The sequence below is a fragment of the Actinosynnema sp. NPDC050436 genome, from assembly GCF_040655415.1.
Taxonomy (GTDB): Bacteria; Actinomycetota; Actinomycetes; order Mycobacteriales; family Pseudonocardiaceae; genus Actinosynnema.
This window is the reverse complement of record NZ_JBFAJV010000025.1, coordinates 1-56456: the sequence shown is the minus strand read 5'-3', so window position 1 is coordinate 56456 and position 56456 is coordinate 1. Positions and strand designations below refer to the sequence as shown.

Annotated in this window: 55 protein-coding genes (1 of these 55 running past the window's edge); 24 read left to right on the top strand and 31 right to left on the bottom strand. The window is 73.2% G+C overall.

What is annotated here, in order from left to right:
• A protein-coding gene (locus AB0I60_RS35810; protein ID WP_360738248.1) for a VOC family protein crosses the window boundary here: on the bottom strand, positions 1 to 150 show its 5' end (the start). The gene continues 561 nt to the left of window position 1, outside the view; the window shows 150 of its 711 coding nt (coding positions 1-150); it begins with the start codon at positions 148 to 150; its stop codon lies beyond the left edge, outside the window.
• A gap of 24 nt (positions 151 to 174) precedes the next feature.
• On the opposite strand from AB0I60_RS35810, the gene AB0I60_RS35805 reads away from it, so the two are divergent.
• On the top strand, positions 175 to 1752 hold the full coding sequence (locus tag AB0I60_RS35805; RefSeq protein ID WP_360738246.1) for an alkaline phosphatase D family protein: 1578 nt from the start codon (positions 175 to 177) through the stop codon (positions 1750 to 1752).
• A gap of 24 nt (positions 1753 to 1776) precedes the next feature.
• On the opposite strand, the gene AB0I60_RS35800 is transcribed toward AB0I60_RS35805, so the two are convergent.
• Both AB0I60_RS35800 and AB0I60_RS35795 read right to left on the bottom strand, forming a co-directional pair.
• Positions 1777 to 2538 (bottom strand): maleylpyruvate isomerase family mycothiol-dependent enzyme, encoded by a 762-nt coding sequence (locus tag AB0I60_RS35800; RefSeq protein WP_360738243.1) that lies wholly within the window; start codon positions 2536 to 2538, stop codon positions 1777 to 1779.
• On the bottom strand, positions 2535 to 2960 hold the full coding sequence (locus tag AB0I60_RS35795) for an SAV_6107 family HEPN domain-containing protein (RefSeq protein WP_360738241.1): 426 nt from the start codon (positions 2958 to 2960) through the stop codon (positions 2535 to 2537). Before AB0I60_RS35795 ends, AB0I60_RS35800 begins: the two co-directional genes overlap by 4 nt.
• Positions 2961 to 3141: 181 nt before the next feature.
• On the opposite strand from AB0I60_RS35795, the gene AB0I60_RS35790 reads away from it, so the two are divergent.
• Positions 3142 to 3642: a YbaK/EbsC family protein gene (locus AB0I60_RS35790; RefSeq protein ID WP_360738238.1), complete on the top strand. Its 501-nt coding sequence runs from the start codon at positions 3142 to 3144 to the stop codon at positions 3640 to 3642.
• Complete coding sequence (locus tag AB0I60_RS35785) at positions 3639 to 4199, top strand: GNAT family N-acetyltransferase (RefSeq protein ID WP_360738235.1); 561 nt, start codon at positions 3639 to 3641, stop codon at positions 4197 to 4199. The genes AB0I60_RS35790 and AB0I60_RS35785 overlap by 4 nt, the downstream gene beginning before the upstream one ends.
• A gap of 97 nt (positions 4200 to 4296) precedes the next feature.
• Here AB0I60_RS35785 and AB0I60_RS35780 read toward each other — a convergent pair whose 3' ends face one another.
• Entirely contained in the window at positions 4297 to 4926 is a 630-nt protein-coding gene (locus tag AB0I60_RS35780; RefSeq protein WP_360738233.1) for a CHAP domain-containing protein, read from the bottom strand.
• Positions 4927 to 5024: 98 nt separating this feature from the next.
• Positions 5025 to 6704 carry a DUF885 domain-containing protein gene (locus tag AB0I60_RS35775; RefSeq protein ID WP_360738229.1) on the bottom strand — a complete coding sequence of 560 codons (1680 nt, stop codon included), beginning with the start codon at positions 6702 to 6704 and terminating at the stop codon, positions 5025 to 5027.
• 104 nt (positions 6705 to 6808) lie between these two features.
• On the opposite strand from AB0I60_RS35775, the gene AB0I60_RS35770 reads away from it, so the two are divergent.
• Both AB0I60_RS35770 and AB0I60_RS35765 read left to right on the top strand, forming a co-directional pair.
• A complete protein-coding gene (locus AB0I60_RS35770; RefSeq protein WP_360738227.1) occupies positions 6809 to 7459 on the top strand; it encodes a DUF3153 domain-containing protein in 651 nt (216 codons plus the stop codon).
• Positions 7460 to 7530: 71 nt separating this feature from the next.
• Positions 7531 to 7965, top strand: coding sequence for a carboxymuconolactone decarboxylase family protein (locus tag AB0I60_RS35765; RefSeq protein WP_360738224.1), 435 nt, complete (start codon positions 7531 to 7533; stop codon positions 7963 to 7965).
• An 83-nt stretch (positions 7966 to 8048) separates the two neighbouring features.
• Here the strand turns inward: AB0I60_RS35765 and AB0I60_RS35760 are convergent, their stop codons facing one another.
• Entirely contained in the window at positions 8049 to 8933 is an 885-nt protein-coding gene (locus AB0I60_RS35760) for a methylenetetrahydrofolate reductase (RefSeq protein WP_360738222.1), read from the bottom strand.
• 105 nt (positions 8934 to 9038) lie between these two features.
• Between AB0I60_RS35760 and AB0I60_RS35755 the strand changes: the two genes are divergently transcribed.
• The 4 genes from AB0I60_RS35755 (at position 9039) to AB0I60_RS35740 (ending at position 14341) form a co-directional block, all read left to right on the top strand.
• The gene (locus tag AB0I60_RS35755; RefSeq protein ID WP_360738220.1) at positions 9039 to 10106 is read left to right on the top strand and encodes a polyprenyl synthetase family protein; all 1068 of its coding nucleotides are present in this window, start codon (positions 9039 to 9041) and stop codon (positions 10104 to 10106) included.
• A 2-nt stretch (positions 10107 to 10108) separates the two neighbouring features.
• A complete protein-coding gene (gene crtI / locus AB0I60_RS35750; protein ID WP_360738218.1) occupies positions 10109 to 11602 on the top strand; it encodes a phytoene desaturase family protein in 1494 nt (497 codons plus the stop codon).
• A gap of 421 nt (positions 11603 to 12023) precedes the next feature.
• The gene (gene mptB / locus AB0I60_RS35745; protein ID WP_360738215.1) at positions 12024 to 13421 is read left to right on the top strand and encodes a polyprenol phosphomannose-dependent alpha 1,6 mannosyltransferase MptB; all 1398 of its coding nucleotides are present in this window, start codon (positions 12024 to 12026) and stop codon (positions 13419 to 13421) included.
• Positions 13418 to 14341, top strand: a complete 924-nt coding sequence (locus AB0I60_RS35740) for a phytoene/squalene synthase family protein (RefSeq protein WP_360738213.1) — start codon at positions 13418 to 13420, stop codon at positions 14339 to 14341. Before mptB ends, AB0I60_RS35740 begins: the two co-directional genes overlap by 4 nt.
• 23 nt (positions 14342 to 14364) lie before the next feature.
• Here AB0I60_RS35740 and AB0I60_RS35735 read toward each other — a convergent pair whose 3' ends face one another.
• Positions 14365 to 14730, bottom strand: coding sequence for an Rv2175c family DNA-binding protein (locus AB0I60_RS35735; protein ID WP_360738210.1), 366 nt, complete (start codon positions 14728 to 14730; stop codon positions 14365 to 14367).
• A gap of 185 nt (positions 14731 to 14915) precedes the next feature.
• Here AB0I60_RS35735 and AB0I60_RS35730 point away from each other — a divergent pair, with 185 nt between their 5' ends.
• Positions 14916 to 16961 (top strand): PASTA domain-containing protein, encoded by a 2046-nt coding sequence (locus tag AB0I60_RS35730; protein ID WP_360738207.1) that lies wholly within the window; start codon positions 14916 to 14918, stop codon positions 16959 to 16961.
• A gap of 288 nt (positions 16962 to 17249) precedes the next feature.
• On the opposite strand, the gene AB0I60_RS35725 is transcribed toward AB0I60_RS35730, so the two are convergent.
• From AB0I60_RS35725 to AB0I60_RS35710, 4 genes are all read right to left on the bottom strand, one after another.
• Positions 17250 to 18638, bottom strand: coding sequence for a class II 3-deoxy-7-phosphoheptulonate synthase (locus AB0I60_RS35725; RefSeq protein ID WP_360738205.1), 1389 nt, complete (start codon positions 18636 to 18638; stop codon positions 17250 to 17252).
• 322 nt (positions 18639 to 18960) lie between these two features.
• Complete coding sequence (locus AB0I60_RS35720; protein ID WP_360738203.1) at positions 18961 to 19986, bottom strand: 6-phosphofructokinase; 1026 nt, start codon at positions 19984 to 19986, stop codon at positions 18961 to 18963.
• Between the two features lie 79 nt (positions 19987 to 20065).
• On the bottom strand, positions 20066 to 20578 hold the full coding sequence (locus AB0I60_RS35715; protein WP_360738200.1) for a polyadenylate-specific 3'-exoribonuclease AS: 513 nt from the start codon (positions 20576 to 20578) through the stop codon (positions 20066 to 20068).
• Positions 20579 to 20600: 22 nt separating this feature from the next.
• Positions 20601 to 21332 carry a lysophospholipid acyltransferase family protein gene (locus AB0I60_RS35710; RefSeq protein WP_360738268.1) on the bottom strand — a complete coding sequence of 244 codons (732 nt, stop codon included), beginning with the start codon at positions 21330 to 21332 and terminating at the stop codon, positions 20601 to 20603.
• A 201-nt stretch (positions 21333 to 21533) separates the two neighbouring features.
• Here AB0I60_RS35710 and AB0I60_RS35705 point away from each other — a divergent pair, with 201 nt between their 5' ends.
• Positions 21534 to 22031, top strand: a complete 498-nt coding sequence (locus AB0I60_RS35705; RefSeq protein WP_360738197.1) for a hypothetical protein — start codon at positions 21534 to 21536, stop codon at positions 22029 to 22031.
• A gap of 461 nt (positions 22032 to 22492) precedes the next feature.
• Positions 22493 to 23431, top strand: a complete 939-nt coding sequence (locus AB0I60_RS35700) for a PIG-L family deacetylase (protein WP_360738195.1) — start codon at positions 22493 to 22495, stop codon at positions 23429 to 23431.
• Between the two features lie 69 nt (positions 23432 to 23500).
• On the opposite strand, the gene AB0I60_RS35695 is transcribed toward AB0I60_RS35700, so the two are convergent.
• From AB0I60_RS35695 to AB0I60_RS35670, 6 genes are read right to left on the bottom strand one after another with little or no spacing between them, the layout of a single operon-like run.
• Positions 23501 to 24457, bottom strand: a complete 957-nt coding sequence (locus AB0I60_RS35695; protein WP_360738193.1) for an ROK family protein — start codon at positions 24455 to 24457, stop codon at positions 23501 to 23503.
• Positions 24451 to 24846, bottom strand: coding sequence for a hypothetical protein (locus AB0I60_RS35690; protein ID WP_360738191.1), 396 nt, complete (start codon positions 24844 to 24846; stop codon positions 24451 to 24453). The genes AB0I60_RS35695 and AB0I60_RS35690 overlap by 7 nt, the downstream gene beginning before the upstream one ends.
• Positions 24843 to 26033 carry an ArsA family ATPase gene (locus AB0I60_RS35685; RefSeq protein ID WP_360738188.1) on the bottom strand — a complete coding sequence of 397 codons (1191 nt, stop codon included), beginning with the start codon at positions 26031 to 26033 and terminating at the stop codon, positions 24843 to 24845. The genes AB0I60_RS35690 and AB0I60_RS35685 overlap by 4 nt, the downstream gene beginning before the upstream one ends.
• Positions 26030 to 26467, bottom strand: a complete 438-nt coding sequence (locus tag AB0I60_RS35680) for an SRPBCC family protein (RefSeq protein ID WP_360738185.1) — start codon at positions 26465 to 26467, stop codon at positions 26030 to 26032. Before AB0I60_RS35680 ends, AB0I60_RS35685 begins: the two co-directional genes overlap by 4 nt.
• Positions 26468 to 26494: 27 nt before the next feature.
• Entirely contained in the window at positions 26495 to 27283 is a 789-nt protein-coding gene (locus tag AB0I60_RS35675) for a metallophosphoesterase (protein ID WP_360738183.1), read from the bottom strand.
• A 10-nt stretch (positions 27284 to 27293) separates the two neighbouring features.
• On the bottom strand, positions 27294 to 27674 hold the full coding sequence (locus AB0I60_RS35670; protein WP_360738180.1) for a polyketide cyclase / dehydrase and lipid transport: 381 nt from the start codon (positions 27672 to 27674) through the stop codon (positions 27294 to 27296).
• A gap of 112 nt (positions 27675 to 27786) precedes the next feature.
• On the opposite strand from AB0I60_RS35670, the gene AB0I60_RS35665 reads away from it, so the two are divergent.
• Positions 27787 to 29595: a long-chain fatty acid--CoA ligase gene (locus AB0I60_RS35665; protein WP_360738177.1), complete on the top strand. Its 1809-nt coding sequence runs from the start codon at positions 27787 to 27789 to the stop codon at positions 29593 to 29595.
• A gap of 217 nt (positions 29596 to 29812) precedes the next feature.
• Complete coding sequence (locus AB0I60_RS35660) at positions 29813 to 32836, top strand: BTAD domain-containing putative transcriptional regulator (protein WP_360738175.1); 3024 nt, start codon at positions 29813 to 29815, stop codon at positions 32834 to 32836.
• A 93-nt stretch (positions 32837 to 32929) separates the two neighbouring features.
• Here AB0I60_RS35660 and AB0I60_RS35655 read toward each other — a convergent pair whose 3' ends face one another.
• The 5 genes from AB0I60_RS35655 to AB0I60_RS35635 all read right to left on the bottom strand — a co-directional run bounded on the left by AB0I60_RS35655 (position 32930) and on the right by AB0I60_RS35635 (position 38928).
• Positions 32930 to 33301 (bottom strand): MerR family transcriptional regulator, encoded by a 372-nt coding sequence (locus tag AB0I60_RS35655; protein ID WP_360738173.1) that lies wholly within the window; start codon positions 33299 to 33301, stop codon positions 32930 to 32932.
• Positions 33302 to 33814: 513 nt separating this feature from the next.
• Entirely contained in the window at positions 33815 to 34945 is a 1131-nt protein-coding gene (locus AB0I60_RS35650) for a glycosyltransferase family 4 protein (RefSeq protein ID WP_360738170.1), read from the bottom strand.
• 5 nt (positions 34946 to 34950) lie between these two features.
• A complete protein-coding gene (locus AB0I60_RS35645; protein ID WP_360738168.1) occupies positions 34951 to 36234 on the bottom strand; it encodes a hypothetical protein in 1284 nt (427 codons plus the stop codon).
• An 82-nt stretch (positions 36235 to 36316) separates the two neighbouring features.
• Positions 36317 to 37345 (bottom strand): NlpC/P60 family protein, encoded by a 1029-nt coding sequence (locus AB0I60_RS35640; RefSeq protein ID WP_360738165.1) that lies wholly within the window; start codon positions 37343 to 37345, stop codon positions 36317 to 36319.
• A 302-nt stretch (positions 37346 to 37647) separates the two neighbouring features.
• On the bottom strand, positions 37648 to 38928 hold the full coding sequence (locus AB0I60_RS35635) for an NYN domain-containing protein (RefSeq protein WP_360738266.1): 1281 nt from the start codon (positions 38926 to 38928) through the stop codon (positions 37648 to 37650).
• 371 nt (positions 38929 to 39299) lie between these two features.
• Here AB0I60_RS35635 and AB0I60_RS35630 point away from each other — a divergent pair, with 371 nt between their 5' ends.
• Positions 39300 to 41015, top strand: a complete 1716-nt coding sequence (locus tag AB0I60_RS35630) for a DEDD exonuclease domain-containing protein (RefSeq protein ID WP_360738162.1) — start codon at positions 39300 to 39302, stop codon at positions 41013 to 41015.
• Positions 41016 to 41050: 35 nt separating this feature from the next.
• Positions 41051 to 41335, top strand: a complete 285-nt coding sequence (locus tag AB0I60_RS35625) for an Lrp/AsnC ligand binding domain-containing protein (protein WP_360738160.1) — start codon at positions 41051 to 41053, stop codon at positions 41333 to 41335.
• A gap of 69 nt (positions 41336 to 41404) precedes the next feature.
• On the opposite strand, the gene AB0I60_RS35620 is transcribed toward AB0I60_RS35625, so the two are convergent.
• Genes AB0I60_RS35620 through AB0I60_RS35605 form a run of 4 tightly spaced genes read right to left on the bottom strand, consistent with a single transcriptional unit; the run spans position 41405 to position 45658 of the window.
• Positions 41405 to 43075 (bottom strand): cytochrome bc complex cytochrome b subunit, encoded by a 1671-nt coding sequence (locus tag AB0I60_RS35620; RefSeq protein WP_360738157.1) that lies wholly within the window; start codon positions 43073 to 43075, stop codon positions 41405 to 41407.
• Positions 43072 to 44196, bottom strand: coding sequence for a ubiquinol-cytochrome c reductase iron-sulfur subunit (locus AB0I60_RS35615; RefSeq protein WP_360738155.1), 1125 nt, complete (start codon positions 44194 to 44196; stop codon positions 43072 to 43074). Before AB0I60_RS35615 ends, AB0I60_RS35620 begins: the two co-directional genes overlap by 4 nt.
• Positions 44193 to 45002: a cytochrome c gene (locus AB0I60_RS35610; RefSeq protein ID WP_360738152.1), complete on the bottom strand. Its 810-nt coding sequence runs from the start codon at positions 45000 to 45002 to the stop codon at positions 44193 to 44195. The genes AB0I60_RS35615 and AB0I60_RS35610 overlap by 4 nt, the downstream gene beginning before the upstream one ends.
• A 47-nt stretch (positions 45003 to 45049) precedes the next feature.
• A complete protein-coding gene (locus AB0I60_RS35605; protein WP_360738150.1) occupies positions 45050 to 45658 on the bottom strand; it encodes a heme-copper oxidase subunit III in 609 nt (202 codons plus the stop codon).
• Positions 45659 to 45741: 83 nt separating this feature from the next.
• Between AB0I60_RS35605 and AB0I60_RS35600 the strand changes: the two genes are divergently transcribed.
• From AB0I60_RS35600 to AB0I60_RS35585, 4 genes are all read left to right on the top strand, one after another.
• A complete protein-coding gene (locus AB0I60_RS35600; RefSeq protein WP_360738147.1) occupies positions 45742 to 46140 on the top strand; it encodes a hypothetical protein in 399 nt (132 codons plus the stop codon).
• A gap of 55 nt (positions 46141 to 46195) precedes the next feature.
• Complete coding sequence (locus AB0I60_RS35595) at positions 46196 to 46606, top strand: hypothetical protein (RefSeq protein WP_360738145.1); 411 nt, start codon at positions 46196 to 46198, stop codon at positions 46604 to 46606.
• A complete protein-coding gene (gene trpD, locus AB0I60_RS35590; protein ID WP_360738142.1) occupies positions 46603 to 47664 on the top strand; it encodes an anthranilate phosphoribosyltransferase in 1062 nt (353 codons plus the stop codon). The genes AB0I60_RS35595 and trpD overlap by 4 nt, the downstream gene beginning before the upstream one ends.
• A 114-nt stretch (positions 47665 to 47778) precedes the next feature.
• Positions 47779 to 48453 carry a lysophospholipid acyltransferase family protein gene (locus AB0I60_RS35585; RefSeq protein WP_360738140.1) on the top strand — a complete coding sequence of 225 codons (675 nt, stop codon included), beginning with the start codon at positions 47779 to 47781 and terminating at the stop codon, positions 48451 to 48453.
• A gap of 57 nt (positions 48454 to 48510) precedes the next feature.
• Here the strand turns inward: AB0I60_RS35585 and AB0I60_RS35580 are convergent, their stop codons facing one another.
• Positions 48511 to 48927 carry a cytochrome c oxidase subunit 4 gene (locus AB0I60_RS35580; RefSeq protein WP_360738137.1) on the bottom strand — a complete coding sequence of 139 codons (417 nt, stop codon included), beginning with the start codon at positions 48925 to 48927 and terminating at the stop codon, positions 48511 to 48513.
• Positions 48928 to 48939: 12 nt separating this feature from the next.
• Positions 48940 to 49893 (bottom strand): cytochrome c oxidase subunit II, encoded by a 954-nt coding sequence (locus AB0I60_RS35575; RefSeq protein ID WP_360738135.1) that lies wholly within the window; start codon positions 49891 to 49893, stop codon positions 48940 to 48942.
• A 191-nt stretch (positions 49894 to 50084) separates the two neighbouring features.
• Between AB0I60_RS35575 and asnB the strand changes: the two genes are divergently transcribed.
• A complete protein-coding gene (gene asnB / locus AB0I60_RS35570; RefSeq protein ID WP_360738131.1) occupies positions 50085 to 52013 on the top strand; it encodes an asparagine synthase (glutamine-hydrolyzing) in 1929 nt (642 codons plus the stop codon).
• 52 nt (positions 52014 to 52065) lie between these two features.
• Here the strand turns inward: asnB and AB0I60_RS35565 are convergent, their stop codons facing one another.
• Complete coding sequence (locus AB0I60_RS35565) at positions 52066 to 52485, bottom strand: MerR family transcriptional regulator (protein WP_360738129.1); 420 nt, start codon at positions 52483 to 52485, stop codon at positions 52066 to 52068.
• Between the two features lie 103 nt (positions 52486 to 52588).
• On the opposite strand from AB0I60_RS35565, the gene AB0I60_RS35560 reads away from it, so the two are divergent.
• Both AB0I60_RS35560 and AB0I60_RS35555 read left to right on the top strand, forming a co-directional pair.
• Positions 52589 to 53773, top strand: a complete 1185-nt coding sequence (locus AB0I60_RS35560; RefSeq protein ID WP_360738127.1) for an MFS transporter — start codon at positions 52589 to 52591, stop codon at positions 53771 to 53773.
• A 77-nt stretch (positions 53774 to 53850) separates the two neighbouring features.
• Positions 53851 to 54021 (top strand): hypothetical protein, encoded by a 171-nt coding sequence (locus AB0I60_RS35555; protein ID WP_360738125.1) that lies wholly within the window; start codon positions 53851 to 53853, stop codon positions 54019 to 54021.
• Between the two features lie 60 nt (positions 54022 to 54081).
• Here the strand turns inward: AB0I60_RS35555 and AB0I60_RS35550 are convergent, their stop codons facing one another.
• The gene (locus AB0I60_RS35550; protein WP_360738122.1) at positions 54082 to 54456 is read right to left on the bottom strand and encodes an iron-sulfur cluster assembly accessory protein; all 375 of its coding nucleotides are present in this window, start codon (positions 54454 to 54456) and stop codon (positions 54082 to 54084) included.
• Positions 54457 to 54545: 89 nt separating this feature from the next.
• Entirely contained in the window at positions 54546 to 55568 is a 1023-nt protein-coding gene (locus AB0I60_RS35545) for a glycerate kinase (protein WP_360738120.1), read from the bottom strand.
• A gap of 51 nt (positions 55569 to 55619) precedes the next feature.
• Here AB0I60_RS35545 and AB0I60_RS35540 point away from each other — a divergent pair, with 51 nt between their 5' ends.
• A complete protein-coding gene (locus AB0I60_RS35540; protein ID WP_360738118.1) occupies positions 55620 to 56249 on the top strand; it encodes a DUF3043 domain-containing protein in 630 nt (209 codons plus the stop codon).
• The last annotated feature ends 207 nt before the right edge of the window (positions 56250 to 56456 follow it).

The window sequence follows — 56456 nt, the reverse complement described above, 5'->3', positions numbered from 1 at the left end:
GACGACCAGGTCGACCTCGTCGTCCAGCGGCACGTCCACCTCGCCGTCGCCGCTCGGGACCGCCGGCCGCTCCAGCACCTCCGACCAGAACAGCGCCAGCCCGGCCGGGTCGGTGGCGTCCACCACGACATTGCACAACCGCGTCGTCATGATCCGAAGGTAACCTCTGCGCCCATGGCGCACCTGGTGCTCGGCCCGGTACTGAGGCACGTCGACGCGACGTCGGCCACCGTGTGGGTGGAGACCGACGCCGCCTGCGTGGTCACCGTCGCGGGGCACCGCGCCGCGACCTTCCAGGTGGGCGAACAGCACTTCGCCCTGGTCGTGGTGCGGGACCTCGTGCCCGGCACCTCCACGCCCTACGACGTGCGGCTGGACGACCGGGTCGTCTGGCCGGAGCCCGGCTACGACTTCCCCGCACCGAGGATCCGCACCGGGACGACGGCGGAGCAGCTCGTGTTCGGGTCGTGCCGCGCGGCCAAGGGCGGCAGCGAGAACGACCGGCTGGGCCCGGACGCGCTGGACGCCTTCGCCACGCGGATGAAGGACTGGCCCGAGGAGCGCTGGCCGGACGCCCTGGTGCTGCTCGGGGACCAGGTGTACGCGGACGAGCCGACGCCCCGGGTGCGCGAGTGGCTGGCGCAGCGGCGGCCGGAGCCCGAGGGCGAGGTGGTGTCGTTCCGCGAGTACGCCGAGCTGTACCACGAGTCGTGGGCCGACCCGGAGATCCGCTGGCTGATGTCGGTGCTGCCGACGTCGATGATCTTCGACGACCACGACATCCGGGACGACTGGAACACCTCCCGCACGTGGCGCGCGCAGATGGCGGAGAAGCCGTGGTGGCGGGAGCGCATCCGGGCCGGGCTGGCGTCGTACTGGGTCTACCAGCACATCGGCAACCTCGGTCCGGCGGAGCTGGCCGAGGACCCGCTGTTCACCACCGTGCAGCAGTCCGGCGAGGACGTGCAGGAGCTGCTGGAGGAGTTCGCGGAGCAGGCCGACCGCGAGGCGGAGGGCCGCAAGTCGACCCGCTGGAGCTACCGGCGCGACTTCGGCCGGGTCCGGCTGCTGGTCATCGACACCCGCAGCGGGCGCATCCTGGACGGCCCGGAGCGGCTGATGGTGGGCGACGAGGAGTTCGACTGGATCGAGCGCAACGCCGAGGGCGACGTCGACCACCTGCTGATCGGCTCGTCGCTGCCGTGGCTGATGCCGCACGCGCTGAGCCACTTCCAGTCCCTCAACGAGCGCGCGGCGGCCCGGCCGGGGTGGCGCGGCCGGCTGGGCGAGAAGGTCCGCCAGGTGGCCGACCTGGAGCACTGGCCCGCGTTCCGGGCGTCGTTCGAGCGGCTCGCGCGCCTGCTGCACCGGCTGGGCCGCGCGGCGGACGCGCCGGGCACGATCTGCGTGCTGTCCGGCGACGTCCACCACAGCTACGCGGCCCGCGCCGAGTACGCCGAGCCGACGAGGTCCCGGGTGCTGCAACTGGTCTGCTCGCCGGTGCACAACGACCCGCCCAAGCCCTTCCGGCTGGTGTTCCGGCTGTCCTGGTCCCGGCCGCTGGCGCGGGTGCTGCGCCGCTGGGCGGACCGGGCGGGCGTGTCGCCCGACCCGGTCTCGTGGCAGCGGATCAGCGGGCCGCACTTCGGCAACTCGGTGGCGATCCTGGAGATCTCCGGCCGCCAGGCCCGCTACCGGCTGGAGACCGCCGGCCCGGACGGCCTCGGCGAGACGGCGAACCTCACCTTCTGACCGCACCGCCGGCGGTCACCGGGGTCACTTCGTCGCCAGCCGCAGCAGCGCCCAGAGCTGCGCGATGGCGTCGTGGTCGCCGGTGGTCTCCACCTCGCGGTCCGGGATGCGGCCCCACAGCCAGCGGTAGACCAGGTCCGGCGGGCCGGTGACGTCCGCGTCCGCCGACTCCGCCTCCTCCGGCGAGGCCAACCACGCGGTCGCCGGTTCCGGGCCGGTGCGCACGAGCCACACCCGGCGGCCGGTGCGCACGGCGACCGTGCTCTCCCGGGTGCCGCGCACCCCCAGCACGTCCAGGCGGTGGCCCAGCCACAGCGACAGCACCTCGTCCGCCCCGTCCTCGGCGACGTCGTGCGGCACCGGGTCCAGCGGCAGGCCGGCCGCCGACTGGACGTCCATCCGGTGCACGGTCGACTCGTGCGCGAGCCGCCGCGCCCAGAACCCGCAGGTGCGGTCGGCGGGCCACCACGTCTCGCACGGGTCGTCGGCGGCGCGCTCGGACAGCGCGTCCACCAGCGGCCCGATGCCCGCCTCCAGGTAGTCCGACAGCGCCTGGCCGGGTGCGGGGTCCTGCTGCCAGGTGGCGGGCTGCCGCCCGCCCCGCACCCACGCGGCGACCATCCGGAACGTGCTCCCGACGTGCCGCGCGGTCTCGCCCAGGTTCAACCCCGGGCACGCGGGCACCTGGCGCTCCGGCCGCTGCCCCCGTGCCGACGCCGCCAGCAGCCACGCCTCGGCCGCCACCACGTCGATCAGCCGGCCGTAGCCGACCAGTCCCCTGCTCACAGTCTGCCCTCGTACGTGATCTCGTCGACCAGCTCGGTGAACTGCGCCGCTTGGCGCACCAGGTCGTCGGCACCCCGTCGGTCCACCTGCCGGGTGCTGCCCGCCCGGACGGCCGCGCGGGTCGCGGAGCAGGACGCGAAGTACGCGGCCCACTCCCGCAGCTCCGGCGCGAGCGCGGGCAGCAGCACCCACACGCCGGTCGGCCCCGCCCGGCCCCGGTGCGGTCGGCCGCGCAGGGCCAGGACGGCCGCGGCGGCGCGCAGGGCACCCAGGTAGGCGGTGGCGAACCGGTCGGCGGGCTCGATCGCGCGCTCGGCTTCCCGGGCGCAGTCACGGGCCTGCGCGAGCAGGCCGACGGCCGACGCCGGGGGCGGGGGCAGCGGGACCCGGCTGGTGCTGGGGAAGTCGGTGGAAGTCGACATCGGCGGCCTCCTCGCGGCGTCGGGACAGCGACGACCGCCGCGGGGAGACGGCGGCACTTGGTGGTGGGGCGCTTCCCCCGCCCCACCACCAAGGCATAGCTCGAACACGTGTTCGAGCCGGCCCAGCGTAACCCGTGAACCCGGCACTCCTCAACCCGGCCGCACGTGGTCTCATGAACGGGTGAGCGCACTTGACCACCCCGGCATCCGCAAGGTCGCGGCGGCGCTGGCCGAGGCCGGCCACCCCGAGGCGGCCGACGGCATCCGCGTCCTGGCCGACGCCGTCCGCACCGCCGCCGAGGCCGCGCGGGCGGTGGGCGTGCCCGTCGGGGCCATCGCCAACAGCCTGGTGTTCGCCTCGGTCCGGGGTGACGAGGTCACCCCGCTGCTCGTGCTCACCTCCGGCGCGCACCGGGCGGACACCGACCTGCTGGCCGGGCTGGCGGGCGCGGACCGGATCGCCCGCGCCACACCGGAGTTCGTCCGGGAGCACACCGGCCAGGTCATCGGCGGCGTGTCGCCGCTGGGCCACCCCGCGCCGGTCCGGACGTTCGTGGACGTCGACCTGGCCGGGCACGAGGTGGTGTGGGCCGCCGCCGGGCACCCGCACGCGCTGTTCCCGACGACCTTCGCCGGCCTGGTCGACCTGACCGGCGGCACACCGGCGACGGTGGCGCGATGACCGCCGTGCCGTCGCAGCGACTCGTGGAGCTGTCCGCGCGGGAGCTGAACTCCCGGTTGGGCGAGGCGCTGGAGCTCTACGTCAGCGCGATGAACTACCCGCCGGGCACGGCGGAGCAGCGCGCGCCGATGTGGCTGGCGCACATGCTGCGCGACGGCTGGCGCTGCGTGGTCGCGCTGGGCGAGGGCGACGAGCTGGTCGGCATCGGCTACGGCTACCGGGGCTCGGTGGGCCAGTGGTGGCACGAGCAGGTGCGGCACGGCCTGACCCTGGTCTCCGGGCCGAACGCGGTCGAGGAGTGGATGCGCGACTACTTCGAGCTGACCGAGCTGCACGTCCTGCCGGCCGAGCAGGGCCGGGGCATCGGCGAGGGCCTGCTGCGCAGCCTGCTGGCGGGCGTGCCGACGTCCCGGGTGCTGCTCTCCACCCCGGAGGGCCCGAGCAAGGCGTGGCGGCTCTACCGGCGGCTGGGCTTCGCGGACGTGCTGCGGCACTACCAGTTCACCGGCGACCCGCGACCGTTCGCCGTGCTGGGCCGCACCCTGCCGCTGGACTGACCACCGGAGCAGCCACGCCGCGCACCCGACCCGGTGCGCGGCCGGGAACGACGGCGGGCGGCCGCCGGAACCCGGCGACCGCCCGCAGACCGCGAGATCAGAACGGCGACACGAACCCGGAAGCCTTGAGGCCCGGACCGGCGTTCAGGTCCGAGATCCGGCGCCACTTCGAGTACACGACCTTGTCGCTCACGTTTCCCTCGACCGTGCGCACGTGCGTGGCCCGGCGGCCGGTGCTGTCGTAGTTCACCTCGACCACGATGCCGACGTGCGCGACCACCGACGGGTAGTTGCCGTAGACGACGGCGTCGCCCATCTCCACGTCCCGCTCCGCCAGCGGCTTCCAGCGGCCGTTCGCCTGGCCCCACTTCTGCCAGTACGTCGCCCAGTGGCCCTGGTCGACGCCCGGTGCGCCCTCGGCCGGCCGCATCGCCGGGCGCTGCGGCACACCGGCCTTGGTCCACGCCCAGTTCACGAACACGCCGCACCACTCGACGGGGCGCCGGACGTCCGGGTCCACGTCCTGGTAGCGCTGCGGGTAGCCGTTGGGACCGTTCTCCTTCGCGCCGATCTGGCTGAACGCGTAGTCCACGATCTCCAGCCGGATCCGCCACTCGTCCGGCGCGTGCTCCTGCGCCTGCGCCGGCACCGCGCTCAGCACCGGGCCCGCCACCATCGCGCCCACCGCGGCGAACACCGCCGCGGAGCGCCTGAGACGTCCGACCATCCGTCCCCCTCACCCTCGTGCCCGCAGCATATGCAACAGAAACCCCGGTGACGACGCCGTGAAGCGGGATCACCGGGGTCTGTTCACCGATCAGCCGTTCACAGTTGCGCGAGGCGCTCCCGCAGCGTGTCCAGGCCCATCGCACCCATCTCCAGCGCGTCCTTGTGGAACGTCTTGAGGTCGAAGCCCGCGCCGTGCCGGGCCCGCGCGTCGTCCCGCGCGGCCAGCCACAGCCGCTCGCCGAGCTTGTAGGACGGGGCTTGGCCGGGCCAGCCCAGGTAGCGGTCGATCTCGTCGCGCACGTGCGCCGGGTCGGTGATGGTGCGGGTGAGCATGAACTCCAGGCCCAGCTCCGGCGTCCAGCGCTCGCCGTCGTGGAAGCCCGCGCCCCTCGGGATCTCCAGCTCCAGGTGCATCCCGATGTCGATGATCACCCGGGCCGCGCGGAACAGGTGGGCGTCGAGCATCCCGAGCAGGTCGCCGTCGTCCTCCAGGTAGCCCAGCTCGCGCATCAGCCGCTCGGCGTAGAGGGCCCAGCCCTCGCCGTGGCCGGACACCCAGCACATCATCCGCTGGAAGTTGTTGAGCTTCTCCGCCTGGTAGACGGCGGTGGCGACCTGGAGGTGGTGGCCGGGCACGCCCTCGTGGTAGACGGTGGTGACCTCGCGCCAGGTGGAGAACTCGGTCTTGTCGGCGGGCACCGACCACCACATGCGGCCGGGGCGGGAGAAGTCCGGGGTGGGGCCGGTGTAGTACGCGCCGACGCCGCCACCGGGCGGCGCGATCCGGCACTCCAGTTCCATCAGCTCGTCGGGCAGCTCGAAGTGCACGTCGCGGACGTCGAGCAGGGCCTTGTCGGAGAGGTCCTGCATCCACGACTGGAGGCCGTCCTGGCCGTGCACCAGGTAGCGCGGGTTGGCGTCCAGGGCGGCTGCCGCCTCGGCGAGCGTGGCGCCCGCCTTGATCCGGTCGGCGACCTGCTTCATCTCGGTCTCGATGCGGGTGAACTCGGCCCAGCCCCACTCGTACGCCTCGGCCAGGTCGAGCCGCGCGCCGGTGAAGTAGCGCGACCACAGGCGGTAGACGTCCTCGCCGACGGCGTCCTTCTTCGGGGCCTTGGGCGCGAGGTCCTCGCGGAGGAAGGAGGCCAGGTCGGCGTACGCCTCGGCGGCGGCCTTCGCACCCGTCTCCAGGTCGGTGCGCAGCGACGCGTCCACGTCGGCCTGCGCGACCAGCGAGGCGAAGTAGGACTTGCCGCCGGACCGGCCGGACCAGGTGTCGCACTGCTCGGCGACCCGGGCGACCTGGCGCAGCGCGGCGACCTTGCCCCGGTCCGCCGAGTGCGCGAGGCCCGCGCGCAGGTTGGCCACCGCGTCGGGCATGGCGGTGAGCCGCTTGGCGACGGTGGCCCAGTCCTCGGCGGTCGCGGTCGGCATCAGGTCGAACACCTCGCGCAGGTTCTGCACGGGGCCCGCGATCACGTTCAGCTCGCCCTCCCAGAGGCCGGCCTCGTGGATCTCCACGTCCAGGCCGACCCGCTCCAGGAACACCGACCTGGCCGCCGCCTCGCCGGCGTCGGCGGGCTCGGCGGCGGTGACCTCGGCCAGGGCGCGCGTGGCCAGCTCCCGACGGGCGGCGTGGCCGTCGGGCGAGTAGTCGGTGAGCCGGTCGTCGTGGCCGGGCGTACCGATGAAGGTCGCGGTCAACGGGTCCGCCGCCGCGTAGTCGGCCACGAACTGGTTGCTGATGCCGTGCACGCCGGCCGAAGAGGTTGACATGCGCCGCACGCTACCCGTGGGTCACGTCCCTCCAACAGGTAATTAGCGAGGCTCACGACCGTGTTCGGCCGGTCAACTTTTGACCCGGCCGGCAGGATGACCGGGTGCCTCGGGCCTCAGCGCTCCTCCTGCCGGTGATCCTGCTCGCGATGTTCTCGCTGACGGGGTGCGTCCGGCTGCACGCCGCGATGGCGCTGTCGCAGGACGACCGCGTCTCGGGCGAGATCGTCGCCGCCACGCCGCCCACCCAGGACAACGACCCGGGGCCGCAGCTCAAGGTCCCCGAGGAGCTGGTCGGGCGGGTCACCACCAAGCAGTACAAAGAGGACAACTACACCGGGACGCAGCTCTTCTTCAGCGCCCTCACCTTCGAGGAGGTGCGGACCCTGTCGATGGCGACCAGCGCGTCGTCCAGCCGCTACCAGCTCACCTTCCGGCGGTCCGGCGACCTGGTCACGCTGTCCGGCTCGGTGGACCTCACCCAGGTCCCGATCGACCGCGCCGACATCCAGATCAAGATCAGCTTTCCGGGTGAGGTCATCGACACGAACGGGCGAGAGGAGGAGCGGACGACCATCGCGTGGGCGCCCAAGCCGGGCCAGGCGACGATGCTCACCGCCACCCTCCGCTACGCCGGGGAGAACTCGCCGTCCTACTTCGGGTGGACGATGCTGGTGGCCGGCCTGACCGGCGCGGCGGCGCTGATCGTGGTCGTGCTCGCCGTGGTCGCCCACCGGCGGAGCCTGGTGGCGTGACACCGCGCGGCCGGCTGTGAGGCAGCGCACTGTCACACGCCGGTGAGCTGCCCCGTCCACGCGGTATGAGGATGAACTTCCCGGAAGTCGCGCCCGAGGTCTACCAGGCCCTGCTCCAGATCGACGGCTTCGCCCGCAAGCGCATCGACCCGGCGCTGTCCCACCTGGTCAAGCTGCGGGCGTCCGTGCTCAACAACTGCGCGTACTGCGTCGACATGCACTCGACCGACGCGATCAAGGACGGGGAGAACCCGCAGCGCCTGTTCGCCGTCGCGGTGTGGCGCGAGTCGCGGTTCTTCACCGAGGCCGAGCGGGTCGCGCTGGAGTTCACCGACGCGGTGACCCGGCTCGGCGAGCACGGCGTGCCCGACGAGCTGTGGGAGCGGGTCACGGCGGCGTTCGACCAGCAGCAGGTCGCCGGCCTGCTGGCCCAGCTCATCTCGATCAACGGGTTCAACCGGATCGGAGTGCCGCTGGACTCGGCCACCGAGCGCCACCTGCACTGACCCGCCCCCGCGCGGCGCGCGCCAGGCCGGGTCCGGTCCACCGGACCCGGCCGCGCCGGACCTGATCACGCCGGGTCCGCGCCTCACGCGCGGGCCGGCACCAGGCCCAGCCGGCCCACCACCTCGCGGGTCGCCTTGGACCGGTTGAACGTGTAGAAGTGCAGGCCCGTCACGCCTTCGGCGATCAGCCGCTCGCCCCACTCGGTCACCAGGTCGATGCCGGCCGACCGGAACGCCGCCGGGTCGTCGGCCAGCGGCTCCAGCCGCCGGGCGACGGCGGCGGGCAGCGGTGCGCCGGACAGCTCGACGGACTTGGCCAGCGTGCGCGGCGTGGTCAGCGGCATCAGGCCGGGCAGCAGGTAGGTCTCGTGACCGAGCGCGGCGACCCGGTCGCGCAGCCGCAGGAAGTCCTCCGGGTCGAGGAAGAGCTGCGCGATGGCGAAGTCCGCACCCGCCCGCAGCTTGCTGACCAGGTACTTCGTATCGGTGTCCAGGTCGGCGGAGCGCGGGTGCCCGTACGGGAACGCCGAGACGCCCACGCAGAAGTCGCCCAGCTCTCGGCACAGCCGGACGAGCTCCTCGGCGTAGGTCAGGCCCTCCGGGTGGGGCACCCACTCGCCGTTGGGGTCGCCGGGCGGGTCGCCGCGCACCGCGAGGATGTTGCGCAGGCCGACGGCCGCGTACCACCCGATCACGTTGCGCAGCTCGGCCACCGTGTGGTCGACGGCGGTGAGGTGCGCCATCGGGACCAGCGTCGTCTCCTGCACCACCCGGCCGGTGGTGCGGATGGTGCGGTCGCGGTTGGAGCCGCCGGCGCCGTAGGTGATCGACACGAAGGCGGGGTCCAGGGCTTCCAGCTCGCGGATGGCACGCCAGAGGACCTGCTCGTCGGCCTCGTCCCGGGGTGGGAAGAACTCGACCGAGAACACCGGGGTGCCGCCGCGGAGGCGTTCGACGACCGACGTCATGCCCACCAGCCTAGTGGGCGTGCCGGCGGGTGGGAGGAACCGTTCACCAGATGGGAGCAGGCCCCCGGTTGGTGGGCGTCGCGGGGCAGAGGTGACCATAGGAGGGTGCCGCCCCACCCGTTGGACCTCGAACTTCCCAAGCACGTCGACGCAGCTCTCGCAGGCTACCTCGCCGACCGCCGCGCCCTGGGCGAGCGGATGGAGGAGAACTTCACCGGTGCCGTCGACGCCCTCGCGGATTTCGTGCTCGGCGGCGGGAAGCGGATACGCCCGACCTTCGCCTGGTGGGGCTGGCGGGCGGCGGGTGGCGACCCGGACGGCGACCTCGCAGGCCAGGTGCTCACGGCGGTCAGCTCGCTGGAGCTGATCCAGGCGTGCGCGCTGATCCACGACGACCTGATGGACGCTTCGGAAACCCGTCGCGGGATGCCGACCGTGCACGTCCGGTTCGCCGACCGGCACCGCGCCGAGGGCTGGCTCGGCGAGCCGGAGCGGTTCGGCCTGGCCGCCTCGGTGCTCATCGGCGACGTGGCGCTGGCCTGGGCGGACGACATGCTGTTCGCGGCCGGCCTGCCCACCGACGCGTTGCAGCGGCTGAGCCTGCCGTGGCGGGACATGCGCACCGAGATGCTCGCGGGCCAGTACCTCGACGTGCTCACCCAGGCACGCGGCGACGCCTCGACCGACGCCGCGCTGCGCATCGACCGGCTCAAGACCGCCGCGTACACCGTGGAGCGCCCGCTGCACATGGGCGCGGCCATCGGCGACGCCCCGCCGGAGCTGGTGGCCGGGCTGCGCGCGTTCGGCACCGACATCGGCGTGGCCTTCCAGCTCCGCGACGACCTGCTGGGCGTGTTCGGCGACCCGGCGGTGACCGGCAAGCCCGCCGGTGACGACCTGCGCGAGGGCAAGCGGACGCTGCTGGCGGCGCTGGGCGTGCAGTTCGGCGCGACCGAGCTGCACGACGCGCTGGGCCGGGCCGACCTGGGCGCGGCCGAGGTCGGCGTGGTCCGGGCCCGGCTGGTCGAGGTGGGCGCGGTGGCGGCGGTCGAGGACCGGATCGCGCGGCTCACCGAGTCGGCGCTGGCCGCGCTGGCCGACGCGCCGGTCGCGGAACCCGCCGGGGAGCGGCTCGCCGAACTCGCCATCAGCGCCACGAAACGGACCTACTGACCATGCGCACGGTCTCCGGCCGCACCGACCACGTCGTCGTGGTCGGCGCGGGGCTGGCGGGGCTGTCCGCCACGCTGCACCTGCTCGGCGCGGGCCGCCGGGTCACCGTCGTCGAGCGCGACGACCTGCCCGGCGGCCGGGCCGGGCGGCTCGACCTGGGCGGCTACCGGTTCGACACCGGGCCGACCGTGCTGACCATGCCGGACCTGGTGGACGAGGCGCTGCACGCGGTCGGCGAGAGCCTGGCCGACCGGCTGGACCTGGTGCCGGTGCGGCCCGCCTACCGGGCGCGGTTCGCCGACGGCGGCGTGCTCGACGTGCACGCGGACGGCGACGCGATGGAAGCCGAGGTGCGGCGGTTCGCCGGCCCGGCCGAGGCCGCCGGGTACCGGGCGCTGCGGGCTTGGCTCACCGACCTCTACCGGACCGAGGCGGACGCGTTCATCGGCGCGAACTTCGACTCGCCGCTCGGGCTGCTCACGCCCCGGCTGGCGCGGCTCGCGGCGTTGCGCGGCTTCTCCCGGCTCGGCCCCGCCGTGGCGCGGTTCCTCAAGGACGAGCGGCTGCAACGGGTGTTCTCGTTCCAGTCGCTCTACGCGGGCGTGCCGCCGCGCAAGGCGCTCGCCGCGTACGCGGTGATCGCGTACATGGACACCATCGCGGGCGTCTACTACCCGCGCGGCGGGATGCGCGCGCTGCCGGACGCGTTGGCGGACGCGGCCCGTGACGCGGGGGCCGACCTGCGCTACCGCACGAAGGTGGCGTGGCTGGAGCGGATCGGCGGGCGGGTCACCGCCGTGCGCACGGCGCAGGGCGAGCGGATCGCGTGCGACGCCGTGGTGCTCACCCCGGACCTGCCGATGTCCTACCGGCTGCTGGGCCACCGCCCCCGCCGTCCGGTTCCGATCACGTGGTCGCCGTCGGCGGTCGTGCTGCACGCGGGCGTCGACCGGACGTGGCCGGAGCTGGCCCACCACACGCTGTTCTTCGGCCGCGCGTGGGACCGCACGTTCGACGAGCTGACCCGCCGGGGATCGCTGATGAGCGACCCGTCGCTGCTGGTCACCAGCCCGCCGGGGGGCGGCATGTTCGTCCTCGCGCCGGTCCCGAACCTGCGGGTGGGCCCGGTGGACTGGGAGCGCGTCGGCCCGGCCTACCGCGACGAGGTGGTGCAGGCGCTGGAGGCGCGGGGCCTGACCGGCTTCGGCGACGCGATCCAGGTGGAGCGCCTGGTCACGCCGAAGGACTGGGCGGGCATGGGCCTGGCCGCCGGCACGCCGTTCTCGGCCGCGCACACCTTCGCCCAGACCGGCCCGTTCCGGCCACGCAACCTGGTGCTGGACAACGCGGTGCTGGCCGGCTGCGGCTCCACGCCGGGCGTGGGCGTGCCGCCCGTGCTGATCTCCGGCAAGCTGGCCGCCCAGCGCATCACGGGCGCCACCGGCGCGGCGCGGCGGCGGCCGGCGGCGAGGTCGCGGGCGCACAGCCCGCGCTGACCTGAGGGCTCCGCACCCGCCCCGGCGCGGCGGTCCGGTGGTCGCGGCGCGGGCCGCGCCGGACGGGCCGGGGCGCTGTGCCCGGATCGGGTCCGACCGGATCGCGTGCGGGGCGGGCGGCCCGTGCGCGGAGGAGTGCGCCGGGCTCGCCCGATCGGGCGTTCTCGCACGTCGTAATACTCCAAGTGGTCACTCGCTCGGGTGAGACGCACGTGCGAGGATCCGTCGAGGTGTCACGGGCCCGCCGCGCCTGTCCGCCATAGCGTGCCGACGCGCGCCCGCGTTGTGCGACGATGTTGCCGCGATGGCCGCGACCCCGTCCCCACCCCGATCGAGCGCCGCACCTGTCGAGCCGGTGCGGTCCGGTGCTACCCAGGTTCCGGAGCCCCGGGGCATCCCCGTCCGCACGATCCTGCTCGGGGTGGCGGGCGTCATGCTCGTCGCGCTCGGCGGCACCGGCGCGGGGGCGATCCTCAAGCGCGACCCGCTGCTCGCCGACACCTCGCTGAGCTGGATCAGGTACGGCCACGGCCACGACCTGGCCACCGCCGTGCTCTACGTCGGCCTGGGCGTGGTGATCTGGTCGTGGGTCCGGTTGGGCCGCATGGTCCGCAACGGCTACGTGGGCAGCCGCGCCGTCCTGACCGCCATCGCGGGCTGGACGCTGCCGCTGCTGTTCGCGCCGCCGCTGTTCAGCAAGGACATCTACAGCTACCTCGCGCAGGGCCAGATCGCCCTGAACGGCCTGGACCCGTACCAGGTGGGGCCGGCGGTGCTGCAGAACCCGCTGTCGGACAACGTGAGCTGGGTCTGGCAGAACACCCCCGCGCCGTACGGCCCGGTGTTCCTGGTGCTCGCCATGGGTGTGGTGTGGGCGACCAAGGCCAGCGTCATCGGCGGCGTGGTGCTGATGCGGTTCGTGCTGGCCGCCGGCCTGGCGATGCTCTGCTGGGCGCTGCCGGGCCTGGCCCGGCACCTCGGCGGCCGGCCGGCGGTGGCGCTGTGGCTGGCCGCCGCGAACCCGCTGATGCTGGTCCACCTCATCGGCGGTGCCCACAACGACCTGCTCATGGTCGGCCTGATGGCGGCCGGCTGCCTGTTCGTGCTCGACGGCCGGCACGTGCTGGGCATCGCGGTGGTGACGGTGGCGTTCGCGGTGAAGGCCACCGCCGTGGTCGCGCTGCCGTTCCTGGTGCTGGTGTGGGCGCGGCGGATGCCCGGCTCGCGGACCGCGCAGCTGGTCAAGGCGATGGCGGGCGGCGTGGTCACCTTCGTCGTCGTGTTCGGTGCGACCACCCTGCTGTCCGGGCTGTCGCTGGGCTGGATCCCGGCGCTGAGCTCGTCGTCGACCATCGTGAACTGGCTGTCGCTGCCCAGCGCCGTCGGGGACTTCGCGCACACCGTGGTGAACCTGGTGGTGCGGGTCGAGCCGGGCGTGTTCCTGACCGTGGCGCGCGGCCTCGGGTCGCTGCTGCTGGTCTTCATCGCGTGGCGGCAGTGGCGGGCCGCCGACGACGGCGGGCCGGAAGCGATCCGCCGGGCCGCGATCACCTCGCTGGCCGTGGCGCTGCTCTCGCCCGCGACGCTGCCCTGGTACTTCAGCTGGGCGCTGGTGCTGGCCGCCGGCTTCGCGTGGACCACCAAGGGCCTCCGCGCCGTCACGTTCTTCTCCACGTTCCTGCTGCTGGTGACCTTCCCCAACGGCGACACCGCGCTGTACTCGTGGGGCTACCTCGCGCTCACCGTCGCCGTCTCGGCGCTGGCCTGCGTGTCGCTGGTCAAGCCCGACCCGCTGAAGCTCTCCAGCAGGTACGCGTGACCGGGACGGCCCTGGCCTACGCCCGGTGCCGCGAGCTCAACGCCCGCCACGGCCGCACGTTCTTCCTCGCCACCCGCCTGCTGCCGGCGGCACGGCGGCCGGCCGTGCACGCGCTGTACGGCTTCGCGCGGTGGGCCGACGAGATCGTGGACAGCGGCACGTCCACGGACCCGGCGGGCGAGCTGGACGTGCTGGAGGGCGAGCTGCGCGACGAGCTGGCGGGACGCCCCACCGGGCACCCGGTGCTGGCCGCGCTCGCGGACACCGTGCGGCGGTACCGGATCGACCCGGCGCTGTTCGAGGACTTCCTGACGTCCATGCGGATGGACCTCGACACCACCGAGTACGCGACGCTCGCCGACCTGGGCCGGTACGTGCGCGGCTCGGCCGAGGTGATCGGCCTGCAACTGCTGCCGGTCTTCGGCACCATCGCGCCGCAGTCGCACGCCGAGCCGGGCGCGGCGGCGTTGGGCCGCGCGTTCCAGCTCACGAACTTCCTGCGGGACGTCGGCGAGGACCTCGACCGCGGCCGGGTGTACCTGCCGCAGGACGTGTTGCGCGCCTACGACGTCGACCGTGAGCTTCTGGCGTGGTCACGGCGCACGCGCAGACCGGACGACCGCGTAAGACGCGCGGTGCGGCACCTCACGGCCGTGGCGCACGCGGCGTACCGGGAAGCGGAGACGGGCGTGCCGCTGCTGCACCCGACGGCCCGGCCGTGCGTGCGCACGGCGCTGGTGCTCTACCGGGAGATCCTGGACGGGATCGCCGCCGCCGACTACCACGTGCTGGACAAGCGCGTGGTCGTACCGAACGCGCGGCGACTGGCGGTCGCCCTGCCCGGTCTGACCCGGGCGGTGGCGGTCCGGTGGGCGTCCGGGCGGCTCCGCTGGAACCGCCCGGACGCCCACCGGCCGTAGTCGGCGGTGGGTCGGGGAAGGGGTCAGAAGCCCATGGACTGGGCGCGGCGCTTCACCTCGCGCCCCCGGTCGCCGCGCAGCGCCTCGATCGGCGTGCCGGGCAGGGTGTCGTCTTCGGTGAACAGCCAGCGCAGGATCTCATCGGTCGAGTAGCCGGAGTCGCGCAGCACCGTGATGGTGCCGGGCAGCCCCTTCACCACGCCTCCGGCGGCGAGGAACTGGGCGGGGACGACGAGGACACCGTTCCGGCGCTCCGCGAGCAGCTGCCCGTCGCGCAGCAACTGGTGGACACGGGTGACCGGCAGGCCAAGACGCTCTCCGACCTCGGGCAGGTCCAGGACCTCCAGGTCGGGAGCCAGCACATCCGCAGCGGCAGGAATCGCACTCACGTGCGTCACGATGCCACAACGCCGGGAGCAACGCCCTGCGCCAACCGGGTGGTGGCGGTACACCTGCGGGTCGGATAACGGCCACCCCCTGTTCCCGGGGACTTTGACGCGGATCCCACACGCCGGCCGGGATGCTCCCAGCGCACGGAACCGGTCGGCACCACCCCACCGTACGATCCACGGCTGTGGAAAGGTCGGCGACGAATGTGATCGGCGGGCTGCTCGAACAACGCTACCGAGTGGGCGCCCTGGTGGCACGTGGCGGCATGTCCACCGTGTACCGGGGTGTCGACACGCGCTTGGAGCGCCCCGTGGCGATCAAGGTCATGGACCCCCGGTTCTCCTCGGACCCGCAGTTCGTCGCGCGGTTCGAGCGCGAGGCGCGCGCTGCGGCCGGGCTGCACCACCCCGGCGTCGTCGCGGTGCACGACCAGGGCGTGGACGAGGACCGGGTCTACCTCGTCATGGAACTGGTCGAGGGCGGCACCCTGCGCGACCTGCTCAACGCCCGGGGCAAGCTCGACGTGCCGCTCGCGCTGACCGTGCTGGAGCGCGTCCTGTCGCCGCTGGCCGCCGCGCACCGGGCGGGGCTCGTGCACCGGGACGTGAAGCCGGAGAACGTGCTCATCGGGCGCAACGGCGCGGTGAAGGTCGCCGACTTCGGCCTGGCCCGCGCGGTGTCCACGCCGGCCATCACGAGCGACACAACGATCCTGGGCACGGTCGCGTACCTGTCGCCGGAGCAGGTCACCAACGGCAACGCCGACGCCCGCAGCGACGTCTACGCGGCCGGCGTGCTGCTGTACGAGATGCTGACCGGCAGCCCGCCTTACGTCGGCGACACGGCCATCTCGGTCGCCTACCGCCACGTGAACGAGGAAGTGCCGCCGGTGACCGGCGTGCCCGCCCAGGTCGCGGAGCTGGTCCGGCGCTCGACGCGCAAGGAGCCGTTCCTGCGGCCGGCGGACGCCGAGGCGTTCCTGTCCGAGGTGGAGACGGCCCGCGCCGCGCTCGGGCTGGCCTCCGTCGACGTGCCGACCGTGACGGCGGCGACCGCCGACGCGCCCGCCTCGGCGGAGCCGAAGACGGAACGGGTGCTGCCGGTCGCCGTGGGGGCCGTGGCGCACGCCCAGGCGACGGTCCCGGTGCGCCGGGCGCACCCGCCCGGCCCGCAGGGCACCCAGGCGCTGCCGAGGGGCCTGGACCCCACCCCGTCCCCCGCCCTGGGCCTGCCCGCGCCGCCGGGAGGGCAGCAGACGGCCGTGGTGCCCCGGACGCGGCCCGTGCGGCCGAAGCGGCCACCGCGCAAGAAGACGCCCGAGCAGCTCTACGAGGAGATGCGGGCCAGGAGCAAGAAGCAGTTCATCACCTGGATCACCGTCGTGGTGGTCGCGGCGGTGGTGATCGGCCTGGTGAGCTGGTGGCTGTCGATCGGCCGGGTCGAGGCCGTGCCGGACGTCATCGGCAAGGAGCAGGACGCGGCGGTGGCGATCCTCGACAGCACGAACCTCAAGTCCGCCGTGTCGACGGAGAACAGCGACAGCGTGCCCAGCGGCCAGGTGCTGCGCACCGACCCGGTGGCGGGCACCGAGGCGACCAGGGGCGACCTGGTGCGGGTCGTGGTGTCGCGCGGCAAGCCGGTGGTGCCCCCGATCGCGGCGGGGGTCGAGGTGGCGGCGGCGGAGAAGGAGATCGCCGCCGTGGGGCTCAAGCCCGTCCTCAACCCCGAGGAGGACGCGTTCAGCGACCGGGTGCCCAAGGGCAAGGTCGTGACGACCAAGCCCGCGCCGGGCTCGGCCGTGGCGATCGGCAGCGCGGTGACCGTCGTGGTGAGCAAGGGCGTGCAGCCCAAGCCGGTGCCGAACGTGAAGGGCAAGACGAAGGAGGAGGCGTTCGCCGAGCTGTCGGCGGCCGGGTTCGAACCGCTCGACGGCCCGGAGGAGCCGTCCGGCGAGGTCGAAGGCGGCAGGGTCGTCCGCACGACCCCGCCGGCGGGCACCACGCTGGGCGCGGACAAGAAGGTCACCGTGATCGTCGCGGCGGACCGGGGCGTGACCGTGCCGAACGTCGAGGGCAAGAAGCTCAGGGAAGCCAAGGAGACCCTGGAGAAGGCGGGCTTCCAGGTGGACGTCCAGTTCAACAACCGCGAGCGGGCGACGGTGGTCAACCAGTCGATCAGGCCCGGCGAGCGCGTGCCGAAGGGCACCAAGATCACGATCATCGCGGTCTGACCGCCCCGGGTCGCACCGGGGACGGGCCGTCGCCAGGCCCGCCCCGGTGGTCCGGGCCTGGTGCCGCGCCTCGCCCTCGACCGACCGGGGCCGCCGGAGCGCGGCGGTGCCGGCGCACCCGACCTCGACGCGAGGCCCTTCCGTCCACCGCCATGCCGGCGCACCCGACCTCGACGCGGAAGACCTGCCCCCGCCGTCCCCCTGCCGGCACGGCACCCGGCCCCGCGCACGACCGTGCCCCGGCGGTCCGGGACGAGGTCCTGGTCCGCCGGGGCACGGGGTGGTCGGTCAGCTGCGGAGCATCTCCGCGACCAGGAAGGCCAGCTCCAGCGACTGCTGGGTGTTCAGCCTCGGGTCGCACGCCGTCTCGTAGCGGCCCGCGAGGTCGGTGTCCGAGATCTCCTGGGCACCGCCCAGGCACTCGGTGACGTCCTCGCCGGTCAGCTCGATGTGGATGCCGCCGGGGTGGGTGCCCAGCCGGCGGTGCACCTCGAAGAAGCCCTGCACCTCGTCCACGATCCGGTCGAAGTGCCGGGTCTTGTAGCCGGTGGACGACTCGTGCGTGTTGCCGTGCATCGGGTCGCACTGCCAGATCACCTGGTGGCCGGACGCGGTGACCTTCTCCACGATCGCGGGCAGCACGTCGCGCACCTTGCCGTTGCCCATGCGGCTGATCAGGGTCAGCCGGCCGGGCTGGTTGTGCGGGTCGAGCCGCTCGACGTACTCGACCGCCATCTCCGGCGAGGTGGTCGGGCCGATCTTGAGGCCGATCGGGTTGGACAGCAGCTCGGCGAACGCGATGTGCGCGCCGTCGAGCTGGCGGGTGCGCTCGCCGATCCACAGGAAGTGGGACGAGAGGTTGTACAGCCTGGCCTGGTCGCTGTTGGTGTCCAGGCGCAGCAGCGCGCGCTCGTAGTCCAGCAGCAGCGCCTCGTGCGAGGCGAAGATCTCGGTGGTGTGCAGCGAGGTGTCGTCGACCCCGCACGCCGACATGAACCGCAGGCCCCGGTCGATCTCGGCGGCCAGCGCCTCGTACCGCTCGCCGGCCGGCGACGTGCGCACGAAGTCCTTGTTCCACTCGTGCAGCCGGTGCAGGTCGGCCATGCCGGCGGTGGTCATCGCCCGCAGCAGGTTCATCGCCGCGCCCGCGTTCGCGTACGCCCGGATCATCCGCGACGGGTCCGGGATGCGCGCCTCGGGCGTGGTCACCAGCGAGTTGACGATGTCGCCCCGGTAGGACGGCAGGCCGAGCGCGTCGATGTTGGACGAGCGCGGCTTGGCGTACTGGCCGGCGATGCGGCCGATCTTGACCACCGGCAGGCTCGCGCCGTAGGTCAGCACGACCGCCATCTGCAGCAGGGTGCGCACGTTGGCGCGGATGTGGGGCTCGGTGTTGTCCGCGAACGTCTCGGCGCAGTCACCGCCCTGGAGGAGGAACGCCTCCCCGCGCGCCACCTCGGCGAGGTTGTCGCGCAGCCGGTCGATCTCGGCGGGCACGGTGATCGGCGGGACGCTCTCGAGCACCGCGCGCACCCTGCGCACCTGCTCCGCGTCCGGCCACTCCGGCTGCTGGGCAGCGGGGCGGCCCAGCGCGTCGTCCAGTCGGTTGCGGAGCTCGGGCGGGAGGGGCGGGAGCTCGGGAAGCGTGTCCACGGGCACGTCCACGGTCCAGTTCACGTGTTAAGGGTAGGCGGTCCGCGCCAGGGGACGGCCACTGGATGGCCTGTGCATGGCGCAGGTCATGCCCGTCACCCGTTCGGACGATGATCCACCCGCCGACGGGCCGGAGCAGGACGGCCGGGGCGAGCCCCCGGCGCAGGCGGGCACCCGGCGCGGGCCGACCGCCGGCGGGACCGCCCCCGGCGCGCTGGACGGCGCTGCGGGAACCCGTACCCGGTCCCCCACGAGCCGCCAGGCACCGGCACAACGGCGACAGAGACGACAACGGGCGCTCCCGGGCGGGTCGAGGGTCCGCCCGGGAGCGCCCGAAGGCTGCGGTCTAGCCGAAGAAGACCTCGGCCTCCGCGTACCGCTCCAGCGGCACGGTCTTGAGCTCGGCCGTCGCCTCGGACAGCTTCACCCGCACGATGTCGGTGCCGCGCAGCGCCACCATCACGCCGAAGTCGCCCTCGGCCACCGCGTCCACCGCGTGCAGGCCGAACCGGGTGGCGAGCACCCGGTCGTACGCGGTCGGGATGCCGCCGCGCTGGGTGTGGCCGAGCACGACCGCGCGGGACTCCTTGCCGGTGCGCTCGGCGATCTCCTCGGCCAGCCAGGTGCCGACCCCGCCCAGCCGGACGTGGCCGAACGCGTCCTTCTCACCGGAGTGCAGCACCTCGGCGCCGCCCTCGGGCACCGCGCCCTCGGCGACGACGATGATCGGCGCGTACTGCCGCTCGAACCGCCGCTCCACCCACTCGACGACCTTCTCCACGCTGAACGGCCGCTCCGGCACCAGGATCACGTTCGCGCCGCCCGCGAGGCCCGAGTGCAGCGCGATCCAGCCCGCGTGCCGGCCCATCACCTCGACCACCAGCGCCCGGTGGTGCGACTCGGCGGTGGTGCGCAGCCGGTCGATGGACTCGGTGGCGATGTGCACGGCGGTGTCGAAGCCGAACGTGTAGTCGGTCGCGCCGAGGTCGTTGTCGATGGTCTTCGGCACGCCGACCACGCCGATGCCGTCGTCGGTCAGCCGCTTGGCGACGCCGAGGGTGTCCTCGCCGCCGATGGCGATCAGCGCGTCGACGCCCTCGGCGGACAGCACCTCGCGGATGCGGTCGACGCCGCCGTCGATCTTGTACGGGTTGGTGCGCGACGAGCCCAGGATCGTGCCGCCCCGGGTGAGGATGTCCTCCACGTCGCCCAGACCGATCGGCTTGGTGAGGCCCTCGACCGGGCCCTGCCAGCCGTTGCGGAAGCCCACGACCTCCCAGCCGTGGGCTTCGACGCCCTTGCGGACCACGGCGCGGATGACCGCGTTCAGGCCGGGGCAGTCACCACCGCCGGTGAGCACACCAATACGCATCTGCTTAGCCAATCTCTTCGTGGCGTGGGTCACCCAAGACTGTCACGAACTGGATCGGTGCAGCAAGGAGGGGTCCCACCTAGCGGACGGCGAACCCCCGGCGCTGCCGCTCCTGCTCGATCACCTTCCAGCGGGCCAGGTTGTGCCGAGCGTCGGCGAGCGCGTCGTGCGCGTCGGCGGGCGGGGCGGGCAGCTTCGGCTTGCCCACGTCCTCCCAGCGCTGCCGCAGGTCGCGGGTGAAGCGGGGCAGGGAGCGCGGCAGCGCGGGCATCGGGCCCCAGAGCTGGGCCAGCGCCACGTGGTCGTAGGCGGCGAACCACGCCCACAGCTCGACGTCGTCCCGGTTGGCCTTGCCCCCGCCGAGGAACTCCAGCAGGTCGCGGCGGATGCGCTCGCGCCCCCGCCAGGCCCGGTCGGCGGGCGGGGGGAGCTGGTTGAGCACGTTCGCCCGCACCCACGGACCGGCCTTCTCCGGGTCGAACTCGGTGGACACGGCGTAGAACTCGCGGCCTTCCTCGTCCACCACCCCGATGGAGACGAGGTCGATCGTCACCCCGTCCTCGATGAACTCACAGTCGTAGAAGAACCGCACCGCGCCAACCTTAAGGTGCCGTTCACCCGGCCTTCGTGCCGGGCAGCCGGTCGGCGTCCGCCGGGACCGGTTTCGGGTCCTGCCCCTCCTTGGCCTTGGACGCGTAGACGTCCACGTACTCCTGGCCGGACAGCTCCATCAGGGCGTACATGATCTCGTCGGTGATGGACCGCAGCACGAACCGGTCGCCCGACAGCCCCTCGTAGCGGGAGAAGTCCAGCGGCTTGCCGATCTTGATCCGGATGGGGTGGGGCCGCCACACCTTCGAGCCGATCGGATTGGCCTTGTCGGTGCCGAACATGGCGACCGGGATGACCGGGGCACCGGACTCCAGGGCGATCCACGCCACGCCGACCTTGCCCTTGTACAGCCGGCCGTCGGGCGAGCGGGTGCCCTCGGGGTAGATGCCGAGCAGCTTGCCCTCGCGGACGATCCGCACGCCGGTGTCCAGCGCGCCCTGCGCCGCCGACGCCGAGGACCGGTCGATCGGCACCTGGCCGACGCCGGAGAAGAACCAGCGCTGGAACGCGCCCTTGAGCCCCTTGCCGGTGAAGTACTCGATCTTCGCCGGGAACGTGACCCGCCGCGACAGCTTGAGCGGCAGGAAGAACGAGTCGGACACGGCGAGGTGGTTGGACGCCAGGATCGCGCCGCCCTCCTTGGGGATGTTCTCCGCGCCCTCGATGATCCGGGGTCGGAAGAACAGCTTCAGGAGCGGCCCGAGAAAGATGTGTTTCATCAACCAGTAGAGCACTGCCGGCAGCGCCTCCTCGACGTGCTTGATCCCCGCGGGCCAGCCTACGGAGCCGACCGCACCAGGCACAACGAAGACCCGGGCGCGGCCGGTACGGTCGCAAGTCCCACCGACCGCCGTAATCCGCAACACAACGGCCTCGTGGGACGATGAAGTCTGGCAGAGGATTCGCCTTCACGACCGGAGGGCTGGAGCACGCCGATGAACTCCCGACGCGACTCGACGGACGGCCCGGAGGACGTGGACGCGACCTTCGCCGAGATCGTGGCCGGCCTGGAACGCGAAGGCGTCGGCAGGAACTGGCCCGCCGACGACGACCCGGACGGTGAGCCGGACAGCGGTCCGGACGACGACCCGACCGACGAGGCGGAGCCCGCCGCACCGGTCCGCCCGGAGGGCCAACCGGCCGTGGCGACGGCCGACGTGGAGCGGGACGACCCGGACGACGACCCGGACGACCACTTCGTCCCCCCGGACCCCCCACCGCTGCCCGCGCTGCGCGCCGGCACCGTCGCGGCCCTGCTGCTGATCCTGCTGGGCGTGGTACTGCTGCTGTTCCCGGGCCTGTTCGGCCTGACCTCGGCCGTCGGCACGCCGGTGGCCCTGGTGGTGCTGTGCTCGGGGGCCGGCTGGCTGGTCCTGCGCATCCGCAACGGCCCACCCCCCGACTCGGGCTGGGACGACGGCGCGGTCCTCTGACCCCGCCACCCGTACGACAGCCCGCAGCAACCGCCCCAGCCAACCGCCCCAGCCAACCGCCCCAGCCAACCGCCGCAGTCCCCCGCAGTCGGCCCCGCAGCCGGCCACCCGAAGTTCGCCGCCCGGCGGCTTCGGCATCCCCGCCCGAAATGTCGTACCCCCGTGCTTGACTGCAAAGCGGGGGACCCCACGGGCGGGGACTCCTGCGGGAGCGCGGGCGTCCGGCTGGACCACGCCCGGAACTCCCCGGTCGGCCACCGGCTCGCAGGGCCGCGTCCACCGGGCCACCGGCTCGCAGGGCCGGGCTCACAGGCTCACAGGCGGGGCTCGCAGGGCCGGGCTTGAGGAATTGGGCTTGGAGAGCTGGGCTTGAAGAGTTGCGGCTCGTCGAGCCGGGTCGACCGGACCGGGTGCACCGGGTCGGGCGGTGCGCACCCGCCGGTACGACACAGGGGGACACTGTGCGCTTACGCCAGAACCTGCTCGGACTGCTCACCGCACTCACGCTGACCGGAGGGCTCCTCGCCCACGCCGCACCCGAACCGGCGTCGGCCGGGCCGGTCGGCACCGACGCCACCACCACGTTGAGCTTCGTCGCCCACCCGGACGACGACCTGTTGTTCATGAACCCCGACATCGCTTCCGACGTGCAGGCCGGCCACAACGTCTGGGTCGTCTACATGACCGCCGGCGAGGTCCACAACCGCCCGGCCATGCCGTACGCCGATCAGCGCATCAAGGGCGCGCGCGCCGCGTACGCCAGAGCCGCCGGGGTGCCGAACCTGTGGACGTACGAGGCCATGTACTTCAACGGCCACCAGCTCGCCACGAACCGGCTCGACGGCACCAACGTGCGGTTGGTCTTCACCTTCGTGCACGCCGCGTCCGGCGGCTGCGACACCCCCGGCGAGGACGCCCAGGGCGACCTCTACAAGATGCTGCACGACGACGACTACGTCGCCCAGCCCATCGACGGCCGGGCCCCGTACGACCGGGCGTCGTTCACCGCCATGCTGAAGTCGATCATCACCACGGCGGACCCCGCCTTCATCCGCACCACCAGCAGCATCGGGCACCGCGAGGACGACCACGTCGACCACACCTCGGCGGCCATCCTGGCGGCCGACGCCGACACCACCGCGACCGGTGACACCTGGATCGAGCGCAACGAGTACCAGGGTTACGTGGTGCGCGACGACCCGGCGACCTACCCGGACAACGTGTTCGGCTACTGGCGCGACGAGAAGATCGCCATCTGGAACGAGTACTGGACCCACGACCCGGAGATCACCGACGGCAACACCTGGAGCGCGCTCTACGGCAGGCAGTACCAACTGCCCGGCCGGTCGTTCCAGCCGGGCGTCCCGTGGGTGCCGCCGGGCGACTTCTCCGAGTGCTGACCGCCGGGGCTCGCGGGTAGCGGGTCGGAGGCCGGCGAGCCTGCTGACAGCGGCGCGGCAGGCAGCGGGTCAGCGGGCGTCGAGGGCGGGGAGCAGGTCGCGGGCGAGGGTGGCCACGCCGACGATGCCAGCGTCGTCGCCGAGTTGGGCCGTGCGGATGCGGGCCGGCGGCCGGTGGCCCGCGCCGGTCACCACCGACGCGTAGCGCTCGCGGGCCTCGTCCAGGAACAGCGGGGCGGACTCCGAGACGCCGCCGCCGACGACCACGACCTCCGGGTCGTAGACGTCCGCGACCACGGCCAGCCCCTCCCCCAGCCACCGGGCCAGGTCGGCCACGGCGCGCTGGGCCAGCGCGTCGCCGTCGCGGGCGGCGGCGGCGACGCGCCGGCCGGTGATCGCGCGGGAGTCGCCCCGGGCCTCCCGCTCCAGCAGCGACGAGCCGGGGTACCGGGCGAGCAGTTCCACGGCGGTGGTGGTGAGGGCGGTGCCGCTGCAGTAGCGCTCCCAGCAGCCGTTCTTCCCGCACGGGCACGGGCGGCCGTCCGGGACCACGCGCAGGTGGCCCAGCTCCGGCGCGACGCCGTGCGCGCCCCGGAACAGCTCGCCGCCGACCAGCAGCGCGCCGCCGATGCCGGTGCCGAGGGCGACCAGCGCGGCGACCCGCGCCCCGCGCGCCGCGCCGAAGCGGTGCTCGGCGAGGGCCGCCGCGTTGGCGTCGTGCTCCAGCACCACGGGCAGCCCGAGGCGGGCGGCGACGCGGTCGGCGACCGGGGCCCGCCGCCACGCCAGGTGCGGCGCGAACAGCACGGTCCGCCGGTCCGGCCCGACGAACCCGGCCACGGCGAGCCCGACCGCACCCACCGGGTGCCGTGCCGCCACCTCGGCCACGGCCGCGCCGATCGCCTCCTCCAGCGCCTCCTCCCCGGACGGGGTGGCGGCGCGGGCGGTGTCCAGCACGGCCCCGTCGGCGTCCACCACGCCGGCGCGCACGCTGGTGCCGCCGACGTCGACGCCGACGGTCAGCACTGCGTCCGCCGCCGGACGACCGGGATGTGCTGCACCCGCACCCCCGGCTCCGGCACGTCCTCGACGTCGTCGGTGGCCGGAGCAGCAGCCGGATCAGCGGGCGACGCAGCAGTCGGGCCGGTACCGGGACCCGGAGCAGGGGCGGCGGGGTCGGACAGGGCGGCGCGCAGCACGGCGACCAGGCCGGTCACGTGCTCGGCGGCGCGGGCCGCGAGTTCGGAGCGGTCGCCCCGGACCAGGGCCGCCGCGTTGCACAGCGGGCACCAGCCGCAGGACCGCTCGTCGTGCGCGCCGTCGGCGAGCCGGTTCAGCCACGGCTGCGCGCGGTCGGCGGCGGCGTCGAGCAGCAGTCGGAGTTCCTCGGTGAGCTTCGCGTCCACGTCCGTCACCGCATCCACAGGTCGGGGTCGGGGCGGAAGCGCACCGCCACGCCGTCGTCGTCCAGTTCCGCGCCGACCACCAGGCACCGCCGCAGCAGCGACGGCAGGGCGATCAGCTTGCGCCGCCCGTCGACGGTGACCGCGAGGTCGTCGCCGACCCGCGCGAGCCGCAGGTCCGCGTCGCCGACCGGCAGCGCGAGCCGCAGCTCGTACTCGTCGCCGACCCGGGCCACGTCGACCAGCGGACCGGCCGGGCCGGCACCGTCGAGCGGGTCTGCGCCCGCGTAGAGGGCGTCCGCGACCTCCAGCAGGGCGGCGAGCCCGACCGGTTCGCCGGCGCGGTGCTCGACCGCGCGCACCGCGCCCAGGTCCAGCGACGCCAGCACGGCGTCCTGCTCGGCCCGCCGCGTGCGCAGCCAGGCGGCGGCCGGGCCGGGGTCGTCGCCGGGGTGCGGCACGAGCCGGTTGGCGATCACGCCGTCGACCCGGATGCCCTGCAACGCCAGCGCGGTGACGGTCCGGCGGGTCTCGGCGGCGACCACCCGCTCGGGGGTGAGCACCAGCCGGACGGCGGTGGCGTCGGAGGTCAGCAGCGCGCGCAGCTGCTCCAGGCCCTCCGCGAGCCGGCCCAGCGCGTCGGCGGTGGCGTCCCACCGCTCGGCCGGCGCCCGGGTGCCGGCGAGCCCGGCGAGCAGCCCGCGCACCACGCGGCGGTGGGTGGGGAACAGCCGTTCCAGGTAGGAACCGACGGCCTCGGGCAGGGCGAGCAGCCGCAGCGTCTCGGCGGTCGGGCCGCAGTCGACCACGACCACGTCCCACGGGCCGGTGCGGGCGAGCCGCTGCACCTCGGCGAGGGCGAGCAGCTCCTCCACGCCCGGCAGGACGGTCAGCTCCTCGGCGGCCAGCTCGTCCACGCCCGCGCCGGCCAGCACGGTCCGCAGGTGGCCGCGCAGCTCGCGCCAGGCACCGTCGACCAGCGCCCGGGGGTCGACCTGGGCGGCGTGCAGGCCCGCGTCGACCTCGGTGGGCGCGGAGCCCAGCGGCACGCCGAACGCGTCACCCAGCGAGTGGGCGGGGTCGGTGGACACGACCAGGGCCTTGCGCCCGCCGGCGGCCAGCGCGGCGGAGGTGGCGGCGGCGAGGGTCGTCTTGCCGACCCCGCCCTTGCCGGTGAACAGCAGCAGGCGCGCGCTCATCCAGCGTTTTCCACCCGGCGCTTGAGCTCCTTCAGCGCGGTGTCCATGATCAGCTTCTCGGCTTTGCGGCGGAACAGGCCGATCATCGGCACCACGAGCTGCACGGACAGCGTGTAGGTCACCTCGGTGGAGCCGCCGCTCGGGGAGAGCACGTACCTGCCCTCCTGGGACTTCTGCATCTGCCCCTTGACCAGGTGCCACGAGATCCGCGACGGCGACCACTCGTCGTAGGCCAGCACGTACTCGTCCTTGATCGGGCCCTTGTCGATGTTGAACCTCACCTGCGCGGCGTAGTCGTCCGCCCCGGTCTCCAGCACCTCGGCGCGCTGCACCCCGTCGGCCCACTCGGGGTAGGCGGCGAAGTCGGCGATCACCGCGACGATCTTCGCGGGAGCCGCGTCGATGACGATGGACTGGGTGGACTCGTCGGCCATGCCGGGGAGGCTACCCGGTGGTTCGGCTCACCAGCGCAACACGTGGGGCGTGCCGCTGCGCTGGAAGTGGCCCACGTTCACGCACTCGGTCCACCCCACCCGCGCGCGCCGCGCCATCGGCTGGTGCACGTGCCCGAACACCGACCAGCGGGGCCGGTCGCGGTGGATCGTGCGCAGCAGCGACGCGGACCCCCACTCGGGCCGCCGCGCCACCACGTCGTAGGTCAGCTCGGCCACGGCGGGCGGGATGTGGGTGCACAGCACGTCCACCGGGCCCAGCCCGTCGAGCGCCGCGCCGAACTCCTCCTCGGTGCGCAGGTACGGGTACCAGGGTGCCCCCGGTCGCCGCACGAACCCGGGCGCGATCAACGCCCCGCCGACGAAACCGAACTTCAAGCCGCCGATCTCCGCCGATTCACCGTCCAGCACGTGCACCCCGTCGCGCACGAACCGGGGCCACAGCTCCGGGCTGTCGACGTTGCCGGGCGTCGCGTAGGTCGGCGCGCTCATCGCCGCGAACAGCTCGGCGTACTGCTCCAGCACGGCCTCGCGGACGATCGCCGCCGCGTCGTCCAGGCTGTCCCACAGCGACCGGATGTAGCGCACCGTCTCCGGGCCCATCCGCTCGCGCCGCATCCGGGCGAAGACCTCGACCTTCTCCGCGCCGAACACCCGACCGAGGATGCCCTTGCCGTGGTCGTAGTAGTCGACGAAGTCGACCAGGTCCCCCAGGACCACCAGTGCGTCGGCACCGTCGCCCGCGCGGGCGAGGGCCTCGGCGTTGCCGTGGACATCCGAGACGACGTGAACCCGCACCCCCTGGAATCTACGGCAGGGCGGGCGGCACACCGGGCTCGCGGCCGGCTTCCAAGGTGGCTTTCAGCCCGAGGGACACCTGTTTGGCGGCCAACTGGCGACGTCGGAGTTCTTTCCGCACCCGTTTGGGTGTCGTCTCGCCGCGCGGGTCGGCGCGCAGGAAGTAGTGCAGCAGGGTCCCGTCCAGCACCGGCTCCAGCCACACCTCCATGGTGCCCACGAGCGCGCCGCCGACGGTCCAGCGCAGGCCCTGCGCGCCCCGGTCGAGGTAGACGTCCAGAATGAGGTCGGGCCAGTACCGCGCCCACGCCTCGGGCGCGGCGAAGGCCGCCGCCACCACCTCGGGAGGGACTGCGAGAAATGTCTCGTCCACGACGTCCACGCTCGGCACGGGTGGGAAGAGTGCCACGACACGATCACGGAACGGACCACCGGCCTGGTGTATTGCCGGAATCACAGGCTAAGTTTCCCCACCGGTAACAAACAAACGTCCGGAGGTTGACGTGCGTGAGTTCAGCGTCCCCGCCACCGCCGCCGTGGCTCCCGAGGAGAACCTCACCGACATGGTGCAGGCGAACGCGGAGCGCTTCGGCAACGCCGTCAGCTTCCGCCGCCGGGTGGACGGCACGTGGGTGGACGTGACCGCCCGCGACTTCGCCGCCCAGGTGCTCGCGGTCGCCAAGGGCCTGATCGCCTCCGGCCTCCAGGCGGGCGACCGGGTCGGGCTGATGTCCAAGACCCGCTACGAGTGGACTCTGCTCGACTTCGCCATCTGGCACGCGGGCGGCGTCGTGGTGCCGATCTACGAGACGTCGGCGGCCGAGCAGGTCGAGTGGATCCTGTCCGACTCGTCGGCCAGGGCCGTGTTCGTGGAGACCGCCGAGCACCGGGCGACGCTGGACACCGTGGTGGCCGGGCTGCCGGAGCTGACCAGCGTCTGGCAGGTCGACGGCCCGAGCGGGGACGCCGCCGGCGCGATCGACGAGCTGACCGCCCTCGGCGCGGGCGTGTCCGACGACGACGCGCGGGCCCGCCGCAGGGAGGTGGGCGCGGACGACACCGCGACCATCGTCTACACCTCCGGCACCACCGGCCGGCCCAAGGGCTGCGAGCTCACGCACTACAACCTGCTGTCCGAGGTGCGCTCCGACGTGGCGGCGTTCCCGCAGCTCATGCAGGCCGGCAACTCGCTGCTGGTGTTCCTGCCGCTGGCGCACATCCTGGCCCGCGCGATCGCCCTGTGCGCGGTGTACACCCGGGTCACGCTCGGCCACACGCCGGACGTGCGCAACCTGGTGGACGACCTCCAGTCGTTCCGGCCGACGTTCGTGGTGGCCGTGCCGAGGGTGTTCGAGAAGGTCTACAACGGCGCGAAGCAGAAGGCGCACGCGGCGGGCAAGGGCAAGATCTTCGACGCCGCCGAGGCGACCGCCGTGGCCTACAGCCAGGCGCTGGACAGCGGCGGCGCGGGGCTGGGGCTCAAGCTCAAGCACGCGGTGTTCTCGAAGCTGGTGTACTCCAAGCTCCAGGCGGCGCTGGGCGGCCGGTGCATCGCGGCGGTGTCCGGCGGCGCACCGCTGGGCGCGCGGCTGGCGCACTTCTTCCGGGGCGTGGGCGTGCCGGTGCTGGAGGGCTACGGCCTGACCGAGACCAGCGCGGCGGCGTGCGTGAACACCGAGTCGGCGTTCCGGGTGGGCACGGTCGGCCGGCCGATCGCGGGCACCTCGGTGCGCATCGCCGAGGACGGCGAGATCCTGGTCAAGGGCGACGTGGTGTTCCGCTCGTACTGGAACAACGCGCAGGCGACCGCCGAGGCCCTGGAGGACGGCTGGTTCCACACCGGCGACCTGGGCGAGCTGGACGACGACGGCTTCCTGCGGATCACCGGCCGCAAGAAGGAGATCATCGTCACCGCCGGCGGCAAGAACGTGTCGCCCGCCGTGCTGGAGGACCGGCTGCGGTCGCACCCGCTGATCAGCCAGTGCATGGTGGTGGGCGACGCGCAGCCGTTCATCGGCGCGCTGATCACCGTCGACCCGGAGTTCTTCCCGGCGTGGAAGGAGCAGAACGGCAAGCCCGCGTCGGCGTCCGTGGCGGACCTGGTCGCGGACGAGACGCTGCTCGCCACCATCCAGGCCGCCGTGGACGAGGCCAACCACGCCGTGTCCAAGGCCGAGGCGATCAAGCGGTTCCGGGTGCTGCCGGTGGACTTCACCGAGGCGGGCGGCGAGATGACGCCGAGCCTGAAGCTCAAGCGCTCGGTGGTGGCGACCACCTACAAGCAGGACATCGCGGCGATCTACGCGAAATAAGACGAGTGGCCCGCACCCGAGGGTGCGGGCCACTCGACCCCCAGTGATCGTCATCCGCTGACGCGGACTCGAGAAGCTCTGTTGTCCCGGTCCCCCAACCGGGACGTGGTGAAGCCTGCCCGACCTCGCTGTCGTATCGCTGACGCGGCGGTGACTCGGGCCGTCAGCGGTGCCCCTAGGCTGGAGGTCGCAGGACGCTCAGCCGAGGGGATCGACGATGGGATCGGGGCCGCTGTTCGGTCTGCTCGGCCCCGTGGAGGTCCTCCTCGACGGGCGGCGCGTGCCGGTCCGGGCGGGCAAGCACCGGGCGCTGCTGGCCGCGCTGGCGCTGCGCGCCGGCCGGGTGGTGCCGGTGCACGAGCTGGTCGCGTTCCTGTGGGGCGACGACCCGCCGGCCCGCACCCGGGGCACCCTCCAGACCTACGTGATGCGCCTGCGGCAGCTGCTGGGCGACCCGTCCCTGATCCGCACGACCTCCGACGGCTACCGGCTGGTGGTCGCGCCCGAGCAGGTCGACGTGCACCGGTTCGCCACCGCCACCGGGCTCGCCCGGCAGGCTGCGCGGCGGGGCGACGCCGCGCACGCCGCGCAGCTCTACGCCGAGGCGCTGGGCCTGTGGCGCGGTCCGGCGCTGGCCGACGTGCCCTCGGAGGCGCTGCGGCACGACGAGGTGCCGCGCCTGGCCGGGCTGCTGCTGGCGGCGCACGAGGAGCACAACGACGTGGAGCTGGAGCTGGGCCGGCACGAGCGCCTGGTGCCGGTGCTGCGCGGCCTCACCGCCGACCACCCGCTGCACGAGCGGTTCTGGGCGCAGCTCATCCTCGCCCTGTACCGGGGCAGCAGGCAGGCCGAGGCGCTGGCCGCGTTCCGCCGGGTGGACCGGCTGCTGGCCGAGCAGCTCGGCGTCGACCCGGGCCCGGAGCTGCGCCGGCTGCACCAGGCGATCCTGACCGGCGACCCGGCGCTGGCCGTGCCCGCCGCGCCGACCGGCCCGGACGTGCCCGACCTGCTGCCGCCGGACGTGCCCGGGTTCGTCGGCCGGGACGCGGACGCGGAGCGGATCACCGCGCTGGTCGCGCCGGACGGCGGCACGGGCACGGCGGTGCCGGTCGTGGTGCTCGCCGGCCCGCCCGGCGTGGGCAAGACGGCGCTCGCGGTGCGGCTCGGGCACCTGCTGCGGCACCGCTTCCCGGACGGCCGGCTGTACGCGGACCTGCGCGGCCACGGGCGCGGCCCGGCACCGACGCCGGCGGAGGTGCTGACCCGGTTCCTGCGGGCGCTGGGCGTGCCGCCGGAGCAGATCCCGGTCGACCAGGACGAGCAGGGCTCGCTGTTCCGGTCGCTGCTCGCCGGCCGCCGGGTGCTGCTGGTGCTCGACGACGCCGCCGCGCCCGACCAGGTGCGCCCGCTGCTGCCCGGCACGGCGGGCTGCCCGGTCCTGGTGACCGGGCGGGACGACCTGCGCGGGCTGATCGCCGTGGACGGCGCGCGCCGGGTCGCGCTGGACGTGCTGCCCGCGCCGGAGGCGCTGGCCGTGCTGGGCCGCTCGGGACCGGCCGCCGAGCAGCTCGCGGAGCACTGCGGCCGGCTGCCGCTCGCCCTGGTGGTGGCCGCCGCGTCGCTGGGCGGCGGCTCGATCTCCCGGTACCTGGACCGGCTGGGCGGGCGCCGCCCGGAGGAACTCGCGCTGGCCGGCCTGGCACCACCGGCCCGCCGGCTGTTCAGCCTGCTCAGCGCCGTGCCGGGGGCGGATTTCACGGCCGAGGCAGCCGCCGCGGCGGGCGACCTGCCGGTGCAGGTGGCGGCGGCGCTGCTGGAGGGGCTGGCGGGCGCGCGGCTGCTGGAGGGCCGGGGCGGGCGGTACCACTTCCACGACGAGCTGGCCCGGTTCGCCGCCCGGTCGGCCGAGCTGTCCGGCGCGGACACCGCGCGGGCCCGGGTCCGGGTGCTGAAGTTCTACGTGCGGGCCGTGGACCACTGCGCCGAGCTGCTCTACCCGGACCTGATGCGGCTGCCCGCGACCGACCCCGACCCGGTGCACCCGCCCGGCGTGGAGACCGCCGCCCAGGCCCGGTCGTGGCTGGACGCCGAGCGCCCGAACCTCACGGCGGCGATCCGGTCGGCCGCCGAGCACGGCCCGGCCGAGGTCTCCTGGCGGCTCGCGGACGGCCTGCGCGGCTACCTGTGGATCGGCAAGCACGTCGCCGAGTGGGCGACCACCGCGCGCTGCGGCCTGGACGCCGCGCACGAGCAGCGCGACCGGGCGGGCGAGGCGGCGATGCGGCAGAACCTGGGCACCCTGCACTGGCGGATGGGCGACTTCGAGGCGTCCGTCGGGCACTACGCACGGGCCGTCGAGCTGCACCGCGCGGCCGGCGACCTGGCGGCCGAGGCGGGCGTGCGCGGCGCGCTGGGGCTGGCCCGGCTGGACGCGGGCGACCTGGCGGGCGCGCGCGAGGACCTGGAGACGTGCCTGGCGCTCAAGCGCGAGTCCGGCGCCCCCCGCTCGGGCGAGGCCGGCGTGCTGACCGGCCTGGGCCTGCTGGCCATCGACACCGGCGAGCTGGCCGAGGCGCAGGACCTGCTCGGCGAGGCGCTGGCGCTGAGCGCGGCGCACGGCCGGCGGACCGGCGAGATCAACTCCCGGGTGCTGCTGGGCATGACCGCACGGCTGTTGGGCGAACCCGACCGGGCGCTGGCGCACCTGGACGAGGCGTTGCGGCTCAGCCGCGAGGCGGGCCTGCGGACGTCCACCGCGCGCGCTTTGGAGGCGACCGCGTCCGTGCGGCTGGACCTCGGCGAGCACCTGGCCGCGCTGGAACTGGCGGACCGCGCGCTGGCCGAGCTGGAGGACGACGGCGACCAGCGCGTCACCACGAGCGTGCTGGCGGTGATGGCCTCGGCGAACCGGGCCCTGGGCCACCTGGGCACGGCCGACGAGCAGTTCCAGCAGGCGCTCACCAAGGGCCGCCGGATCGGCTTCCGGTTCGGCGAGGCGAAGGCCCTCGTGGGCCTGGCGGCCGTGCGCAGGCTGCGCGGCGAACCGGTCGAGGCGCGCGCGCTGGCGGGCCAGGCGGTCGACCTGGTCACCTCGCACGGCCTGCGCATCCTGGAGGGGGCGGCCCGTGCCGAACTGGCCGCCGCCCACCTCGCCCTGGGCGACCACGCGTCCGCCGAGGAGGAGTCGGCCCGCGCCCGGGCCCTCCACGCCCGCACCGGCCACCACCCGGGCGGCGACTAGGACGCGCTGCGGTCCGGCAGACCGGACGACGGCTGCGGCGCGGGTGGTGGGCGAGCGTCCGCCCACCACAAGGGGTCACGCGCCCCGCAGCGGTCACGCGCCCCGCAGTGGCGGGTGGGCCTCGTCCGGCGGGTGCTGCGCCGCGTTGGCGTCCCGGGCTTCCTGGAGCTGGTCCTCCAGCCTGACGATGCGGCAGGCCGCGTCCATGCCGATGCCCTCGTCCACCAGGGTCCGGACGCGCGCGGCCAGGCGCAACTGGTGGCGGGAGTACCGGCGGTGGCCGCCGGCCGAGCGCTCCGGCTCGATCAGCTTCGCCTCGCCGAGGCCGCGCAGGAAACCGGCCGAGGTGCCGAGCATCTCGGCGGCCCGGCCCATGGTGTAGGCGGGGTAGTGCTCGTCGTCGAACCTGTCGGCCGCGTCGTGCGGCACGGGGTGCTGTGGATCACGGGTCTCGCCAGCTGTCATCGCGCCTCCGCATCACGAGGGGCCCCGGCGCGGTGTGCGCCGGGGCCCCGGGGTGTTGGGTAACAACTTCCACCTAGCCGGCCGTGAGACCGACTACCTCTGTCCGCCAGACCCGCACGAGCGCCGGGTGAAGCGGGGATCGCGTGTGCGTAACCGAAGACCACCCTCCATCTCGATGGAACCGCGGTACCCGCCCGGTCGAGATCAACCGGAAGCAGGCGATCCGATGGCGTGCGACCCTTCCCTTCTCCTCTGATCACGTGCACTTGCGTTCTCACGTAGCGGTCGGCCCCGGTCCTGCTGCACATGCCGGGTTCACCTCGCCGACCACTCCTGGCCGCTCCCCGGAACCCCGTTCACTGATCGGCCCCGGCGAGTCCCGCCGTCGTGCTCTCGTGCTCGCGGGCAGTTCGTCATCTCCCGCGTTACTTTCCCTGTCTTCGAACAAGGAGAACGTTACACCCGACCGCGCGCGAATGTCTACTCCCGTGAGCACAGATTTCCTCGATCGGGTCAGCCGTCGACCAGGCACGCCAGCCGGGCCGCCAGGTCGTCCCAGCGCCAGTCGCGGGCCACCCATTCCCGCCCCGCCGAGCCCATCTTCGCGGCCAAGTCGCGGTCTTCGAGGAGGCGGACCACCTCCGCCGCCACCTCCGACACCGCGCGGCCGTCCACCACCGTGCCCGTCACGCCGTCGCGCACGGTCTCCGGAGCGCCGCCGGAGCGGCCCGCCACCACCGGCAGGCCCGTCGCCGACGCCTCCAGGTAGACGATGCCGAGCCCTTCCACGTCCAGCCCGCGCCCGCGCGTGCGGCACGGCATGGCGAACACGTCACCCGCGTTGTAGTGCGCCGGCAGCTCCGACCACGGCACGGACCCGGTCAGCACCACGTGCTCCGCGACGCCCGCCGACGCCGCCATGCGCGTCAGCGCCTCCGCGCAGGGGCCGCCGCCGACCAGCAGCAGCGCCGCGTCGGGCACCTGACGGCGGATCTCGGGCAACGCCCGCACCAGCACGTCCTGCCCCTTGCGCGGCACGAGCCGGGACACGCACACCACCACCGGCCGGTCGCCCAGGCCGTACCGGTCGCGGATCTCCGAGCGCGCCGCCGGGTCGGGCGCGAACACGTCGGTGTCCACTCCGGACGGAAGGTGCTCCAGCGCCGCCATCGGGCCGAACGCGGCGGCGAAGCGGGACCGGGTGTAGCGGCTGACGAACGTCACCACGTCCACTGCGGACCCGATGGCGCGCAACGACTGCCGCGCGACCGGCAGCATCGACCAGCCGACCTCGTGCCCGTGCGTGCACGCCACCACGCGGTGCGCGCCCGCGTCCCGCAGCCACGGCGTGAGCAGCGCCAGCGGTGCCGCCGCGCCGAACCACACCGCCTCGCACCGGTGCGACCGGACGATCTCCGCCGCGCGCCGCCGCACGTCCGGGGTCGGCAGCATCAGCGTGCCGGGGTGCCGGACCACCTCGAACGGCTGCACGGCGTCGAACTCGGGGTGCGAGCCGGAGGGCGACTCCCACGACGGGGCGTACACCACCAGGTCGGGCAGCCGCACGGCCAGCGCGTGCAGGTACGCCTGGATGCCGCCGGGCCGTGGCGGGAAGTCGTTGGTCACCAGCAGCGTCCGGCGCACCGACATCACGTTACGCCGAACGCCGGTCGCAGGAACTCCCGCCAGCCCCGCACCAGCTCGGCCAGGCCGCCGCCGGTCGTCTCCAGCAGCAGCGCGTCCAACTGCCCGTCGGTGAGCCGCCCGGCGCGGGCGATCCGGCGGTAGGTCTCGACCAGCGCCGGTTCGCCGACCCGCTGCGCGAGGTACAGGGCGACCGACCACGACTCCTGGTAGGCCAGGTCCATCCCGGCACCCCGGAACCGGGCGTCGGCGGGCAGCGCGTCCGGCAGCGCCTCCGCGAGCCGGGCGGCCAGCGCGGGCGCGGCCTTGCGCGGCGGCACGTCGCTGCCCCGGTAGCCCACGTAGTCCGCGAACCCCTCCAGCAGCCACATCGGCGCACCGTCCACGGTCTCGCCGCGCGCGGCGACGTGCGTGATCTCGTGCCGCAGCAGCACCCGCAGCGCCAACGGCGACAGCGCGGCCGCCCCGGTCGGGCTGAGCACCACGCGCTGCCCGCGCGCGGTGCGGGTGGACGCGTCCACCCGGTCGGCGACGGCGACGCCCGCGACCGACCCGTCCGCGAACCCGGGCCCGACCAGCGCCTGGAGCTCGCGCGCGTCACCGGGGACCAGCACCGCGACCTGCCGCGCCCACGCCGGGCCCCACACCTCGGTCACCGCCGCCACGGCGGTGTCCAGTTCCGCCAGCACCCGCGCGGCCAGCGGCTCGCCACCGGGGTGGCTGAGCACGAACCCTCCCGCGCCGGTCTGCACGCGGCACGGCCCGAAGTCCCACGGCCCGCGCCAGGTGCGCTTGCCGAGCGGTTCCAGCGCGGTGTCGGAGTTGAGGTACCAGCGGTCGCCGCGCCGGGTGAACAGGTAGGCCATGCCCTGCGTGCTGGGTGCCGCGTCGACGCCGCGCAGCCGGTAGTCCAGCCGCACGTCCGGCGCCCACGACTCGTCGGCGGCGGGCAGCGCGAGGCCGGCCAGGTCCGTCCCGCCCTCCAGCCGGTACCCCCAGCCGTCCAGGGGCACGTCCGCGAGGTTGTGGAACAGGTCGCGCTGCCGCTGCCGGAAGCCCGGGTCGGCGGCCGGGTCGAGGTCGGCGGTGAAGGCCGACTCGTCGCGGTCCAGCACAGCGCGGGCCCGCCGGTCCAGCAGGTCGCGCACCGCGCGCCCGCGCGACTCGTCGGCGGACGCGCCGGACGCCCCGGGCACGGGCGGGTCGGCGGGAGTGACCGCCAGGGCCAGCCCGCACAGCAGCGCGACGGCCACGACGGCGGCCGGCAGGGCGGCCCGGATTCGGCTCACGCGTCCCCAAACTAGTCGGCAGGGCCACCCCTCGCGGGATGGCCCTGCCGGTGGAGCGCTGGTGCCGGGGTGCGGCGGTCGGCTACCCGATGCGGCGCATCGCGTAGATCGAGCCGGGCGCTTCCAGCGGCACGATCTTGACCGGCACGCCGTCGGTGGACGCGTGCACGACGTTGGCGTTGTCCACCGCCATGCCCACGTGGTTGCCGCCGTTGTAGATGATCAGGTCGCCCGGGCCGACCTCGCCCCGGGAGATCGCGCGCCCGGCACCGGCCTGGCCGTTGCTGGTGCGCGGGATGGTCACGCCGACCGAGGCGTACGCCCTGGACGTGAGCCCGGAGCAGTCCCACAGGTCCGGGCCGGTCGCGCCGTAGCGGTACATGTCGCCGCGCTGCTCCAGCGCGAACGCCAGCGCACCGCCCGCCGAGCCGGACGGCACCGCGATCTCCGACGTGTCGCCGGGGTCGGCCAGCTTGGTGCGGTCCGCCGCGCTGAGCCGGTTGAGCTGGGACTTGACCTCGTCGATCTGGCCGTTGAGGTCGTTCTGGCGCTTCTTGACGTCGTCCGCGATCTTGGTGGACTCGTCGGTCGCCTTCTGCGCCCGGCCCTGCGCGTCCGACGCCGCCGTCTTGGCCGACTCGGCCGCGTTGACCGCGCCCGCGAGCTTGTCCAGGGCCTCGCCGTTGTCGGCGGCGAGCACGCCCAGCGCCGACATGCGGTTGAGGAAGTCCTGCTGCGAGTCGCTGACCAGCAGTGCGGACAGCTGGTTGAACCGCGCGCCCTCGAACGACGCCTCGGTCAGCTTGTCGACCTGGACGCGGAAGGTCTCCTCGTCGGTCTTGGCCTGGTCGCCCGCCTGGGTGGCCTGCGCGAGGTCCGCGTTGGCCTGGTCGAGCAGCTTCTGGTTGTTGTCGCGCTGCTCCTCGGCCCGGAGGAGTTCCTCGTTGAGCTTGGTGGCCTCCTCGGCCAGCTCGTTGTACTTCTTCAGCGCATCCGAAGCCGTGTTCGGCTGAGCCCCGGCGGGTACGGGCAGTACGCCCACCGCCGCGGCGGCCACCGCCGTGGCCGCGATCGCCCCGCGCACACCGCGCTTGAGTCGTTGCGACGCCACAGTCGCGTGTCACTCCTAACGTCTTTACCGCCTGCCGGTCGGGCGTGCGCTCCCGCACCTGCCCGACTGATCTGGCTCGTGAGCTCCGGCTCGGCACCCCGACAGGCCGATTCGGCGGTGAACCCGCGTCGCCGTCCAGGATGGACCGCTGCCCGCCGCGAGATCTCGGCTAGGTTACGAAAGGTGAGGCCCGACGTCCACCCGCCTGGCCCCGAAAACCTTTCAGGTTGACAACGATCCCCGAACGGCCGTCCCGTGACCTCGAAGTGTCACCACCGGTGATGTGAAAAACACGACGCGTGTCACACCCGTCCCAGCCGGGCCAGCAGCACGGCGGACGGCACGGGGTGCGCGCCCCGCCGGCGGACGGAGTCCGCGACCGCCCGGTCGGAGGTCACCACGACCACCGGACGGCCCTCCGGCTCGGCCGTGACCAGCGCCCGGATCACGTCGTCCGCCAGCACACCCGGGTCGCTGAACAGCACCCGGACGCCGCGCGGCGCGCTGGTCGGCACGGCCACCACGCCCGCGCCGTCGAACACCAGCGTCACCTCCGCGCCGGTCCGCGCCGCCAGCACCGCGAGCTGGTGCACCAGCCGGTCGCGCTGGTCGGACAGCGACAGCTCCGGGTAGCCCGTCTTGGTGACGTTGTAGCCGTCCACGATCAGGTGCACCGCCGGGAGCGCCAGCAGCCGGTCCAGCGCCGCCGGGTCCTCGACCCGGCCCACGGCGGTCTGCGCCGCGCTGGCACCCCGCACCAGGTCGGCCGGGCGCGGCCCCGCACCGCCCAGGGCGAGCTCCCGGCGCAACCCGTTCACCGCGCCGTCCAACGTGTCCACCAGCAGCGCCAACCGCACCTCGTCGGCCTGCCGGGCCTCCTTGGCGGACTGCCGCGCCACCTCGGCGTCGGCCTCCGCCCGCTGCGCCTTGCCCCGCTCGGTCTCCGCGCGCTCGCGCTCCCGGTCCCGCTCGGCGGTGATCCGCCGGACCTCCGCGCCCGCCTCGACCCGCGTGCGCTCCGCGTCGGCCAGCGCGCCCTCCGCCCGGTCCTTCGCCTCCCGCAACCGCACGCCCTGCTCCCGCAACCGCTTGCGCAGCCGCTCCAGCTCGACCTCCGCCTCCTCGCGGATCTTGTCGGTGACCGAGGTGGACTCGGCGCGCTCGGCCCGCAGCCGCTCCAGCTCCTGCTCCAGCCGGTCCGCGCGCTGCACGGCGGCGTCCCGCTCGACCCGCAGCGCCGCCTCGCTGCCCCGCCGGGTCACCAGCTCCACGAAGTGCGCCGCGACCTCCTCGCCCTGCAGGATCGCCGCCGCGCCGGCCGCCACCGGGTCGGGCGAGGTCACCTCCAGCGCCCCGGGCCGGTTGCGCCGCAACCACTCGACCACCGCCGCCCGGAAGTTCGCCGACGTGCGCAAACCCCCGACCAGCGGCCCGCCGCCCAGCCGCGCGCGCTTCGTCGGCGCGAACCGCGCCACGGCGCGCAGCGACTGCGGCACGTCGACCTTCGCCAGGTCGCCCAGCGCGTCCGCGCTCAGCTCGGCCAACCGGGCGCGCAGCGGCTCCGGCAACGCCCCCCAGTCCACAGTGGACTCGACGGGCGCGTCCGGCTCTCCGGGAGCGGGCTCGTCGTCATCAGGCGTGATCGGGTCTTGCACCCATACAGGCTACGGCAGTGTTGGATGGCCGCGACTCCGTCGCGGCGGGCTCGGCCGCCTGGAAGTCGGCTCATCGCCCCGTCTTTCTTTCCGATCGAAAGGCGTGATCGGAAAGAAAGGCGGGGCGACAAGCCGACGCGGCCTCGCGTGTCACGCGAGTTGGGTGCTGGAGGTGAGAGGGAGGGGGTGGGGAGGGCGGCGCGAGTTGAGTGGGAGGGCGGCGCGAGGGGGGCGAACATCGACACCGGGGGGTGCGGGTGGGGCGGGAATGTCGTACCTCGTGGTTACGGTGCTGCGCGATGAGTACTGCGAGTCCGGCCCAGTTGTCGTTCGACGAGTTGGGCACACCGTTGCGCGACACCACGTTCGTCGTCTTCGACCTGGAGACCACCGGCGGCAGTGCGAACGAGGATGCGATCACCGAGATCGGCGCGGTGAAGGTGCGGGGTGGGCGGGTGCTCGGCACGTTCGCCACCCTGGTCGACCCCGAGCGGGGCATCCCGCCGCAGATCGTCGCGCTGACCGGGATCACCCAGCTCATGGTCACCGGGGCGCCCCGGCTGGCCACCGTGCTGCCCGCCTTCCTGGAGTTCGCGGCCGGCGCGGTGCTGGTCGCGCACAACTCCGGGTTCGACGTCGGCTTCCTGAAGGCCGCCTGCGAGCGCCACGGCTACCGCTGGCCCAAGCCCCCCGTCGTGTGCACGGTCAAGCTCGCCCGCCGGGTGCTGTCCCGCGAGGAGGCGCCGAGCTGCCGGCTGTCCGCGCTGGCCCAGCTCTTCCGCGTCGGCCCCACGCCCAACCACCGGGCGCTGGTCGACGCGCAGGCCACCGTGGAGGTGCTGCACCACCTGCTGGAGCGGGTCGGGTCGGTCGGCGTGCACTCGCTGGAGGAGCTGCTGGCCTACCTGCCCGAGGTGACGCCCGCCCAGCGCCGCAAGCGGGAACTGGCCGCGCACCTGCCGTCGACGCCCGGCGTCTACCTGTTCCGGGGGCCGTCGGAGGAGGTGCTCTACGTCGGCACGGCTTCGGACCTCCGCAGGCGGGTGCGCCAGTACTTCACCGCGTCGGAGGGCCGGCAGCGGCTGCGCGAGATGGTCGCGCTGGCCGTGCGGGTGGACGCGGTCGAGTGCGCGCACGCGCTGGAGGCCGAGGTCCGCGAGCTGCGGCTGATCACGGCGCACAAACCCGCCTACAACCGCCGCTCGAAGAACCAGGCCGGCTGGTGGTGGCTCGCGCTCACCGACGAACCGTTCCCGCGCCTGTCCCTGGTCCGCACGCCGCGCGCCGGCGCCGTCGGGCCGTTCCGGTCCCGCCGGCTGGCCGAGGCCGCCCAGGACGCCCTCCAGGACGCGGTGCCGGTGCGGCCGTGCGCGCAGCGGATCTCCGCCCGCAACCCGAGCGGCACGCCGTGCGCCCTGTTCGAGCTGGGCCGCTGCAAGGCCCCGTGCGCCGGGCGGCAGACGGTCGAGGAGTACGCCCCCGCCGTGACCGCGCTGCGCGACCTGGTCGAGGGCCGCGACGCGACACCGCTGCACGGCATGGCCGCGCAGTTGGCGGAGCTGTCCGGGGCGCACCGGTTCGAGGACGCCGCCACCCACCGCGACCGGCTGTCCGGGCTCGTCCGCGCCCTCGACCGGGGTCAGCGGCTGGCCGGCCTGGCCGCGCTGCCCGAGCTGGTCGCGGCCCGCCCGGACGGCGAGCGCGGCTGGGAGTTCGCGGTCGTGCGGCACGGCCGGCTGGCGTCCGCCGGGGTGGCCCGCCGGGGCGTGCCGCCGATGCCGGTGGTCGCGGAGCTGGTCGCCGCCGCCGAGACGGTGCTCCCCGACGACGGCCCGCTGCGCGGCGCACCGCCCGAGGAGGCGTCGGTGGTGCTGCGCTGGCTGGACCGCCCGGGTACCCGGCTCGTGCACTGCGACCTGCCGTGGACGTCGCCAGCGGCGTCCGCCGGGGCCTGGCGGGCGTGGGTGGAACTCGCCGAGGCCGGCCGGGACCAGTACCGGATCACGGGCCACTAGCATGTGCACACCCCGACCTTGACGAGGAGGACGCTGTGATCACCGCGATCGTGTTGATCCAGGCCGCCGCCGAAACCATCCCGGACGCGGCGCAGGCGATCGCCGACATCGAAGGCGTCACCGAGGTCTACTCGTGCGCGGGCGATGTGGACCTGATCGCCCTGGTGAAGGTGGCCCGCCACGAGGAGTTGGCCGAGCTGGTGCCCGGTCACATCTCCAAGGTGCCCGGCGTGCTGAACACCGACACCCACATCTCGTTCCGCTCCTACTCCAAGCGCGACACCGAGGCCGCGTTCTCCGTGGGCCTCGACGAGGGCTGACCCCGGACCGGCCCGGACACGACGAGGCCCCCGCACCCGGGAGGGTGCGGGGGCCTTCGCGTCGGTCGGTCAGCCCTCGGGCTGCGCGGGCTTGCCCGCCAGCTCGTCGGAGGGCTTGTTCTCCCCCGTCAGGGCCGTCTTGGGCTGGCCCGCGTCGTGCCGGGCACGGCCCAGCGCGGCGGTCTCCTCCGGCGCGTCCGGCGTCAGGAAGCTGCCGGGCACCGGGTGGCCCGCCGAGCCGAGCTTGTTCATCTTCTTCGGCACCGGGGCGCCCTGGTAGGCCAGGGGCAGCGGGTGGCCGTGGTCGTCCACCGGGCCCAGCGGCTGGTGCAGCTCGATGAACTCGCCGTGCGGCAGGCGCTTGATGATGCCCGTCTCCACGCCGTGCTCCAGCACCTCGCGGTCGGCCCGCTGGAGGCCGATGCAGATCCGGTAGGTGACGAAGTAGGCGATCGGCGGGATCACCAGCATCCCGATGCGGCCCATCCACGTGGTCGCGTTCAGCGAGATGTCGAACTTGTAGGCGAAGATGTCGTTCGCGCCCATGACCAGCAGGACCATGAAGTACGAGATGGCCATGACGCCGAGCGAGGTGCGGACCGGCACGTCGCGCGGGCGCTGGAGCAGGTTGTGGTGCGCGTAGTCCTTGGTCATCTTGCGCTCGATCCACGGGTAGACCGCCGCGATGCCGGTGAGCAGCGGCAGACCCAGCAGGAACGGCCAGAACGGGGCCGGGATCGTGTAGTCGCCGAGGTACATCTCCCACGCCGGCCAGACGCGGACCAGGCCGTCGGTCCAGCCCATGTACCAGTCGGGCTGCGAGCCCGCCGACACCTGGGAGGGGTTGTACGGGCCGATGTTCCAGATCGGGTTGATCTGGAAGACGCCGCCCATGATCGCGGTGACCGCGACGACGACCGCGAAGAAGCCGCCGCCCTTGGCCGCGAACACCGGCATGATGCGCACGCCGACGACGTTGGTCTCCTTGCGCCCGACACCGGGGAACTGGGTGTGCTTCTGGTACCAGACCAGGCCCAGGTGGACCGCGATGAGCGCCAGGATGATGGCCGGGATGACCAGGATGTGCAGCGTGTACAGGCGCGGGATGATCTCCATGCCCGGGAACTCGCCGCCGAAGGCCAGCCAGTTGATCCAGGTGCCGACCACCGGGAAGGAGATCAGCAGCGCCGCCATCACCCGCAGGCCGGTGCCGGAGAGCAGGTCGTCGGGCAGCGAGTAGCCGAGGAAGCCCTCGATCGCGCCCAGCATGAACAGCACGATGCCGATGACCCAGTTGATCTCCCGGGGCCGGCGGAACGCGCCGGTGAAGAAGATCCGGAACATGTGGATCACGATCGCGGCCATGAACAGCAGCGCGGCCCAGTGGTGGACCTGCCGCACGAACAGGCCGCCGCGCACGTCGAAGGAGATCTGGAGCGTCGACTCGAACGCCCGCGACATCTCCATGTTGTTCATGTTCGGGCCGCTGCCGTGGTAGACGACCTCCGCCATGGAGGGGTCGAAGAACAGCGCCAGGTACGTGCCGGACAGCAGCAGGACGATGAAGCTGTACAGCGCGATCTCGCCGAGCAGGAACGACCAGTGGGTCGGGAAGACCTTGTTGATCTGCTTCCGGATGCCACCGGCCATGTGGAACCGGTCGTCAGCCCACTTCGCAGCACCGCCCGCCACCCGGGCGGCGGCATTCTGCCGCTTGGTCGGCGTGGTGATGCCGCTCATGACTTACGCTCCCAGAACGCCGGACCCACAGCCTCGATGAAGTCGCTGCGGGCAATCAAGTATCCCTCTTCGTCCACCGTGATCGGAAGTTGGGGGAGGGCGCGGGTGGCCGGGCCGAACCTCGGCTTGCCGTAGTGGAAGACGTCGAACTGCGACTGGTGGCACGGGCACAGCAGCAGGCCGGTCTGCTGCTCGTACAGCGACGTCGGGCAGCCCAGGTGGGTGCAGATCTTCGAGTAGGCGTAGAAGTCGCCGTAGTTGAAGTCCTCCTGGCCGTCGCGCTTGACGACCTCCTGGCCGGGGCGCAGCCGGATGAGCATGACCGGGTTGTCGGCCCGCTTCATGGCCGCGACCAGGGCTTCTTCGTTGCCGCGCTCCGACTCACGGAACGGGAACACCGTTTCGAAACCGCCGGCGTCCAGGTCCTCCGGGCGTACCAGCGCGACCTCGTGCATCCGGCCGGTGCTGCGGCGCAGGTAGATCTTCTCGCCGTTCTCGGGCTTCCAGCCGGTGTGCCAGAGCGAGTCCTTGGACTCGCTGTCCGCCCACGGGTTCTTGATCAGGCCGCCGAGCGGCACCGCCAGCACGCCCAGGCCGAACACGCCCGCGCCGAGGCCGGCGGTCCGCTTGATCAGCGACCGGCGGCCCAGCGTCGAGCGCTCGCCCGCGTCGGCCAGCTCCGCCAGCACGGTCGCCTTGTCGACCTCGGTGGACCCGCCGTCGTGGCGCTGCTGGACGGCCAGCTCCTCCGGGATGAACTTCTTCGTGTAGAGCAGCGCGCCCACGCCCAGCGCCAGGATCGACAGGCCCAGCGTCGCGCCGATGATCGGCGTGTACAGGCTGTAGACGAAGTGGCCCGAGGACTCCGAGTCCTGGTACTTCCACGGCCAGAACAGGAACGCGGCCAGGAACGCCACGCCCGACAGCGCGGCGATGAGGAACCACAGCGCGACGGTGCGCTCCGCGCGCCGCTCCGCGCGGGTGCCCTTGACCGGCCACCGCTCCTCGTAGTGGACCAGCTCGACGCCGTCCAGGTTGGTGCCGAGCTTCACCAGCTCGTCCCGGCTCATCCCGGCGAGTTCGGCCTCGTCGGGCACGTTGTTCGGCTTCTCGCCGCTCATGCCTTGGCTCCGATCCAGAGGGTCACGCCGATCAGGGCGGCGATACCCACGATGAACGCGATCAGACCCTCCGATACCGGCCCGAGGCCGCCGAGGGGGGCGCCGCCGGGGTTGTTGTTCCCGTCGGTCACCGACTTGATGTACGCGATGATGTCCTTCTTCTCCTCCGGCGTGAGCTGCCGGTCGGAGAACTTCGGCATGTTCTGCGGGCCGGTGAGCATCGCCGTGTAGAGCTGCTCCTCCGCCACGCCGTCCAGCTCGGGTGCGAACTTGCCGGACGACAGCGCCCCGCCGCGACCGGTGAAGTTGTGGCACGCCGCGCAGTTGAGCCGGAACAGCTCGCCACCGCGGGCCGGGTCCTCGCCGCGCAGCGCCTCGCCGCGCTCCTCGGGCGTCTGCGGGCCCCCGCCCCGGGACTGGATGAACGCGCCGAGCGCGTCGATCTCGGCCGGCGTGAACACCGCGGGCTTGCGCTGGGCCTGGGCCTCCTGGCGGGCCATCGGCATCCGGCCGGAGGACACCTGGAAGTACACCGCCGCCTCGCCGACCCCGATCAGGCTGGGGCCCCGGTCCTCGACGCCGTCGAGGTTCTTGCCGTGGCAGGAGATGCAGGTGTTGTTGTAGAGCTGCTCGCCCAGTCGCACCTGGGCCGGGTCGTCCTGCGCCTGCGCGGTCTGCGGCTGCGGCGCGAGCGCGCTGAACAGGAAGCCCGCGGACAGCAGCGCGAAGCCCAGCGCGAGGAGGCCCGAGATCCGCCTGCGCAACTTGGTGCTGCGCTTCCGGGCCCGTGTGGTGTTGGTGGTCATGTGTGCGGCAACCCTTGCTGGTGTGAGTTCGGGGTTCGTGCTGGTCGTCAGGGCACGATGTAGATGACGGCGAACAGGCCGATCCAGACGACGTCGACGAAGTGCCAGTAGTACGACACGACGATCGCCGAGGTCGCCTGGGCCGGCGTGAACTTGCTCAGCTTCGTGCGGACCAGCAGGTAGCCGAACGCGATCAGACCGCCGATCACGTGCAGGCCGTGGAAGCCGGTCGTGAGGAAGAAGACGGTGCCGTAGGCCGAGTCGGGGATGGTGGTCCCCTCCTTGACGAGCGTCACGTACTCGCCCGCCTGACCGCCGACGAAGATCGCACCCATGATCAGCGTCACGAGGTACCAGCGCCGCAGGCCGAAGACGTCACCCCGCTCGGCGGCGAACACGCCCCACTGGCACGTGAACGACGAGGCCACGAGGATGATCGTGAAGAACAGTGCGTAAGGCACGTTCAGGTGCGTCGGTGCCGGGGGCCAGTGCCCCTCGTTCTGGGCCTTCACCGTGAAGAACATGGCGAAGAGCCCCGCGAAGAACATGAGCTCACTGGACAGCCAGACGATCGTGCCGACGCTGACCATGTTCGGGCGGTTCAGCGAGTGCACGCGCTGGCCGATGGAGGGCGCTGCCGTTGTCACACGACGCATTATTGCTTGCAGGTTTTCGCTCCGCCCATCGGGTCCGGAGCAGTCCGGCCGGTCATCCGGGTCACACAGGCGGTGAGGTCGTCATGGGGTTGTTGCGCCGGTTGCGCGAACGGTGGGGGCGCGGGGGCGAACCCGCGCCCGCGATCGACTCGCCGGGGCTGGTCGTGGTCGCCGAGGCGTTCGACCTCGCCGAGGCCGACTCGGCCGTGCTGGCCCGGTCGCCCGCGTTGCGCCCGGACGCGCCCGCCGTGCTGCGCCACCACCTCACCCTGCCGCCTGACCAGGTAGAACGCGCGCGGGAGCTGCTCGCGCAGGACGGGTGGACGCTCACCCCGGGCCCGGTCGCGCACGCCCGCCGGGTGCAGGTGCTGACCGCCCTGTCGTGTTCGCAGGAGCGGGCGCGGATGGCGAGCCTGGCCCAGCGGCTGGGCGGCGACTGGATCGGTTGGGACGCTCTCCAGGTCCCGCAAGGGTCCGCATAGGCGAGCCCGATAACATCACACAACCTGGCACCCGACCCGCCGGAGGATCACGCAGATGAGCACGCAGACGACCAAGATCCTGGTGTTCAGCCACCGCCCCGAGGTGCGTGAGACGATCATCACTGCGGTGGGCCGCAGGCCGGCCCCCGACCTCGGCCGGGTGGAGTACCTGGAGCTGGGCACGATCGCGGACGTGCTCTACGAGATGGACAACGGCGGCGTCGACCTGGCCATCCTCGACGGCGAGGCGCAGCCCACCGGCGGCATGGGCCTGTCCCGCCAGCTCAAGAACGAGATCACCGACTGTCCCCCGATCGTGGTGGCGGTCCGCCGCAAGGACGACCGGTGGCTGGCGACCTGGTCGCAGGCGGACGCCGTGCTGGTCCACCCGCTCGACCCGCTGGCCGCCGCCGAGACCGTGGCCGAGGTCCTGCGCTCGACGTCCGTGCCCTCGGTGCGGGGGTGAGCCCGGTGGAGCGCACCTGGCCGTTACTGCTCAACCAGCTCATCGACCGGGTGGACCTGTCCGAGGAGGACACCTCCTGGGCGATGGACCAGATCATGTCCGGCGCCGCCACCACCGCCCAGGTCGGCGGCTTCGCGGTGGCGCTGCGGGCCAAGGGCGAGACGCCCGAGGAGGTCGACGGCCTGGCGAACGCGATGCTCCGGCACGCGCGCCGGTTCACCGTGGAGGGCCGCGCGGCCGACATCGTCGGCACCGGCGGCGACAACTCGCACTCGGTGAACATCTCCACCATGGCCGCGATCGTCACGGCGGCGGCCGGCGTCCCGATCGTGAAGCACGGCAACCGCGCGGCGAGCTCCCAGTGCGGCACGGCGGACGTCCTGGAGGCCCTGGGCGTGGCGATCGACCTGCCCCCGGCCGGCGTGCAGGCGACGGTGGCGGAACTCGGGGTCGGTTTCTGCTTCGCGCCGGTCTTCCACCCGGCGTTCCGCTACACCCTGGCACCCCGCCGTGAACTGGGCATCCCGACGTCGTTCAACCTGCTGGGCCCGCTGACCAACCCGGCGTTGCCCAAGGTCGGCCTCATCGGCTGCGCGCGCGCAGCGGCGGCACCGCTGATCGCCGGCGTCTTCGCGCGGCGCGGCAACACTGCCCTGGTGGTGCGTGGCGACGACGGCCTGGACGAGATCACCACCACGACGACCACCACCGTCTGGGTGGCCCAGGACGGGCAGGTGCGGGACGACCGCATCACCCCGTCGGCCCTGGGCATCGCCCCGGCCCTGCCCGACGACCTGCGCGGCGGCGACGCGGCGTTCAACGCCGAGGTGGTGCGCGACCTGGTCGGCGGCAAGCCGGGCGCGGTGCGCGACGCGGTCCTGCTCAACGCCGCAGGGGCGATCGCCGCCCACACGGGCCTGGGCGACGACCTGCACGCCGACCTGGCGGCGGCCATCGGCCGGGCAGCCGAGGCGGTCGACTCGGGCCGGGCGGCCGACCTGCTGCGCCGGTGGGCGGCCCGGTCCACCGAGCTGAAGGCGGAGCACGCCGAGTCCTGACCCCGTCGCACGGCCCGGTCGACCCCGACCGGGCCCGCGACCGGCACCCACCCGGCGCTGAGGTTTCAGCCACCTTTTTACTACCGGGTAATGTCGAGGGTGGATGCTGTTCCCATGCTCTACACGGTGATGAAGCGGGTGGTGGCCCCCACCGCGAGGCTGGTGTGGCGGCCGAAGGTCGAGGGCCTGGAGAACATCCCCACGACGGGTCCGGTGATCCTCGCGCCGAACCACCTGTCGTTCATCGACAGCATCGTGATCCCGATGGTGGTCCCCCGCCGGGTGTCGTTCCTGGCGAAGGCCGAGTACTTCGAGGGCACGGGCGTCCGGGGCGCCCTTTCCCGGTACTTCTTCGGCTCGCTGGGCCACGTGCCGGTGCGCCGGGGCATCGGGAGGGCGGCGCGGGCCTCGCTGGACACCGCAGCCGCGATCCTGGCCGCCGGCGGGGCCTTCGCCATCTACCCGGAGGGCACCCGCTCGCTCGACGGCCGCCTGCACCGGGGCCGGACCGGGGTGGCCCGGATGGCGCTGGAGTCCGGCGCGCCGGTCGTGCCGGTCGGGCTGGTCGGCACCGACCAGGTCCAGCCGGTGGACGCGAAACTGCCTCGCATCCGCCCGGTGACCATCCGCTTCGGCAAGCCCCTCGACTTCTCCCGGTACGCCGGGATGCACGAGTCCCTGCCGGTCCTGCGCTCGGTCACCGACGAGATCGTCTACCGCATCCTCGACCTGTCCGGCCAGGACTACGTGGACCGCTACCAGGCCGGCACCACCGACCAGGCCGCCTAGACGCGAACGGGGCCGCCTCCCGCGAAGGGAGGCGGCCCCGGGAGCCGGTTGCCGGGCTCAGTCGTGGTTGGGCCCGGTGTGGTACTCGAACACCAGCCCGCCGACCATCACCAGCAGCACCACGACCGCGATCACCAGCAGCCAGACGAACCAGAACGCGAGCGCCACGGCGGCCAGCGCCGCCGCCGCCGCGAGGCCGATCGGCCAGTACGACCCCGGGCTGAAGAAGCCCAGCTCACCGGCACCGTCGGAGACCTCGGCGTCGGCGTTGTCCTCGGGCCGGACCTCGATCCGCCGGGCGACGAACCGGAAGTAGGTGCCCACGATCAGCGCCAGCCCGCCGGTCAGCGCCAGGGCGACCGTGCCGGTCGGCTCGACGTGCCCGGTGTCGGCCCAGGTCCAGTAGCCGTACACCACGGCCACCAGGAACGAGAACGCCATCACCAGGTCGAAAATGCGCGCTTCGATCTTCATCGCAGATCCCTCCTACCGACCGCCGCCGGACGACGCCTCGCGCACGGTCCGGTCGGTGTCGAAGGGCTTGGTCGTGACGGCGTAGGGGGTGCACAGCTCGCCGCAGTTCATCTCGGTCAGCGCCTCGGCCGCCGTGTAGAGCTGCCCGGTCTTCGGGTTCTTCTCCTGGCGGAGGTCCATGTACCGGTCGAAGTCGGCCGGCTCCAGCACGCGGACCTCGAAGTTCATCACCGCGTGGTAGACGCCGCACAGCTCCGCGCACCGGCCGACCAGCGACCCGGTCCGGTCGATCCCGCTGATCTCGAACGAGCTGTCCTGGTTGTTCTTCTTCGGCTGCGGGAAGACGTCCCGCTTGAAGTGGAACTCCGGCACGTAGAACGAGTGGATGACGTCCGCGGACTCCAGGTTGAACAGCACCCGCTTGCCCTGCGGCAGCACCATCAGCGGCACCTCGCCGGACGAGCCGACGGTGCTCACCACCGGCTCCTTGCCACCGACGGGCTCGGCACCGGGGATCTTGTACTGGGGGTACTTGAACTCCCAGTTCCACTGGAACGCGACCACGTCGACCGTCACGTCGGCCTTGCCGGTCTTGTTCGTGACGAAGTTCTGCGTGACCGCGGTGAAGTAGAAGAGGACGGCGACGATGATCGTCGGCACGACGATGAGGACGAGTTCCAGCGGCAGGTTGTAGGCCACCTGGCGGGGCAGTTCCTCGCTCTTCTTGCGGTGGAAGGCCACCGACCAGAGGATCAGGCCCCACACGATCACGCCGACGGCGAGCGCGGCGACGACCGACCAGGTCCACAGCTCCTGCATCCGCTGGGCCTGCTCCGTCACGCCGACCGGCCAGCCGAAGCGCAACACCTCTTCCGTGGAGCAACCCGTGGCCCCGACGCCGACCAGGCCGACCAGCCCGGCGACCTTCGCCAGCCGCGCTGCCCTGGTGCCCTCCTTCAGGCCCACTGCTCGCCGCCTCCTCGTTGAAAGCTCGCAGGCAAGGGCGGACTTCAGCCCTCGCCGGATCATGCGGGAGCGTAGCCCAGCCGACGTGCAACCACCCCTCGGGGGCCACACCCGCACGGTGCAGTTTCGGTCACACAAAGGGGTCCCGGCATACTGGAACCTTCTCCACACCCCACGAAAGGTGCGACGGCGTGTGCGGCCTGGTTGGACTGGTTTGCCCTGGCGAGAACGAAGCGCACCACTCGCGCTCTGCGGTGGCGGCCGCCATGCGCTGCCAGCGGCACCGCGGCCCTGACGAAACGGGCACCTGGCAGGGCGGCGAGGTCGTGTTCGGCTTCAACCGCCTGGCCATCATCGACATCGAGCACTCGCACCAGCCGTTGCACTGGGGCCCGCCGGAGCTGCCCGGCCGGTACACCATCAACTTCAACGGCGAGATCTACAACTACCTGGAGCTGCGCGCGGAGCTGACCAAGCAGTTCGGCGCGGTGTTCGCCACGGACGGTGACACCGAGACGATCGTGGCGGCCTACCACTACTGGGGCCCCGCCGCCGTCGCCAAGCTGCGAGGGATGTTCGCGTTCCTCATCTGGGACTCCGAGCGCAAGGTCGTCTTCGGCGCGCGGGACCCCTTCGGCATCAAGCCGCTGTACTACGCGTCCGGCCCCGGCGGCGTGGCGTTCTCCAGCGAGAAGAAGTCCGTCCTGGAGCTGGCGCCGACCCTGGGCATCCGCCCGGAGCTGGACCGCAAGGCCCTCCAGCACTACCTGATCCTCCAGTACGTGCCCGAGCCGGAGTCGCTGCACGGGCAGGTGCACCGGGTCGAGTCGGGCACGTCGTTCACCGTGCAGCCGGGCGGCCAGGTGGTCGCCGAGCGCTACTTCCCGGCCACCTTCCGGCCGCGCGCGGTGCACGGCCCGGCCGACGAGAACCGCCTCTACGACGAGATCACCGCCGCGCTGCGCGACTCGGTCGCCAAGCACATGCGCGCGGACGTCACGGTCGGCTCGTTCCTGTCCGGCGGCATCGACTCGACCGTGGTCGCGGCGCTGGCCAAGGAGCACAACCCGGACCTGATCACGTTCACCACGGGCTTCGAGCGCTCCGGCTACTCGGAGATCGACGTGGCGGCCGAGTCCGCCGCCGCGATCGGGGTCAAGCACGTGGTGCGCGCGGTGACCGCGCAGGAGATGATGGACGCCCTGCCGCTGATCACCTGGTACCTGGACGACCCGGTGGCCGACCCGGCGCTGGTGCCGCTGTGGTTCATCGCCCGCGAGGCGCGCGAGCACGTGAAGGTCGTGCTGTCCGGCGAGGGCGCGGACGAGCTGTTCGGCGGGTACACGATCTACCGCGAGCCGCTGTCGCTGGCCCCGTTCGAGAAGGTGCCGGGCGCGCTGCGCAAGGCCATGGGCCGGGTGTCGACCAAGATCCCGCAGGGCGTGCGCGGCAAGGACCTGCTGCGGCGGGGCGCGCTGACCCTGGAGGAGCGCTACTACGGCAACGCCCGGATCTTCCTGGACGACCAGCTCAAGCAGGTGCTGCGCACCTACGACCCGAACGTGTCCCACCAGGACGTGACGGCCAAGCCGTACCGCGAGTCCCAGCAGTGGGACCCGGTGACCCGGATGCAGCACGTCGACCTGTTCACCTGGCTGCGCGGCGACATCCTGGTCAAGGCCGACAAGATGACGATGGCGAACTCGCTGGAGCTGCGCGTCCCGTTCCTGGACCCCGAGGTGTTCCGGATCGCGTCGCAGGTGCCCTCCGAGCTGAAGCTCACCAAGGAGACGACCAAGCACGCCCTGCGCCGGGCGATCCGCGACATCGTCCCCGCGCACGTGCTCAACCGCCGCAAGCTGGGCTTCCCGGTGCCGATCCGGCACTGGCTGAAGGACGAGATGCACGACTGGGCGGTGGACATCGTCCGGCAGTCGCAGACCGACCAGTACATCGACAAGACGGCGGTCCTGCGGGTCATCGAGGAGCACCGCTCGGGCGTGGCCGACAACAGCCGCCGGATCTGGGCGCTGCTGGTGTTCATGCTCTGGCACGGCATCTTCATCGAGGGCCGCATCCGCCCGGTGGTCCCCGAGCCGCACTACCCGGTCAAGCTCTGACCGGCGCGAACCACCGGAAGCCCCCGGCACCCGCCGGGGGCTTCCGCCGTCGTCACCCCGCGTGCGCCGACCGCTCGCCCTCCGCCCGCGCCGCCCGCTTGGTCGTCATGATCACCCCGACGTCGGCCACCAGGCGGGCCAGGTGCGCCTTGCTGCGCTCCAGGGACCCGATCCGCTGCTCCACCGCCGACAGCTCGTCCTGGAGCATCTCCAGCAGCGGGACGCACCCCGCCTCGTCCTGCGGCAGGTCGATCTGCTCGTCGAACGCGTGCGCCAGCACCAGCCGCACCAGCCGCACGTTCAACCCGGACGAGATCAGGCACCGCACGCTGCGCACCCGCTCCACGTCGGACTCGTCGTAGACCCGGTAGCGCGACTCGGTGCGCCGGGGCCGCAACAGCCCCTGCTGGTCGTAGTACCGCAGCATCCGCACCGTCGCCCCGGTCCGCTCGCTCAACTCGCCGATCCGCACCCGCACCAACCCCCCGCAGCACGTATTCCCGCCGGGTGCCGAAAGAGCGGTCGATCACCCAAGCTTGACCCTGACGTCAGTGTCACACTTTAGCGTCGTCCGGGTGATCGCCCTCGTCCTGATGTTGTGCGCGTTCGCCGTCGGAACCTCCGAGTTCATCGTCGTCGGCGTGCTGCCCGAGGTCGCCTCCGACCTCGACGTGGCCCTGCCCACGGCGGGCCTGCTGGTCACCGCCTACGCGGTGTCCGTCGCGGTCGGCGGCCCCGTCCTCACCGTCCTGACCGGCCGCCTGCCGCGCCGGTCCCTGCTGGTCGCCGTCATGGTGCTCGCGCTGCTGGCCGCCACGGCCTGCGCGCTGGCCGGCGACTACCCCACCCTGATGGCCGCCCGCGTCGTCGCGGCGCTGTCCCAGGGCCTGTTCTTCGCGGTCGCCTCCCAGGTCGCGGTGGCCGCCGCGCCGCCGGAGAAGCAGACGGCGGCCATCGCCAAGGTGGTCAACGGCGTCGCGCTGTCCACCGTCCTCGGCATCCCGGTCGGCACCCTCGTCGGCCAGCACTACGGCTGGCGGGCGTCCTTCGCGCTGGTCGCCGCCCTCACCCTGGTCGGTCTGGTCGGCGTCGTCCTGGGCGCCCCGGAGGTCGAGCACCAGCCCGACCCGGGCGTGCGGGCGAGCCTGTTCGCGTTCGGCAAGCGGACCGTGCTGCTCGGCCTGCTCACCACCGTGCTGTCGTTCACCGGCATGATCACCGCGTTCACCTACGTGGCCCCGGCGCTGCGCGACGTCACCGGCTTCAGCCCGGCGTGGGTGACCGGCGTCCTGCTCGTCTACGGCGTGGGCACGATGGTCGGCAGCTCGATCGCGGGCCGCGTCCCGCCCGGTTCCACCGCCAAGGTCCTGCCGATCCCCCTGGCCGGGCTCACCGTGCTGCTGCTGGCCCAGGGGTTCCTGCTGGAGACCAAGGTGACGGCGGTGGTCGCGGTCTTCGTGCTCGGCGCGACGGCGTTCGCCTCCGGCCCCCTGCTGCACACGTTCCTGATGGGCCAGGCGGGTTCGGCGGCGGGACTGGTCGCGTCGGTCAACATCTCGGCGTTCAACGTCGCAGCCGCCCTCGGTCCGCTGATCGGCGGCGCGGTGATCGCGGGTGGTTTCGGGTTCCAGTGGATCGCCGCCGTCGGCGCCGTCCCGACGGTCCTGGGCGTGGTCGTGGCCCTGGTCGTGGCCCGGCTCGCGCGCCGGGGGGCCGCGCCGGCCACCGATCCCGCCGGCACCCCCTACGCACACGCGTGACCAGCGACAACCCCCGCCGGGCGGCTACCGCCCGGTAGGGGTGTCCGCCGGGACGAACTCCGCATAACGTGCCTGGGGTGAGGAACACCGAAGCGGACACGCTGGACGAGTTGATCGACGACTGCGCCGCCCTGCCCGAGGAGCTGCGCGGGCGCGCGACCACCCCGCCGGCACCCCGCCCGGCCACCCCGTGGCAGGTGACCGACGACTGCGCGGCCCAGGTGGCAGACCTGGACACCTACGTCTGACTCCCCCCGCAACGCGAACGGCCCCCGCCGAGGCGGGGGCCGTTCGCAAGTCCGACCGACTCAGTGGAACGAGTCGCCACAGGCGCACGAACCGCCCGCGTTGGGGTTGTCGATCGTGAAGCCCTGCTTCTCGATCGTGTCCACGAAGTCGATCACCGCACCCTCGACGTACGGGGCGCTCATCCGGTCGACCGCGACCTTGAGCCCGCCGAAGTCGCGCAGCGCGTCGCCGTCGAGCGTGCGCTCGTCGAAGAACAGCTGGTAGCGCAGGCCCGCGCAACCGCCGGGCTGGACGGCGATGCGCAGGTGCATGTCGTCGCGGCCCTCCTGGTCGAGCAGCGCCTTCGCCTTCACGGCCGCCGAGTCGGTCAGCGTCACGCCGTGGGTGGGCGGTGCGTCAGGAGTCGGGGTGTCTGCGTCCTGAGCGGTCGTCATAGCTCTCCCTCAGAGGTCCTTTGCGGGCATCTGTCCCTGGAAACACGGGCGGCACCCGCTTTGTTCCTTACCCCATGGTCGCACAGTCGTCAGGGGCGGGAGTGTGACCACTGCCTCGCCACGTCCGCCGCGAGCGCCGACAGGGTGCCCGCCGGGTCGCCCACCGACCTCTCCACCGACCCGGCGTGCTCGGCGACCGAGTACGACTCCTGGACACCCGCCGCGCCCGCCTCGCGCCGCCCGACGCTCACCTGACCGGCCAGGACCAGGCACGGGATCCCCCGCTCGGCCGCACCACCCGCCACCGCCGTGACCAGCTTCCCGCGCAGCGACTGCCAGTCGAAGCTGCCCTCGCCGGACACCGCGAGGTCGGCCACGTCCAACGCCGGGTCCAACCGCGTCGCAGACCGGACCAGCCCGGCCCCGGAGACCACCGACGCGCCCAACGCCATCAGCGCCGCACCCAACCCGCCGGCCGCACCCGCACCCGGCAGGTCCCGCACCGGCTCCAGCACCGCCATCGACGCGAGACGAGCCTCCAACCGCTCCACGACCTCCGGTGACGCCCCCTTCTGCGGCCCGAACGTCGCAGCCGCCCCGTGGGGCCCCAGCAACGGGTTCTCGACATCGGAAGCCGCGACGAGCCGTGCGGAGACCGAAGGCACCACGGACAACAACCCGGCACCACCGTCCGTGGTGGCGGAACCACCCAGCCCGACGACGACCGTGTGACACCCGAGCGCGTCCGCAGCCGCCACCAACTCCCCCACCCCGCGCGTGGAGGCGGACTCGACGGTCGACGCCCGTTCGTCCTCCGGGACCAGGTGCAACCCGCACGCCTGCGCGGACTCCACGTACGCCGTCCCGTCGTCGGCCACCAACCACCGGGCGGAGACGGGCTCCCCGCGCGGCCCGGCCACGACGGACGTGCGCACCACACCACCCAGTGCACCGTGCAGGACGTCGACGAACCCCGGCCCGCCATCGGCCAGCGGCCGGAGCACCAACTCGTCCCCGGGCGCAGCCGACCGCCACCCGTCGGCAATCGCCTCGGCGGCCTCCCGAGCGGTCAGGGTCCCGCCGAAGCAGTCCGGAGCGATGACAACGCGCACCTCGCGAAGGGTACGTAACCCCCCATCACGCCCATCTCCTACTCTTGGGGAGTGAGGTTCCTGCGCCGCAACGCCGACGAAGCCGCCCAGACCGCCGAAGAGACCCCGGCGGAGGTGACGGCCGCCGACCCGGCGCGCACCCCGGCGAAGGGCAAGCCCACCCCCAAGCGCCGCGAGGCCCAGGGCAAGCGCAGGGGCCCGGTCCCGCCCCCGCCCCGCACCCAGCGCGAGGCGCTCAAGCGGATGCGCGGCAACAAGCAGAGCAAGGAAGAGCGCCGAGCAGCCTCGGTCGAACGCCGCCAGCGCATGATGGCCGGCGAGGACAAGTACCTGCTCCCCCGCGACCGGGGCCCGGTCAAGGCGTACATCCGAGACCTGGTCGACTCCCGCCGCAACCTCATGGGCCTGTTCATGCCCCTGGCGATCCTGGTCTTCGTCGCCCTCCTGGTCCCCCAGCCGGCGATCCAGCAGTACGCGACCCTGCTCACCACGTTCATGCTGCTGGCGATGGTCGTGGAAGGCTTCGTCCTGGGCCGGATGGTCACGAAGCGGGTGCGGGCGAAGTTCCCCACCGACACCACCCGGGGCCTCTCGATCGGCTGGTACTCCTTCATCCGAGCCAGCCAACTCCGCCGCCTGCGCGTCCCCAAGCCCCGCGTCACCTACGGCGAAAAGATCTAACCCCCTCGGCACCCTCACACCCACAACCCCACGCCTGCGCCACGCCTGCGCCACGCCTGCGCCGCGCGCACTCCACCCACCAAGTCGTGTCATCCCCGTGTGGCCCGCGCGCCAGCGAACCGCGCTTGAGTGGGTAGTGCAAGCACGCCCTTCGCTTGCACTACCCACTCAAGGGTGGTTGTCTCCGACCGGGCCACACGGGGATGA

Bases quoted from the DNA above. Each gene is read 5' to 3' on its own strand.
- AB0I60_RS35805 (WP_360738246.1), top strand. From the start codon at position 175: ATGGCGCACCTGGTGCTCGGCCCGGTACTGAGGCACGTCGACGCGACG.
- AB0I60_RS35795 (WP_360738241.1), bottom strand. From the start codon at position 2,960: ATGTCGACTTCCACCGACTTCCCCAGCACCAGCCGGGTCCCGCTGCCC.
- AB0I60_RS35785 (WP_360738235.1), top strand. From the start codon at position 3,639: ATGACCGCCGTGCCGTCGCAGCGACTCGTGGAGCTGTCCGCGCGGGAG.
- AB0I60_RS35780 (WP_360738233.1), bottom strand. From the start codon at position 4,926: ATGGTCGGACGTCTCAGGCGCTCCGCGGCGGTGTTCGCCGCGGTGGGC.
- AB0I60_RS35775 (WP_360738229.1), bottom strand. From the start codon at position 6,704: ATGTCAACCTCTTCGGCCGGCGTGCACGGCATCAGCAACCAGTTCGTG.
- AB0I60_RS35765 (WP_360738224.1), top strand. From the start codon at position 7,531: ATGAACTTCCCGGAAGTCGCGCCCGAGGTCTACCAGGCCCTGCTCCAG.
- AB0I60_RS35760 (WP_360738222.1), bottom strand. From the start codon at position 8,933: ATGACGTCGGTCGTCGAACGCCTCCGCGGCGGCACCCCGGTGTTCTCG.
- crtI (WP_360738218.1), top strand. From the start codon at position 10,109: ATGCGCACGGTCTCCGGCCGCACCGACCACGTCGTCGTGGTCGGCGCG.
- AB0I60_RS35720 (WP_360738203.1), bottom strand. From the start codon at position 19,986: ATGCGTATTGGTGTGCTCACCGGCGGTGGTGACTGCCCCGGCCTGAAC.
- AB0I60_RS35705 (WP_360738197.1), top strand. From the start codon at position 21,534: ATGAACTCCCGACGCGACTCGACGGACGGCCCGGAGGACGTGGACGCG.
- AB0I60_RS35685 (WP_360738188.1), bottom strand. From the start codon at position 26,033: ATGAGCGCGCGCCTGCTGCTGTTCACCGGCAAGGGCGGGGTCGGCAAG.
- AB0I60_RS35680 (WP_360738185.1), bottom strand. From the start codon at position 26,467: ATGGCCGACGAGTCCACCCAGTCCATCGTCATCGACGCGGCTCCCGCG.
- AB0I60_RS35660 (WP_360738175.1), top strand. From the start codon at position 29,813: ATGGGATCGGGGCCGCTGTTCGGTCTGCTCGGCCCCGTGGAGGTCCTC.
- AB0I60_RS35655 (WP_360738173.1), bottom strand. From the start codon at position 33,301: ATGACAGCTGGCGAGACCCGTGATCCACAGCACCCCGTGCCGCACGAC.
- AB0I60_RS35630 (WP_360738162.1), top strand. From the start codon at position 39,300: ATGAGTACTGCGAGTCCGGCCCAGTTGTCGTTCGACGAGTTGGGCACA.
- AB0I60_RS35620 (WP_360738157.1), bottom strand. From the start codon at position 43,075: ATGAGCGGCATCACCACGCCGACCAAGCGGCAGAATGCCGCCGCCCGG.
- AB0I60_RS35615 (WP_360738155.1), bottom strand. From the start codon at position 44,196: ATGAGCGGCGAGAAGCCGAACAACGTGCCCGACGAGGCCGAACTCGCC.
- AB0I60_RS35610 (WP_360738152.1), bottom strand. From the start codon at position 45,002: ATGACCACCAACACCACACGGGCCCGGAAGCGCAGCACCAAGTTGCGC.
- AB0I60_RS35605 (WP_360738150.1), bottom strand. From the start codon at position 45,658: ATGCGTCGTGTGACAACGGCAGCGCCCTCCATCGGCCAGCGCGTGCAC.
- AB0I60_RS35600 (WP_360738147.1), top strand. From the start codon at position 45,742: ATGGGGTTGTTGCGCCGGTTGCGCGAACGGTGGGGGCGCGGGGGCGAA.
- AB0I60_RS35595 (WP_360738145.1), top strand. From the start codon at position 46,196: ATGAGCACGCAGACGACCAAGATCCTGGTGTTCAGCCACCGCCCCGAG.
- AB0I60_RS35585 (WP_360738140.1), top strand. From the start codon at position 47,779: ATGCTCTACACGGTGATGAAGCGGGTGGTGGCCCCCACCGCGAGGCTG.
- AB0I60_RS35580 (WP_360738137.1), bottom strand. From the start codon at position 48,927: ATGAAGATCGAAGCGCGCATTTTCGACCTGGTGATGGCGTTCTCGTTC.
- AB0I60_RS35550 (WP_360738122.1), bottom strand. From the start codon at position 54,456: ATGACGACCGCTCAGGACGCAGACACCCCGACTCCTGACGCACCGCCC.